General features: G+C 35.2%; 59 protein-coding genes, 2 pseudogenes and 1 riboswitch (1 of these 62 cut by a window edge). Of the genes and pseudogenes, 36 read left to right on the forward strand and 25 right to left on the reverse strand.

Features of this window, described 5'->3' with window-relative positions:
- Positions 1-747: 747 nt before the first annotated feature.
- From AC0VXV_RS00900 to AC0VXV_RS00940, 9 genes are all read left to right on the forward strand, one after another.
- Positions 748-1,257, forward strand: a complete 510-nt coding sequence (locus AC0VXV_RS00900) for a hypothetical protein (RefSeq protein ID WP_475529948.1) — start codon at positions 748-750, stop codon at positions 1,255-1,257.
- Positions 1,258-1,313: 56 nt separating this feature from the next.
- Positions 1,314-1,514 carry a hypothetical protein gene (locus tag AC0VXV_RS00905; RefSeq protein ID WP_475529949.1) on the forward strand — a complete coding sequence of 67 codons (201 nt, stop codon included), beginning with the start codon at positions 1,314-1,316 and terminating at the stop codon, positions 1,512-1,514.
- Positions 1,504-2,859 (forward strand): arsenic transporter, encoded by a 1,356-nt coding sequence (locus tag AC0VXV_RS00910; RefSeq protein ID WP_475529950.1) that lies wholly within the window; start codon positions 1,504-1,506, stop codon positions 2,857-2,859. Before AC0VXV_RS00905 ends, AC0VXV_RS00910 begins: the two co-directional genes overlap by 11 nt.
- A 15-nt stretch (positions 2,860-2,874) precedes the next feature.
- Complete coding sequence (locus AC0VXV_RS00915) at positions 2,875-3,549, forward strand: hypothetical protein (RefSeq protein WP_475529951.1); 675 nt, start codon at positions 2,875-2,877, stop codon at positions 3,547-3,549.
- 591 nt (positions 3,550-4,140) lie between these two features.
- Entirely contained in the window at positions 4,141-5,634 is a 1,494-nt protein-coding gene (locus tag AC0VXV_RS00920) for a phytoene desaturase family protein (protein WP_475529952.1), read from the forward strand.
- 45 nt (positions 5,635-5,679) lie between these two features.
- Positions 5,680-6,798, forward strand: coding sequence for a glycosyltransferase family 2 protein (locus tag AC0VXV_RS00925; RefSeq protein WP_475529953.1), 1,119 nt, complete (start codon positions 5,680-5,682; stop codon positions 6,796-6,798).
- A gap of 12 nt (positions 6,799-6,810) precedes the next feature.
- Complete coding sequence (locus AC0VXV_RS00930; protein ID WP_475529954.1) at positions 6,811-7,086, forward strand: hypothetical protein; 276 nt, start codon at positions 6,811-6,813, stop codon at positions 7,084-7,086.
- Positions 7,086-7,295, forward strand: a complete 210-nt coding sequence (locus tag AC0VXV_RS00935) for a glycosyl-4,4'-diaponeurosporenoate acyltransferase CrtO family protein (RefSeq protein ID WP_475531377.1) — start codon at positions 7,086-7,088, stop codon at positions 7,293-7,295. The genes AC0VXV_RS00930 and AC0VXV_RS00935 overlap by 1 nt, the downstream gene beginning before the upstream one ends.
- A 98-nt stretch (positions 7,296-7,393) precedes the next feature.
- Entirely contained in the window at positions 7,394-8,119 is a 726-nt protein-coding gene (locus AC0VXV_RS00940) for a 3-ketoacyl-ACP reductase (RefSeq protein ID WP_475529955.1), read from the forward strand.
- A 95-nt stretch (positions 8,120-8,214) separates the two neighbouring features.
- Here AC0VXV_RS00940 and AC0VXV_RS00945 read toward each other — a convergent pair whose 3' ends face one another.
- The 3 genes from AC0VXV_RS00945 to AC0VXV_RS00955 all read right to left on the reverse strand — a co-directional run bounded on the left by AC0VXV_RS00945 (position 8,215) and on the right by AC0VXV_RS00955 (position 11,193).
- Positions 8,215-8,769, reverse strand: a complete 555-nt coding sequence (locus tag AC0VXV_RS00945; protein WP_475529956.1) for a GNAT family N-acetyltransferase — start codon at positions 8,767-8,769, stop codon at positions 8,215-8,217.
- A gap of 125 nt (positions 8,770-8,894) precedes the next feature.
- Complete coding sequence (locus AC0VXV_RS00950; RefSeq protein ID WP_475529957.1) at positions 8,895-10,088, reverse strand: MFS transporter; 1,194 nt, start codon at positions 10,086-10,088, stop codon at positions 8,895-8,897.
- A gap of 53 nt (positions 10,089-10,141) precedes the next feature.
- Positions 10,142-10,241: riboswitch (purine riboswitch) on the reverse strand.
- 109 nt (positions 10,242-10,350) lie between these two features.
- Positions 10,351-11,193, reverse strand: coding sequence for an aldo/keto reductase (locus AC0VXV_RS00955; RefSeq protein ID WP_475529958.1), 843 nt, complete (start codon positions 11,191-11,193; stop codon positions 10,351-10,353).
- Positions 11,194-11,531: 338 nt separating this feature from the next.
- Between AC0VXV_RS00955 and AC0VXV_RS00960 the strand changes: the two genes are divergently transcribed.
- The 3 genes from AC0VXV_RS00960 to AC0VXV_RS00970 are packed head-to-tail and all read left to right on the forward strand — an operon-like array spanning position 11,532 to position 12,556.
- Positions 11,532-12,167 (forward strand): sigma-70 family RNA polymerase sigma factor, encoded by a 636-nt coding sequence (locus AC0VXV_RS00960; RefSeq protein ID WP_475529959.1) that lies wholly within the window; start codon positions 11,532-11,534, stop codon positions 12,165-12,167.
- Entirely contained in the window at positions 12,148-12,327 is a 180-nt protein-coding gene (locus tag AC0VXV_RS00965; protein WP_475529960.1) for a YvrJ family protein, read from the forward strand. Before AC0VXV_RS00960 ends, AC0VXV_RS00965 begins: the two co-directional genes overlap by 20 nt.
- Complete coding sequence (locus tag AC0VXV_RS00970; protein WP_475529961.1) at positions 12,320-12,556, forward strand: helix-turn-helix domain-containing protein; 237 nt, start codon at positions 12,320-12,322, stop codon at positions 12,554-12,556. Before AC0VXV_RS00965 ends, AC0VXV_RS00970 begins: the two co-directional genes overlap by 8 nt.
- 175 nt (positions 12,557-12,731) lie before the next feature.
- Here the strand turns inward: AC0VXV_RS00970 and AC0VXV_RS00975 are convergent, their stop codons facing one another.
- Together AC0VXV_RS00975 and AC0VXV_RS00980 are read right to left on the reverse strand one after the other, a co-directional pair.
- Complete coding sequence (locus AC0VXV_RS00975) at positions 12,732-12,935, reverse strand: hypothetical protein (protein WP_475529962.1); 204 nt, start codon at positions 12,933-12,935, stop codon at positions 12,732-12,734.
- Between the two features lie 11 nt (positions 12,936-12,946).
- Positions 12,947-13,489, reverse strand: a complete 543-nt coding sequence (locus tag AC0VXV_RS00980; RefSeq protein WP_475529963.1) for a sigma factor-like helix-turn-helix DNA-binding protein — start codon at positions 13,487-13,489, stop codon at positions 12,947-12,949.
- A gap of 463 nt (positions 13,490-13,952) precedes the next feature.
- On the opposite strand from AC0VXV_RS00980, the gene AC0VXV_RS00985 reads away from it, so the two are divergent.
- On the forward strand, positions 13,953-14,663 hold the full coding sequence (locus AC0VXV_RS00985; protein WP_475529964.1) for a hypothetical protein: 711 nt from the start codon (positions 13,953-13,955) through the stop codon (positions 14,661-14,663).
- A 74-nt stretch (positions 14,664-14,737) separates the two neighbouring features.
- Here the strand turns inward: AC0VXV_RS00985 and AC0VXV_RS00990 are convergent, their stop codons facing one another.
- The 6 genes from AC0VXV_RS00990 to crcB (AC0VXV_RS01015) all read right to left on the reverse strand — a co-directional run bounded on the left by AC0VXV_RS00990 (position 14,738) and on the right by crcB (AC0VXV_RS01015) (position 20,963).
- On the reverse strand, positions 14,738-16,372 hold the full coding sequence (locus tag AC0VXV_RS00990; RefSeq protein WP_475529965.1) for a LysM peptidoglycan-binding domain-containing protein: 1,635 nt from the start codon (positions 16,370-16,372) through the stop codon (positions 14,738-14,740).
- Between the two features lie 397 nt (positions 16,373-16,769).
- On the reverse strand, positions 16,770-18,719 hold the full coding sequence (locus tag AC0VXV_RS00995; protein WP_475529966.1) for a methyl-accepting chemotaxis protein: 1,950 nt from the start codon (positions 18,717-18,719) through the stop codon (positions 16,770-16,772).
- 337 nt (positions 18,720-19,056) lie between these two features.
- Positions 19,057-19,506, reverse strand: coding sequence for a general stress protein (locus tag AC0VXV_RS01000; RefSeq protein ID WP_475529967.1), 450 nt, complete (start codon positions 19,504-19,506; stop codon positions 19,057-19,059).
- A 150-nt stretch (positions 19,507-19,656) separates the two neighbouring features.
- Positions 19,657-20,109: a general stress protein gene (locus AC0VXV_RS01005; RefSeq protein WP_475529968.1), complete on the reverse strand. Its 453-nt coding sequence runs from the start codon at positions 20,107-20,109 to the stop codon at positions 19,657-19,659.
- A 108-nt stretch (positions 20,110-20,217) separates the two neighbouring features.
- Positions 20,218-20,580, reverse strand: a complete 363-nt coding sequence (gene crcB / locus AC0VXV_RS01010) for a fluoride efflux transporter CrcB (RefSeq protein ID WP_475529969.1) — start codon at positions 20,578-20,580, stop codon at positions 20,218-20,220.
- Entirely contained in the window at positions 20,577-20,963 is a 387-nt protein-coding gene (crcB, locus tag AC0VXV_RS01015; RefSeq protein ID WP_475531378.1) for a fluoride efflux transporter CrcB, read from the reverse strand. The genes crcB (AC0VXV_RS01010) and crcB (AC0VXV_RS01015) overlap by 4 nt, the downstream gene beginning before the upstream one ends.
- Positions 20,964-21,320: 357 nt before the next feature.
- Between crcB (AC0VXV_RS01015) and AC0VXV_RS01020 the strand changes: the two are divergent.
- The 8 genes and pseudogenes from AC0VXV_RS01020 to AC0VXV_RS01055 all read left to right on the forward strand — a co-directional run.
- Positions 21,321-21,563: pseudogene (locus AC0VXV_RS01020) on the forward strand (LysE/ArgO family amino acid transporter); the annotation flags it as partial.
- A gap of 163 nt (positions 21,564-21,726) precedes the next feature.
- Positions 21,727-23,121, forward strand: coding sequence for a vWA domain-containing protein (locus AC0VXV_RS01025; protein ID WP_475529970.1), 1,395 nt, complete (start codon positions 21,727-21,729; stop codon positions 23,119-23,121).
- A 64-nt stretch (positions 23,122-23,185) separates the two neighbouring features.
- Entirely contained in the window at positions 23,186-23,788 is a 603-nt protein-coding gene (locus AC0VXV_RS01030; protein WP_475529971.1) for a hypothetical protein, read from the forward strand.
- Positions 23,789-24,148: 360 nt separating this feature from the next.
- The gene (locus AC0VXV_RS01035) at positions 24,149-25,564 is read left to right on the forward strand and encodes a purine-cytosine permease family protein (protein WP_475529972.1); all 1,416 of its coding nucleotides are present in this window, start codon (positions 24,149-24,151) and stop codon (positions 25,562-25,564) included.
- A gap of 219 nt (positions 25,565-25,783) precedes the next feature.
- The gene (locus tag AC0VXV_RS01040) at positions 25,784-26,305 is read left to right on the forward strand and encodes a thioredoxin domain-containing protein (protein WP_475529973.1); all 522 of its coding nucleotides are present in this window, start codon (positions 25,784-25,786) and stop codon (positions 26,303-26,305) included.
- Positions 26,306-27,148, forward strand: coding sequence for a transporter substrate-binding domain-containing protein (locus AC0VXV_RS01045; RefSeq protein ID WP_475529974.1), 843 nt, complete (start codon positions 26,306-26,308; stop codon positions 27,146-27,148).
- A 74-nt stretch (positions 27,149-27,222) separates the two neighbouring features.
- Positions 27,223-27,906 (forward strand): amino acid ABC transporter permease, encoded by a 684-nt coding sequence (locus tag AC0VXV_RS01050; protein ID WP_475529975.1) that lies wholly within the window; start codon positions 27,223-27,225, stop codon positions 27,904-27,906.
- The gene (locus AC0VXV_RS01055; protein WP_475529976.1) at positions 27,903-28,664 is read left to right on the forward strand and encodes an amino acid ABC transporter ATP-binding protein; all 762 of its coding nucleotides are present in this window, start codon (positions 27,903-27,905) and stop codon (positions 28,662-28,664) included. The genes AC0VXV_RS01050 and AC0VXV_RS01055 overlap by 4 nt, the downstream gene beginning before the upstream one ends.
- Before the next feature lie 124 nt (positions 28,665-28,788).
- Here the strand turns inward: AC0VXV_RS01055 and AC0VXV_RS01060 are convergent, their stop codons facing one another.
- A complete protein-coding gene (locus AC0VXV_RS01060; RefSeq protein WP_475529977.1) occupies positions 28,789-28,887 on the reverse strand; it encodes an IS3 family transposase in 99 nt (32 codons plus the stop codon).
- A gap of 128 nt (positions 28,888-29,015) precedes the next feature.
- Positions 29,016-29,627: a TetR/AcrR family transcriptional regulator gene (locus AC0VXV_RS01065; protein WP_475529978.1), complete on the reverse strand. Its 612-nt coding sequence runs from the start codon at positions 29,625-29,627 to the stop codon at positions 29,016-29,018.
- A gap of 201 nt (positions 29,628-29,828) precedes the next feature.
- Between AC0VXV_RS01065 and AC0VXV_RS01070 the strand changes: the two genes are divergently transcribed.
- Both AC0VXV_RS01070 and dacB read left to right on the forward strand, forming a co-directional pair.
- A complete protein-coding gene (locus tag AC0VXV_RS01070; protein ID WP_475529979.1) occupies positions 29,829-30,566 on the forward strand; it encodes an SDR family NAD(P)-dependent oxidoreductase in 738 nt (245 codons plus the stop codon).
- Between the two features lie 320 nt (positions 30,567-30,886).
- Positions 30,887-32,281: a D-alanyl-D-alanine carboxypeptidase/D-alanyl-D-alanine endopeptidase gene (gene dacB / locus AC0VXV_RS01075; RefSeq protein ID WP_475529980.1), complete on the forward strand. Its 1,395-nt coding sequence runs from the start codon at positions 30,887-30,889 to the stop codon at positions 32,279-32,281.
- Between the two features lie 68 nt (positions 32,282-32,349).
- Here dacB and AC0VXV_RS01080 read toward each other — a convergent pair whose 3' ends face one another.
- Entirely contained in the window at positions 32,350-32,934 is a 585-nt protein-coding gene (locus tag AC0VXV_RS01080; protein ID WP_475529981.1) for a helix-turn-helix domain-containing protein, read from the reverse strand.
- Between the two features lie 182 nt (positions 32,935-33,116).
- Between AC0VXV_RS01080 and AC0VXV_RS01085 the strand changes: the two genes are divergently transcribed.
- Both AC0VXV_RS01085 and AC0VXV_RS01090 read left to right on the forward strand, forming a co-directional pair.
- Complete coding sequence (locus AC0VXV_RS01085) at positions 33,117-33,623, forward strand: GNAT family N-acetyltransferase (protein ID WP_475529982.1); 507 nt, start codon at positions 33,117-33,119, stop codon at positions 33,621-33,623.
- A gap of 63 nt (positions 33,624-33,686) precedes the next feature.
- A complete protein-coding gene (locus AC0VXV_RS01090; protein ID WP_475529983.1) occupies positions 33,687-34,319 on the forward strand; it encodes a YdeI/OmpD-associated family protein in 633 nt (210 codons plus the stop codon).
- A 103-nt stretch (positions 34,320-34,422) separates the two neighbouring features.
- Here AC0VXV_RS01090 and AC0VXV_RS01095 read toward each other — a convergent pair whose 3' ends face one another.
- The 3 genes from AC0VXV_RS01095 to AC0VXV_RS01105 are packed head-to-tail and all read right to left on the reverse strand — an operon-like array spanning position 34,423 to position 36,280.
- Entirely contained in the window at positions 34,423-35,217 is a 795-nt protein-coding gene (locus AC0VXV_RS01095; protein ID WP_475529984.1) for an ABC transporter permease, read from the reverse strand.
- Complete coding sequence (locus AC0VXV_RS01100; RefSeq protein WP_475529985.1) at positions 35,207-35,953, reverse strand: ABC transporter ATP-binding protein; 747 nt, start codon at positions 35,951-35,953, stop codon at positions 35,207-35,209. Before AC0VXV_RS01100 ends, AC0VXV_RS01095 begins: the two co-directional genes overlap by 11 nt.
- Positions 35,954-36,280, reverse strand: coding sequence for a substrate-binding domain-containing protein (locus AC0VXV_RS01105; RefSeq protein WP_339196947.1), 327 nt, complete (start codon positions 36,278-36,280; stop codon positions 35,954-35,956).
- Between the two features lie 687 nt (positions 36,281-36,967).
- Between AC0VXV_RS01105 and AC0VXV_RS01110 the strand changes: the two genes are divergently transcribed.
- From AC0VXV_RS01110 to AC0VXV_RS01130, 5 genes are all read left to right on the forward strand, one after another.
- Positions 36,968-37,306: a hypothetical protein gene (locus tag AC0VXV_RS01110; RefSeq protein WP_014824999.1), complete on the forward strand. Its 339-nt coding sequence runs from the start codon at positions 36,968-36,970 to the stop codon at positions 37,304-37,306.
- Positions 37,307-37,383: 77 nt separating this feature from the next.
- Positions 37,384-38,025: a DUF5819 family protein gene (locus AC0VXV_RS01115; protein WP_014824998.1), complete on the forward strand. Its 642-nt coding sequence runs from the start codon at positions 37,384-37,386 to the stop codon at positions 38,023-38,025.
- Positions 38,015-38,974 carry an HTTM domain-containing protein gene (locus AC0VXV_RS01120; RefSeq protein WP_014824997.1) on the forward strand — a complete coding sequence of 320 codons (960 nt, stop codon included), beginning with the start codon at positions 38,015-38,017 and terminating at the stop codon, positions 38,972-38,974. The genes AC0VXV_RS01115 and AC0VXV_RS01120 overlap by 11 nt, the downstream gene beginning before the upstream one ends.
- 13 nt (positions 38,975-38,987) lie before the next feature.
- Positions 38,988-40,148, forward strand: coding sequence for a transglutaminase-like domain-containing protein (locus AC0VXV_RS01125; protein WP_475529986.1), 1,161 nt, complete (start codon positions 38,988-38,990; stop codon positions 40,146-40,148).
- Between the two features lie 17 nt (positions 40,149-40,165).
- Positions 40,166-40,570, forward strand: coding sequence for a thiol-disulfide oxidoreductase DCC family protein (locus tag AC0VXV_RS01130; RefSeq protein WP_014824995.1), 405 nt, complete (start codon positions 40,166-40,168; stop codon positions 40,568-40,570).
- Positions 40,571-40,838: 268 nt separating this feature from the next.
- On the opposite strand, the gene AC0VXV_RS01135 is transcribed toward AC0VXV_RS01130, so the two are convergent.
- The 7 genes from AC0VXV_RS01135 to AC0VXV_RS01165 form a co-directional block, all read right to left on the reverse strand.
- Entirely contained in the window at positions 40,839-41,699 is an 861-nt protein-coding gene (locus AC0VXV_RS01135; RefSeq protein WP_014824994.1) for a helix-turn-helix domain-containing protein, read from the reverse strand.
- A gap of 740 nt (positions 41,700-42,439) precedes the next feature.
- Positions 42,440-44,032 carry a recombinase family protein gene (locus AC0VXV_RS01140; RefSeq protein WP_475529987.1) on the reverse strand — a complete coding sequence of 531 codons (1,593 nt, stop codon included), beginning with the start codon at positions 44,030-44,032 and terminating at the stop codon, positions 42,440-42,442.
- A gap of 47 nt (positions 44,033-44,079) precedes the next feature.
- Complete coding sequence (locus tag AC0VXV_RS01145) at positions 44,080-44,283, reverse strand: hypothetical protein (RefSeq protein ID WP_475529988.1); 204 nt, start codon at positions 44,281-44,283, stop codon at positions 44,080-44,082.
- Between the two features lie 324 nt (positions 44,284-44,607).
- Positions 44,608-44,799: a hypothetical protein gene (locus AC0VXV_RS01150; protein ID WP_475529989.1), complete on the reverse strand. Its 192-nt coding sequence runs from the start codon at positions 44,797-44,799 to the stop codon at positions 44,608-44,610.
- A 340-nt stretch (positions 44,800-45,139) separates the two neighbouring features.
- Complete coding sequence (locus AC0VXV_RS01155) at positions 45,140-46,639, reverse strand: recombinase family protein (protein ID WP_475529990.1); 1,500 nt, start codon at positions 46,637-46,639, stop codon at positions 45,140-45,142.
- A complete protein-coding gene (locus tag AC0VXV_RS01160; protein ID WP_475529991.1) occupies positions 46,636-48,012 on the reverse strand; it encodes a recombinase family protein in 1,377 nt (458 codons plus the stop codon). Before AC0VXV_RS01160 ends, AC0VXV_RS01155 begins: the two co-directional genes overlap by 4 nt.
- 924 nt (positions 48,013-48,936) lie before the next feature.
- Positions 48,937-50,571 carry a DUF4209 domain-containing protein gene (locus tag AC0VXV_RS01165; protein WP_475529992.1) on the reverse strand — a complete coding sequence of 545 codons (1,635 nt, stop codon included), beginning with the start codon at positions 50,569-50,571 and terminating at the stop codon, positions 48,937-48,939.
- A 233-nt stretch (positions 50,572-50,804) separates the two neighbouring features.
- Here AC0VXV_RS01165 and AC0VXV_RS01170 point away from each other — a divergent pair, with 233 nt between their 5' ends.
- The 3 genes from AC0VXV_RS01170 to AC0VXV_RS01180 all read left to right on the forward strand — a co-directional run bounded on the left by AC0VXV_RS01170 (position 50,805) and on the right by AC0VXV_RS01180 (position 53,642).
- Positions 50,805-52,094, forward strand: a complete 1,290-nt coding sequence (locus tag AC0VXV_RS01170; protein WP_475529993.1) for a hypothetical protein — start codon at positions 50,805-50,807, stop codon at positions 52,092-52,094.
- Positions 52,095-52,206: 112 nt separating this feature from the next.
- Positions 52,207-53,196: a hypothetical protein gene (locus tag AC0VXV_RS01175; protein ID WP_475529994.1), complete on the forward strand. Its 990-nt coding sequence runs from the start codon at positions 52,207-52,209 to the stop codon at positions 53,194-53,196.
- 80 nt (positions 53,197-53,276) lie between these two features.
- Positions 53,277-53,642 carry a hypothetical protein gene (locus AC0VXV_RS01180; RefSeq protein ID WP_475529995.1) on the forward strand — a complete coding sequence of 122 codons (366 nt, stop codon included), beginning with the start codon at positions 53,277-53,279 and terminating at the stop codon, positions 53,640-53,642.
- 909 nt (positions 53,643-54,551) lie between these two features.
- Here AC0VXV_RS01180 and AC0VXV_RS01185 read toward each other — a convergent pair.
- Positions 54,552-55,082, reverse strand: a pseudogene (locus tag AC0VXV_RS01185) (ABC transporter substrate-binding protein); the annotation flags it as partial.
- A gap of 139 nt (positions 55,083-55,221) precedes the next feature.
- Between AC0VXV_RS01185 and AC0VXV_RS01190 the strand changes: the two are divergent.
- The 3 genes from AC0VXV_RS01190 to AC0VXV_RS01200 all read left to right on the forward strand — a co-directional run.
- Positions 55,222-55,836, forward strand: coding sequence for an NUDIX hydrolase (locus AC0VXV_RS01190; protein WP_475529996.1), 615 nt, complete (start codon positions 55,222-55,224; stop codon positions 55,834-55,836).
- 126 nt (positions 55,837-55,962) lie between these two features.
- On the forward strand, positions 55,963-57,600 hold the full coding sequence (gene ggt / locus AC0VXV_RS01195) for a gamma-glutamyltransferase (protein WP_475529997.1): 1,638 nt from the start codon (positions 55,963-55,965) through the stop codon (positions 57,598-57,600).
- A 36-nt stretch (positions 57,601-57,636) separates the two neighbouring features.
- Positions 57,637-57,671, forward strand: partial view of an L-lactate permease gene (locus AC0VXV_RS01200; RefSeq protein ID WP_475529998.1) — the 5' end (the start) only. Its footprint extends 1,576 nt past the window's final position; 35 of the gene's 1,611 nt are visible here — the first part of the coding sequence; its start codon is at positions 57,637-57,639; its stop codon lies off the right edge, out of view.

The following is a 57,671-nucleotide window of genomic DNA, read 5'->3' on the forward strand; positions in this document are numbered from 1 at the left end:
GTAGTGCGGTTGGCAGACCTTTCAGAGCGTCTTTAGACGTGGGCCAGTACCCCAGCGTTTCACGCGCAGAGAAAACCACCAGTTCAACTGGTGGTTTTTATTTTTGTATTTATTCTTAAGTGCAGGTTACCTAATTTTTAAAGTTGGTTGCTCTTCATTATAAAGTAATGCATCTTTTTAACCTTCTTCATACCTTTTTCATAAAATATATAGCGATTAAATTATGAAAAAGGGATATTGGAGTGAAGTTTATTTAAATAGTGACAGTTAGGTGATGGTTGTTGTTTGATTTTGTTGAAGCTTTTGAATTACAGATGTAAAAAAGAAATAGAGGATTCATTTATATGAATGTTTTTTGAATGTCTTAAATTCTCTTAAATAAGAGCGTTCTGGTTCAACGTAGAGAGCGTTACTGGGGAAACATTGTCATCGTTCTAATGGTAACATTGCAGGGGAGTTTACGGCATAGCCATTGTTCAGATAAATCCTATGGGAATTTTCAGGCTTTAATTAAATAATTAAAAAGTTTTTTTTTAACTTTCGATTCCTACCACTTATGCTCAGCCCTGTAGTACAAAGGCTCAACCCGTTTAAACTCATAGTTAACTCATTCCTAAAAGACAATTTAGTACGCTCGGGTTAAATGCCGTTAATGTAAAGTTTGGAAACAGTGGGCGCTTTACCTCCTTATTAAAAAATTGAATTCATATTATTGCAGTAAGCTAAAAATAGGAGGAGTATAACATCATGAACAGAAACTTAATGCTTTCGCTTGTAGGGAAAGTTGTAAAAATCGACAGAGGTGGACCAGAGTCACGCGTTGGTATGCTAATGGCAGTAGAAGGGGATTATTTTGTATTATTCACGAAAGATGACGGTGTTGTTTACTATAAAATGCAACACGTAAAAAGTATTACACTTCATGCTAAAGGCGGCCTCGACAAAGGCTTCGAGGTACAGGAAAATGTGGAATACTACCAAGGAGACGAATTCAAGTCCGTCATTAAGAATTTTAGACATAGTTGGGTAAAGGTAAACCGCGGCGGCCCAGAATCACTGGAAGGAATTTTAAATGAAGTTGAAGATGATTACGTAACGATTTTCTCTAAAGAAGAAATCATCCAACTTTCAATGTTCCATATCCGAAATATCAGCTTCGGTACAAAAGAAGAGGAAAATGAAGAACAAAACCAGGAAGCTCAAAGCAATACAACTACGAATATGAATACAAAATCTTCCGGAAACAGAAGAAAATAATCAGCTCTTATCCATAAACCAGTTAATTGGCTCAAATTCCAAAAGAAGGAGGTGAAATGGTGCTCATTTTATTTATAATCCTCTACTTCTCAATAGTGGGAGGTTTATTTTATAAATTCTATATTTCAACTCCAATTGAACAAAATCTGGTTAACGGGTCAGTAATCGAACCAATAATGGAAGTAGAAGGGGAATTACATGAACCAGTAAAACCGAAATTTATTAGTAATGAGGCGGCGGATATTAATGTGGGATAGCTCGCTCATCATGATGCTTATTATCTTTACATTCACGATAGTCTTTATGCTTTGGAGACCTATGAATGTTAATGAAACGGTCCCAACAACTGTCGGCGCGGCAATTGTGTTAATTCTGGGTATCGTGTCGTGGACTGACATTCTCGACATTATGGATATCGTCAGTGGACCTTCACTTACGATCCTTTCGACCATTATGATGACGATTGTTTTGGAAAGTATCGGCTTTTTCAAGTGGATTGCGGTCAATATTGTCATAAGGTCAAAAGGGTCAGGTATTAGGCTTTATATTTATACAAATTTGCTCTGCTTTTTGATGACAATGCTGTTTAATAATGATGGCAGTATTTTGATTACTACGCCAATCATCATTCGTATCGTCCAACTACTCAAATTTAAACCGCATCAAATGTATCCGTACTTAATTTCAGGTGCTCTTATTGCTACAGCTGCGAGTGCCCCCATTGCAGTGAGTAATATTTCGAACTTGATAGCACTGAAAATAGTTGGGCTCACATTAAATGATTATGTACTCATGATGTTTATTCCATCCATGATTGGTATTTTTGTTATTGCCTGGCTGCTTTTTTTATATTTCAAAAAAGATATACCAAAATTTCCCCCTATAATTCCCTTTAAACGTGCACACCTTCAATCGACTCATTTATATACTCATCCTCTTGATCCGGCAGGCAATCCGGAAGATATCGACTGGAAGATGTTCAAAGTATGCTTACTCATTATTATAACAACTCGAATTGCGTTTTTTGCCCTCACGCCTTTTGGTATCTCGCTTGAATTTATCGGATTATTCGGTGCTGCCATCCTCATTATTTATCGATGGATTCGTATCCGCATTGGAATTAAAGATGTGATAAGAAATACACCATGGCAAATATTTTTATTTGCTTTTAACATGTATGTCCTTGTTTATGGGCTCAAAAATGTCGGTTTAAATGACTTCATTGTAACTTCATTGAGAGAGATCATAGCTCAGGATGCGTTACAAGCAACAATTATTATGGGAATGCTGACTACTGTGCTTTCGAATTTAGTAAATAATTTACCGGCTGTCATGTTTAGTACAATGGCAATTGTTGATATGGAACTGGAACCTCTTATTGTACAGATTGCATATCTTGCCAGTGTAATCGGGAGCGATATAGGGGCGCTGTTAACACCAATCGGTACACTTGCCACATTAATTTGGATGTTTGAACTTAAAAAGTTTGGTGTGAAAATGACATGGAAGAGATATTTGAAAGTCACATTCCTCGTCATTCCAATTGGATTGTTTGTCAGTTTATTTAGTTTATATTTATGGATTATGTTGTTTGTTCAGTAGATAGGAGGAAGCAATTTGTATCACATATGGCAAGGAGATCAGAAAGAATATGTCACAGTCAGTTTAATAGGAGATCAGCTTTTCAAAGGGATTATTTTCGATAGCGGCAGCGACATTATTGTATTATTTAACGGTGAAAATTTTATTTATATCCCCGTAAGCCATATTGAATATATTGCAGTCGATACACCAGATACTGAATTTGAAGGACCTACCAATTCTCCGATTATTTCCTTGGATGATGACAAAAAGAATTTAACATTCGACAGCATCTTGAAAGAGGCAAAGGGAATTTACCAGGAAATTTGCATTATCAACAAAAAGTACTTATATGGCACGGTTTTAGAAGTGATGGATGATTATCTTGTGTTCTATTCTCCTGTTAATAAAAAGATTTATATTCCAATAAAACATATAAAATGGCTTATTCCATATCCATCTAACGAGCGGCCATATGGTTTATCCGAGGCGGAATTCAGCTGGAAACAAGCTGAAGCGGAATTTGAAGTGAATTTTGAACAGCAGCTGGCGGTACTATTGAATAAGCTGATCGTGTTAAATATGGGGGAGAAAATTCATCACACCGGCAAAGTGAAAAGTATTAATGGCAAGATGCTCGAGCTGAAAACAGCGAAAGAGAAACGAACGTATATAAATATTGAACATATTCAAACAATACATTGCGTATAGGCAACGCTGTAATAAGCGGCGTTATGTAATGCCTATAGTTTTTACATGTACAGAAGCTTATATCGAAATTTGGCGTGGCAAGCTTAAAATAACAGAGCGGGGTTATAAGTAACGGAGACACAATTCAATTTGAATTAGTGTCTTTTTTGTTGTGGTGTTTTGGTGTTGTATTGTATGAATCCCCTCTAAACATTATACAAAATTAAAAGGTTTTAAGAGGAATTGTACAAGGATTGGAATTTGATATTAGGACAATAAAGTTGGAAAAGTTACGTATTAATTAGGATTGAAAGCAAGGGGTGAAGGGTAAATGTTTTGAGGGAAAGTAAAAAACTTAAAAATTTAAATAATTAAAGATTATACAAATTTAAATTTAATGTATAATGTTTAATGAAAGCTATTAATTTACATATATGAGGAAAAACAAATGTCATTTTAATAATTAATAGGGGAGCGTAAATATGAAGAAAAGTCATTGTTATTGGAGCTGATGTAGCGGGGATGGTACTGCTTAACGAAAAAAATTTTGTTGACCGGGAACGGTTAGAGGAAATTAGAGTTTAAATAAAAGGCAAACAGAGGGGGGACAATATGTCCGGTAAGAAAAAAGTGGTTGTAATAGGCGGAGGACTTGGCGGTTTATCTGCAGCAATTTCACTCCAGCAAAAAGGGTACGATGTTGACATATATGAACAGAACAATCATCTAGGCGGAAAATTGAACCGTTTAGAGCAGGATGGTTTCGGTTTTGATTTAGGGCCATCGATTCTAACGATGCCTCATATATTCGAAACTTTATTTAAGCAAAGCGGAAAACAAATGAGTGATTATGTACCAATTCAGCGATTGAGCCATCAGTGGCGCTCATTTTTCCCGGACGGTAATACACTTGATCTATATGAGAATCTACACGATATGGAAAACTTGAATCCATTTCTAACGAAAAAAGATATAAAGCAATACAATAAATTACTAGAATATTCCAAGGGTTTATACGAGATAACGGAGCAAGGTTATTTTAATCAAGGGTTAGATAATATAAAAGAAGTGCTCCAATTTCACGGTGCGTTTCAATCATTGAGGAAATTTGATTTATCTTCTACAATGTTCGATGCGATTGATAAAAGAATTAAGAACCCGCAATTCCGGGATATGCTGAGTTATATTGTAAAATATGTTGGATCTTCCGCCTATCATGCACCGGCAGTTCTTAATATGATGATCTACATGCAGCATGCACAGGGGATCTGGTATGTGCCTGGAGGAATGCACAATTTAGCAAATGCTTTAGTGAAGTTGGCTGAAGAGATCGGTGTAACATTCCATCTTGGGAAAAAGATCGTGAAGCTGGATAAAAACAAGCGAGTTATTACGGCGGCCTATACAGATGGTGGGACGAAACTGACTGCTGATTACTTTGTTTCCAATATGGAAGTCATTCCGACATATAAACAATTAACTGAGGAAAAAGAAAGTTATACCGATAAATTAGATGAAAAATTCGAACCTGCAAGCTCAGGTCTTGTTTTACATTTAGGGGTCAAAAACAGCTACTCTCAACTGGCCCATCATAATTTCTTTTTCTCCAAAAATATGAAACGTCAAATGAATCTGATCTTTGAGAAGCATCAACTTCCGGATGATCCTGTCATTTATTTAGTAAATGTGAATAAAACAGATCCAAATCAAGCACTGCCTGGTCATGAGAACCTTAAAATCCTTCCGCATATTCCTCACCTTCAAGATAAGCCTCTAACTCGGCAGCAGTATACCGAGTTTGCGGAAAAGGTATTAATAAAGCTGGAAAATATGGGGTTGGACAACCTTAGAGAAAGTATTGTCACAAAGGATATGTGGACACCACATGATATTGAACGAACGTATTCTTCTGACCGCGGGGCAATTTACGGGACTGTATCCGATAAGAAAGTGAATAAAGGATTTAAACACCCTAAGCAAAGTGAACGCTATGACAATTTATATTTCGTCGGGGGAACTGTCAATCCGGGTGGCGGTATGCCAATGGTTACGCTTAGCGGGCAGCAGGTGGCTAAGAAACTGATTGAAAGAGATAGGAAGAAGTAAATAGTACTAGCTAAAACACAAATGCAAATGGAAGGAACATGATCAATGGAAACTTTGTATTTGATGGTGCAAATACTATCCCTACTCGGTTTATTATGTGGTGTGCTGATGTTTTGGTCTACAAGAAAACCGCCAGCAAAAGAGGGGAATCAACCATTACCTGCATTGTCGATTATCATACCAGCAAGAAATGAAGCGCTTCGTTTGCCCCCATTGCTTAAATCGCTTCAAGCGCAAACTTGGAAGCATTTTGAAATAATTGTAGTCGATGATGGTTCCTCTGATCATACTGCTGAAGTTGCATCGTCATACGGAGCGAAGGTTTTAAAATGTAAACAAGTAGGGGAGATGAGCCCGGGTAAATCCAATGCTTGTGCGTATGGGGCCCAATCTGCAAAAGGAGAATGGCTGCTATTTTTGGATGCGGATGTTCAGCTTGCTGCTGAAGACAGTCTTGAGCGTATTGTAAATAGTTTTAGCAAGCAAGAAGGAAAAGGAATATTATCCATTCAACCGTATCACCGGATTGTAAAACGATATGAAAATTTATCCGTAATATTTAATATTATTGTTCTGACAGGAATGAATGTATTTACAGTTTGGAAAGAAAAGTTTGCGACGGCAGGATCATTTGGACCATGTATTCTTTGTGATAAGGAGAGCTATATTACAACGGGAGGACATGAAGCTGCGGAAGAATCGATTATGGATGACTTTGCGCTGAGTGATGTTTTTATAGCAAAAGACTTACCGGTGACCAATTATGCAGGAAAAGGGATTATTAATATGCGTATGTATGAAGAGGGACCGAAGCAACTAATAGAAGGCTGGACAAAAAATCTGGCAACAGCTTCCCAATCTACTCATAAATTTGTCATGCTTCTCATTCAGCTTTGGATTTTTGGTGTCATTATGGCAGCATTGGCACCCTTTCTCACCTTTTTAACTCAATCTACTGTAGCGCTCTTCTGCAGTATTGTCGTCATTTTATTATACGGTGGGCATTTGTATTTTATTGCGAGAAGAGCGGGAAATTTCCATTTCATCGTTTTCTTGATCTATCCATTTTTTGTATTATTTTTTACAGCCATATTTTTGTACTCATTATACCGTACGCATGTTTTGCATTCGGTAATGTGGAGAGGCAGAAAAATTAAAGTTTAATAGGAGAGAGGTGTGACAGTTATTAATGCAATTTGGCTTCTCGTTGTTAACATAGTGGCATGGTTCGTTCTTCACTTTTCGATTTCAGCGCTCTGTTTCAAAATTCCTTTACGCTTTTTTCTGAAGGATGTTGTATTTTTCCGTATTGCAAAGTGGGAGGAGCACGGGAAGATCTGGAATCGGCTATTTTTAGTGAAGAAATGGAAAAAGCACTTAATTGATGGTTCTTCGATTGCAAAAAAAGTTACAATAAAAGCCATCTGCATGGTACGAAGCGGGAAGAACTGATCGTCTTTGCAGCTGAAACAAAGAGGGCAGAAATAACTCATTGGCTGCTCATTTTGCCTGCACCTCTATTTTTCCTGTGGAATCCTGTTTGGGCAGGCTGCATTAATATCGTTTATGCACTTTTCGCCAACATCCCATTTATTCTAACGCAACGTTATAACAGAGGACGAATTGAGAATATTTTAGGTTTATCTAATCGTGGTAGTTAGAGAAGTAAAACTATACATCAGCCGAACGCAATATAAGACGTATGGAAGTTCACTATGTTAAAATTTTATTGGAATAATGTATAAAGGAGACGATGAAATTGGGTCAGTCATTACAAGGTAAAGTAGCGGTTGTAACAGGTGCTGCACGCGGAATCGGTAAAGCGGTAGCAGTAGCATTAGCAAAAGAGGGTGTGAACGTAGGGATTATTGCACGTTCAGAAGAAGCATTACAGCAAGTGGCGAAAGAAATCGAAAGCCATGGTGTTAAAGCTGTCTATGCAGTGGCGGATGTTTCGAATTTAGAACAAGTACAGAACGCTGCTGCCCATCTAAAAGAAGAGTTGGGTTTAACGGATATTTTAGTTAACAATGCGGGCGTAGGTAAATTTGAAAAGCTCGTTGATATGGACCCGGCAGAATTTAAAGAAATTGTCGACATCAATGTAATGGGTACTTTTTATGTATCGCACACAATTGTACCGCAATTAATCGAAAAAAATGCAGGTGATGTCATTAATATTTCATCAACAAACGGTTTAAACGGCGCTGCAACATCAAGTGCATACAGTGCTTCTAAATTTGGTGTCATCGGCTTAACAGAGTCGCTTGCAGCAGAAGTGCGCCGCAACAATATCCGTGTAACAGCATTAGCGCCAAGTACAATCGCAACAGATTTGGCGGATGCACTGAACTTAGTGCCAGATGAAAAAAGAGATCAATATATGCACCCTGAAGATATTGCAGACTATATTATCGCGCAACTAAAGCTGAACAATCGCATGTATATTAAAAATGCAACATTAATGAATACAAATCCGTTCTAATAATAATGCAAAATTAAGAACCGATTGAATTTGAAAAGCCCTTCATTCTGAAAACAGAATGAGGGGCTATTTTTGTAATGATTCAGATTTTTGTATTAAGCCTGCTGGAATTCCTCTTTTAAAATAGAGTAATATACACTATCTACGAGAGTACCTTTAATCATGTGATTTTTTCGCATCGTTCCTTCATGGGTCATCCCTAAACGCTGCATTACTTTAGCGGAAGCCGCATTTTGAACGTGAGATTCCGCAAATACTCGTTCTAAGCCAAGTGTATTGAAGGCTAGATCCAATACAACTTTGCTGGCTTCTGTTATATAGCCTTTTCCCCAGAAGCAGCGGTTTAACGTAAAGCCGAGTTCACCGCTTTTATTCCATTCATGGATACGGAATTCGATCGCACCGATCATTTTATTGCTTTCTCTTAATACGATCGCATACTTTCCGGCAGGTTCTTTCATAAAATAATTCTCAATCATCTTCTTCGTTTGATCCAGATCTTTGTGTGTATGATAAAGAAATTTAGTTGTTTCTTCATCCGCTGTATATTCGTACATATCTTCAGTATCTTCAATAGAAATTGGACGCAAAAATAGACGTTCGCTTTCCAAATGACTGTTTTTTTCAAGCAATAAATTAAGATTTTCCATTTGTTTTCTCCAATAATATGTTTTTTATTCGAGAGTGCTATAGGCTTGCTTATCATAACATAATATACATTTTTTAACTATACAAAGAAAAAGCAACATCCTACAAAAAGATGTTGCTTTAAGAATTAAATATTCGAATGATGGGCAGCAGAAGTAGAGATTTTTTCTTCTCTTCCGTTTGTTTTTCTCGTTAAAGAAAAGACTGCACATGCCAATGCCACTAGTACAAGTGCGCCACCGTACCAAGCTGCTTGTGAAATTGTGGCTGTTTGATTTATTACAATACCGCCAAATGCTGAACCCATCGAAATCCCGATCTGTAAAGCTGAATTATTAAAGCTTTGCTGGATATCAGATGTAGCAGGATCTGTCTGAATCAAGTAGCTTTGCTGTGGTGGTGATAAACTCCAGCTTAGCGCTCCCCAAATCATCATAATTGGTATGAAAATGATAAGAGAGAATGTTGTGAATGGCAGGATGAATAGCACGACTGCAAATGAAACAATAACGAAAATAATACTTTTTGGTGCGCCGATTTTATCCGAAAGCGTCCCGCCAAATGCGCCGCCACTTACTGCAGCAATCCCGAATAATAGGTAGCATAGACTGATCCAGCTGGAATTCAGACTAAGTTCTGTTTCCAAAAACGGCGTGAAGTACGCGTACATCGTATAGTGTCCTGCCAGCATAAACATTGTTGCAAGGTGGGCACTTCCTATTTTGGAGCTGGCAACCGCCTTTAATTGTTGCGAAAGTGGGATTGTCATTTCCCCAGGAACCTTCTCTAAGAAGATTGAAATAAGGATAAATGAGCCTACCGATAAAATCGCAATGCCTAGGAAAATTACACGCCATCCGAAATAATCTGAAATTAAAATGCCAAGCGGTACACCTAATACAAGCGAAGAACTAATTCCCATATAAATGAAACCAAGTGCCTTCGCACGATGCGCCGGCGAAACAACTTTTGCAGCGATGATTAAAGAAAGCACGGTAATCAGTGAAGTACTCATCGCACTTAAAATACGTGCAACCATCATAAATGTGAATGTCACACTGAAATACATCATGATGTTACTGATGAAGAAAATAAACAACGAAATTAGATATAACTTTTTCCGTTCAACTTTACTCGTTAAAACTAATAACACAGGACCGGCGATTGCATAAATAAGGGCAAATACTGTAATCAGCTGTCCGGCAGTGCTTATTGAAATATTCATATCAGTTGCAATAATTGGGAGAATGCCTCCAACGATTAATTCTACCAATCCAACAGCAACTGTTGATAATGCAAGTATTAAAACTTTGAAATTCATATTTTGTCTAACTTCCTTTCTTTGAATAAATAAAAAAATCCTGATTACAAAAAATGAAAAAAATCATTTTCTGTAATCAGGATTTTATGGTTCCTGGTAGAGACCCTCAAGCCATATTCTTGAGGTTATACAGTTACTATTAACTTGGATGAATGAGCACTTTGATAGTTTACTCGTTTTCGAAAAGAATTTCAAGTATATATTATTCAGTAAAAAAGCTGCCCTCGGTATAAGGCAAGGGCAGCTTTTTGAAAGGTCTTCATTAAAAGCTGAAGTGATCAGGATCCGGCCCGATACGCAAATCTTGGTTAAGGCCATTAATCAGTTCCATATCTTCATTAGTCAGTTCAAAATCAAAAATATCGGCATTTTCTACAATGCGATGTTCTTTCGTTGATTTTGGAATCGTTACAACACCGTTTTGCAGATCCCATCTTAAAATAACCTGAGAAACAGTTTTATTATATTTGGCAGCCAATTCGTTTAGTAGGGGGTTGTCCAATAATTTTGCCTGCATTAACGGAGACCATGCCTCGAACTGAATGTCGTTGTTTTCACAGAAAGCTTTTACTTCCGATTGAGCTAAGCGAGGGTGGTATTCCACCTGGTTGATCATCGGTTTGATTTCTGCATCTTTCATCAAATCTTCTAAATGATGAACTTGGAAGTTACAAACGCCGATCGCTTTCACTTTTCCTTCTTTATAAAGTGTTTCCATCGCGCGCCATGCATCTTTGTATTTATCTACAACTGCCCAGTGTATAAGATATAAATCCAAATATTCAAGACCTAACTTCTTTAAACTTGTTTCGTAGGCAGCAAGTGTTTCTTCATAGCCTAAATCTGTATTCCACACTTTAGAAGTGATGAACAGTTCTTCTCTTGAAATGCCGGTTTCTTTTAGTGCTTCACGGATTGCTTCGCCGACGCCCTCTTCATTTTGATAAACAGCAGCTGTATCGATACTGCGGTAACCGTGTTTAATCGCAAATTTTATCGCGTTTAACAGGTCAGGTCCTTCCTCAACTAAATATGTACCGATTCCTAGCCAAGGCATTTTAACACCGTTATTTAATGTTGTTGTATCTTGCAAACTTTTGAGCATCGTAAAACCTCCATCTGTAAAATAACACTTAATAGTGCAACTTCAATAATATACCATGAAAATTAAAGGAGGACCTATTAAATAAAAGCAAAACAGAGTGCTGATAAAATATTTGTAATTTTCATTTAGAATTCACAATTATATAGAAAAAGTTGTAAAAAAAATAAATAAAAGGTTGTATTAAATTAACTTTTGACTTCTTTATATATTAGAAAGTTCATTATGAAGGATAAAAAGGAATAACAGAGTGTTAAACAACAAGCCTTTCTTTTTTTTATATATTTAAGAACATACGTTTCGTTTATGGGAGAAAGAGTATATAAAGGATGTGATTATGGATGTATTTAGATGAACAAAAAATAAAAGAATTTGAAAATGAAAATACCGAATTATTACAGAATGATATAGTATCCTCCTTTTTAAAACAACCATCAAATAAACAAATTTATTACAGGGCTATTTCGAACCCAACAAAGGAAAATATGAAAGAATTAGATAATAAATTTAAGCAATTTTATTTTAATATCAGATTCATATCTCATATATCTACAACATTGCATTTTAATTCTGTTAACTTCGATAAACGACAGAGAAAACTACAATCAAGATTTCAAGCACCACGGAATATCGTCAGAGAATCAGGTTTTGAAAGTGAAGAAAACAACTACCTTGAATCTATACCTGATGAAAATGCAAATATTTCTCTAAATACTTTCTTATCAAAAGAAGATATTACTAAACAAATTTCAAGCCCTGCTTTATATCAAGCCTTGAATGGATTATCTCCAAAACAAAAGCAAATTATTAATTTAGCTTATGTAAACGGATTAAGTGATACTGAAATTAGCAATTTGTTAGGCAAAAGCCAACAAGCTGTTTCCAAAATGCATAAAAATGCTTTAGGCAATCTTCTAAAATTCCTTGAATCTAATAAAGCGGAAGGCGGGTCTGCAAGTGTTATTAAATACATCTGAACTAATAACTGTAATAGGGAATTTTGGATTTCCAATAGCGATAACTGTATATCTGTTTATAAGGTTTGAGAAAAAAATCGAAAACCTAGAGAATAGTATTCTCAAATTATCAAACGTGATAAATGATTTAGAGAAAGGATTGAATAGAAAAAATGAATAAAGACTTGATTACCTTAGTCAAAGAATCAAAATATGATAATTCGGCTCTATTAAATGTTATAACCCTCTTTGAACCAAAATTAAATAAAGTTATTTATCAAACCCAACCACTATATAGAGAAGATTTACAGCAGGATTTATTAATTAAAATGATGAGTTGTATTAAAAAGTATGACACAAACTCGGTTCCAGGATTTTGGGAAATGAAGAAACAATATTCTAAAAACTAAGTATAAAACAGCCTTTTAATTGGCCGTTTTTATAATTGCCGTCAAAAAAGCACCGATGGACATGCAAAAATGCATAAAAATCCGGTGCTTTTACTTTTCTAATATATACCCATTTGCTTATATTAAGGAAAAATTAGTATAATATGTTATCTTCTTAATATGCTGCTTGATATGCTTATTTCGTTCTATCAGTTTCTCCTACCAATTGAAAAAAAGAAGGAGCCTTAGAGAAGTACTTTTTATTTTTAACTTTGGTAATAATCATTAGTAATAATTCTTGTTCCAAATCTTCCTGGTACTGACGCTGTGTTTGCTTTAAAACACTTTTTATTTTTGGAGATAACATACGAACGATATCTTCTTCAAAATTTCCACTCATAATTTGCCCCCTTATCCGTTAAATCGCTGCTTTATTTTCTTTAATATGGTGTTTTTTCTTTTATTAACTGCCTGTACTGTAAGTCCCAATATCTGTGCTACTTCTTTTTCTTCAAGTCCTTTTACATAAAGTAAGTACAATAATTCTTTGTTTTTTGGCTTCAAATTATCGACAATCATATAGAGCTGCTTATTGGAAATGATTTCACCAATATTCTCATAACTATCAGCAGCGTATTCGTCATAATTAATTACTTTGTCATCTTCAACAGTCTCCCGCACCAGTATATCTTCAAATCCATTATCCTGATTTAAAATTAGAGGATATTTTTCGGAATGGTCGCGTATTTTCATGTCAAAACGTTGCGCATCAAAATGAAGTGTTTTAGAAAAGTAACTTAAAATTTGGATTTTACGACAGTACTGTGAAAAGTGGTATTCAATGATTTCTTTAGTAAATTCATCTGGGTCATTCAAATAGTCTAGATATAAAGCTTTCATATTTTCATTCTTTAAAAAAGAAATTATTAAAGGATTTTCCATAGCCCATTCCATCCCCCCTACCAATAAGAGAACTTATGTTCTTATTTTATCATAAAAAAAAGGTATTCTTCAGTTATTTTCTTTTTTCTCTCTTTCTGCAACAACAATTAAACTGATAGTATAATCAGCTACTGTTATAAACACAAATTCCACTGGTGATATCCTTTGTAAAGCTGTTCCGTAATAAATTACTCCTTTCATTATTTATATTTATTAAAGAGGTAAAATTTATCTTTTTTTCAACTTTTCTCTTTTAAATACTTATTTAAGGACTTACAGGTTGGGTACAAAAGTCTAATGATTATTGTTATGGAAATGTAGGGGTTCATGGTGGGGATTTTGTCATTGTAAATATTTTACTAAGTTAAATAATTTATGTTACGGTAAATATTGGAGAAATTTATTTTAATTTTTTTCAAATTGAGGTTTTGTTGTAAAACTTAAATATTTAATATTCTAAGGAGGCAATCATTAATTGAAGAATCTAAAAAAGCTTATTTTTTGTAATGTTGTTTTACTATTCCTCTTTGGTTGCTCAGTGGATCCAAAAGAAGAAAAGGCAAATGAAGATTCGAATAATAATACATCAATAGGTGTAGATGCAATAGATACGGAAGAAGCACTTAGAAAAGGTTCAAGTTCTGTAGAAGAAACAAATGAAAATGAAGGCGACTCCAACGGTAATTTTACTGAGGAAAATTTGAATGCTGATGATTCTTCTGAGGGACTCGTCATGAGAGAACAAAAAGATAGTACTGATAATAAAAAGAAAGAGAATAGTGAGCTTTCTAAGTATTCGCCAGAACAAATCGAATATGCTAGAGTCTGGTTGCAACTAGGTCCAAATCAGGAGATAGATGAATTGTATGTGAAAGAAATTTCTGAAGGAACCCTTCTTAATCCTGAAGATAATATGAGCGTAAAATATCCCGAAGATGTTGTACAATTAACTGGTTCACGATTAGTTGATGGGATAGTAACTTATAGTAGTAATGGAGATGGCACGATTAATGTCTATAATGTACCATTGCGATGGTATGGTGGCTTTACTCCTCCTAAAGATATAGATAAAGAAGAAGTACATCAGGAAATGGAAGATATAATCAATAATACAAAAAAAGTTTATATCCATCCTAACAATGAGGAAAAGATAATAGCGCTTATAAAGAAAATTAAAACTAATTAATCAAGCTTTCATTATGTTAAGAAATCCAAAAGGGGATGTTCTAAAGTAGAACATCCCCCTTAATATATTTGATGTTATTTAAAAACTTGAACACATCGGTTGTAATACATTCTACGATCTTCTAAACCGTTGTAACCACCATTTACTCTTTTTGTTACAGCTTCAACAGTAGGGTTAGTATCACATAATGCATTCATTTTATTGTTATCCCACCAGAAGCCTGCACTTGTCCAGGGGTAATTGGTTGCTACATAGTTAACACCTTGATTTACGACTTCTTGGTCGCCGATAGCTTGCGAAAACTTTGTATAATTGTAACGCCCTGTTAACTGAATATATCCGCCACCTTTATACTTCGGACCATCCCCAGGTTGAGTATTTCCTAAATCTGCACGTCCTTCGTAGGCTTCACCGGATGCTAACTCTTTTGTCCATCTGCCTGCACCTGACTCATGACTACACTGACTAATAAAATGGCGAACTCTAGAATTTGTCGTAATATTATATCGCTGTAAACAGCTATTCAAATCAGCAATAATCTTCGCAGAAAGATATGTGCTTGACCACCCGATTTGATTTAATTGACTTTCTGTTACATAAGTTACGGCTGAATCGCCATCGCCTGTATCGCCGCCAGAACCTGTTCCGTTATCATATACTTTCAACACTTGCCCCACTTGGATTTTATTTGGATCTGTAATATTGTTCAAAGATTGGATTTCAGCTAATGTCATTCCAAAGCGTATGGCAATGCTACCTAAATTATCACCGGACTTTACTGTATACGTTGTTGTTTTCGGTGCTGTACCACCACCAGAACCTGTTCCGTTATCGTATACTTTCAACACTTGGCCAATTTGAATTTTATTGGGGTCCGTAATATTGTTCAAGGATTGGATCTCGGCTAATGTCATACCGAATTTAATGGCGATACTGCCTAAATTGTCACCGGATTTTACTGTATACGTTGTTGTTTTCGGTGCTGTACCACCACCAGAACCTGTTCCGTTATCGTATACTTTCAACACTTGGCCAATTTGGATTTTATTGGGGTCCGTAATATTGTTCAAGGATTGGATCTGAGCCAGCGTCATGCCAAATTTAATGGCAATGCTACCTAAATTATCACCGGACTTTACTGTATACGTTGTTGTTTTCGGTGCTGTACCACCACCAGAACCTGTTCCGTTATCGTATACTTTCAACACTTGGCCAATTTGGATTTTATTGGGGTCCGTAATATTGTTCAAGGATTGGATCTGAGCCAGCGTCATGCCAAATTTAATGGCGATACTGCCTAAATTGTCACCCGACTTTACTGTATATGTTGTTGTTTTCGGTGCTGTGCCACCGCCAGAACCTGTTCCATTATCGTATACTTTCAACACTTGGCCAATTTGAATTTTATTGGGGTCCGTAATATTGTTCAAGGATTGGATCTGAGCCAGCGTCATGCCAAATTTAATGGCGATACTGCCTAAGTTATCACCTGATTTTACTGTATAAGTTGTTGTGTTTGGAGTTGAACCACCCCCAGAAGTATTGCTGTAAACTTTTAGAACTTGACCAATTTGAATTTTGTTAGGGTCGGCAATGTTATTCAATGATTGGATTTCGGCCAGCGTCATACCAAATTTAATGGCAATACTGCCTAAATTGTCACCCGACTTTACTGTGTAAGTTGTGATTGTAGCGTACGTTGTTACCATATTAATTACCTCTCGTTTCTTTCAATTAGTATTTAGCTGGCCAGCTATACTTATAAAAGAAACATCATTAATGAAAAAAACAACCTATGTCCATAAATAATAAAAGATTTCGCTTATTTATATTTAACCAATCTTTAGCTTCATAAAAAGGAGTGTCCATATCTAAGTTACAGTGAAAAAATTAATAATCGTCGATAGTAGAATTTGAAAACATTCGAAGAGGGGAGGAATAATTTAAATAGGGAATAAAGAGGGTCTGCCAAAATCAGTTTGGGGATGGGGGAATTTCTCCTGAATATAAAAGCAGCAACTTTCTCATAGAGAAAAGTGCTGCTTTTCGTTTTGTTTTATGTTCCTGGGGCAGTTGTATATTATCGTCCGTCCGTCCATTTATTATCTATACTTTAAACTTATGCATTACTTGCTGTAGATGATCGGCCATCTGGTTTAAAGATTGGGCAGAGGCACCCATTTCTTCCATAGAAGCATGAATTTCCTCTGTTGTAGCTGCAACTTCTTCTGCCGCTGCAGCAGTCGTTTGTGCATGGGTCACTAATGAAGTTGCTGTAGAAGAAGTTTGTTCAACAGAAGCCGCCATTTCCTGTGCAGTTGCTGTAACATCATTCACTTTAGGTGCGATAGTTTGCAGTGCCTCTAAAATTTGCTGGAATTTATCGGCTGTTTCGCTTGTCAGCTGCATACCTTGTTGAACATCTATCTTGGCATGATTCATTAATGAAACGGAACTTGCAGTGTCTTCCTGAATTCCTTTAATTAATACATTGATTTGCTCTGTTGAATGCTGTGAGCTCTCTGCAAGTTGACGAACTTCCTGTGCCACAACGGCAAAACCTTTTCCGTGCTCACCTGCACGAGCTGCTTCAATGGCCGCATTTAGCGCTAATAAATTTGTTTGGTTTGCAATACTATTAATAACATCGACAATGCTTCCAATTTCCTCAATACGCTTTGACAATGCGCGGATTTTTTCGTCTGACTGAGCGACCGAATCATCAATCGAATTCATTTGGTTCACTGTGTTTTGAACGACGATATTTCCTTCGTTTACTGTATCGATTGCATTAGTCGATAGAGAAGTGACCTCGTGTGAACGATTTGCAATTTCAATAATATTTTGAGCTAAGTGTTTCATTGATTGTGCATTTTGTTCATTACCTTTTAGTTGTTCGTCCGTGCTGATGGCTACTTCTTGAACTGCATGTGCGGATTGTTCTGTCGCCTCGATTGTTAAGTTTGTACTTTCTTTCAAAGAAGAGGCGGCTTCCCGCACACCGTCCGCACTATGTAACCCTTGTTGTATTAACGTACTTAAGTTCTCACGCATTGTATTAAATACTTCTCCTAAAAGCCCAATTTCATCTTTGGAATTTATATTTACTTTTACGGATAAATCACCCTCACTTATAAGGGTTGCTTTTTTAGATAATTCCTGAAGCGGTCCATTGATTGAACGGATAATCAAATAGACGAAAACCGCAGCGAAAATAAAGGCAATAAAGACAACGGTTAAATCAGAACGTAAATTTTCATTTGCAACAGCCTCTGCTTCGCTATCAAACGTTTTCGCTAGTATTGTCCATCCTGTTTGTTCATTTTTAACGTAAAAAGTTTTGGTCTGATCGTCTTTTATAACACCATTATTTTCATTAATATTATTACTGATTGACTCCCCGGCTGCTGAACCGATTTCGATATCAGGTGCTGCCATATAGTTATTTTTACTATCCAAAAGCATTGTGAAGCCTTTCTCGCCAATCATAACTGAATCATTAATCTCAGCTAATTTTTGAATCGCCAGATCAATCCCGATTACGCCTGATTTGTCCGTTAATTGTTGCGCAATCGTTACGACAAGAGTGCCGGAACTTGTTGCAACATACGGATCGGTAATAATTACTTCGCCCTTTGCTTCAATTGCCTGAATATACCAAGGGCGTTCCCGTGGATCGTAGCCTGCTTCGTATTGATGTGCGGGGCGACGTAGCATTTGACCATCAGTTGTACCTACATAGGCAATGTTGATTTCTGGGTGAAGTGCGAGATACTCATCGAATAAGGAATTGATTTTATCATTATTATCCAGAGTATCTTGTGAAATATATGATGACAAATATGACAGCTGCTGAAGCTTTGGCTGAATTGTTTCTGTAATCTTTGAATTTAATAAATTTAAATTATGTTCGGCAGTTGACTCATGCTCTTCAAAAATTAGGTTTTTTGTATTGTTATATGAAAAAAAAGATACAGTTAAGGTCGGTATTAAGAGTACAATTGCAAATGCAAAAACAAGTCTAAATTTAATGGACCACTTAGTAAAAAAATTCAAAATTAAAACATTCCTTTTCTGTTTAGGATAATAGTTTAAAAAATCATTGTTTATCGCTAATACTTTATTACTATTATGTAATTATTGCAATACTTATTTTACTATTAAAATTTAAAACTGTATAACTCTGCGCTAGGGGATTAACTAGACCTAAATAAAGGGACACACTAATAAGGAGGCATGACCCTGGAAGTGAAAGCATTCTAATCAAATGAATTCAAATGAATTCAATAAAAATACCATTCCAATTAAATTGGAATGGCATTATATAGTTCTCTATATCGTTTTTACTACTGATGATATTCAAATTAACGATTGCATTGATACAGTCAAACTTTTATAATTCGGAACCGCGTTTATCTTCTGCTACCATGATTAAAATCTTGCCAGCTTCAAATTGTTCGTTGTAGCGCTCTGCCTCGTCTTCTGGAATACCCATACCGACTAAAGCACCGACGATTCCACCGACCATTACACCGGTAGCTAATCCGGTTAACCCTGCTGCGATTGGTCCGGCTGCAACAACAGGTCCGATACCTGGAATCGCAAGTGCACCAAGTCCGACAATAACACCGCCGAGTCCGCCTAATGTACCGCCGGCAGCAACACCTGTAATTGCACCTTCCATGGCATTTGCACCGGTTTCATTGGAGATTGCATCTACATCGGATACATTTTTACTAATAATTGAAATATCCTTTGCGCTGTATCCTTGTCGTTTTAATTCTTCAACTGCTTTAATTGCTTCTGCTTCTGTATCATAATATCCTACAACATGTTTTGCCATTTCCCTCATCCTCTCAAATCTCTATTCATATATTAAAATTTACCCTGGAGGAATATTTGTAAACATGAGGAAACAGGGAACGTCTACTTCATATAGGAACGAAAAAAGAAAGCCATCCTGATGAATCAGGAATGACTTTCTGCAGTTTTATTATAAAAGTGTTGTACCGCGTGAATTTTCATCTACCATAATTAAAATTTTACCAGATTCAAATTGTTCATTGTAACGGTCTGCTTCATCTTCTGGAATCCCCATACCGATAAGAGCACCCGTCAAGCCGCCGACACCTGCACCAGCTGCCGCGCCTGTAATACCGGCAACAATTGGACCTGCTGCTACAATAGGGCCGATACCTGGAATGGCCAATGCGCCGAGACCTGCAAGCACGCCGCCAATTCCGCCTAATGCACCGCCCGCAGCTGCGCCTGTAGCTGCACCTTCTGCAACGTTTGCACCTGTTTCATCGGAAATCGTATCAACATCCGATTGGCTTTTACTGATAACTGAAATATCTTCAGTACGGTAACCTTGTCGTTTTAAATCCTCGATTGCATCGATTGCTTCTGCTTCTGTATCATAATACCCCACAATATGTTTTACCATTTCTATCATCCTCCTCATTTGAATGTTGCACACTGTAAATTTACCCGCGTCATTTGATTGTAAACATTACACGTTAAAACCGATGCTGATTAGAGGGGAAACGGAACATTAGGATAAATATAATTTTGCCATCCAAAAGCCGGCAAAAGCAATGGATAGGCCGACCGTATAAGTGAGTAAAGAATAGAGTACAAATTGTTTCCATTGTTTTGCATGGACAAGTGTCAGACTTTCCAATTTGAAAGTAGAGAATGTAGTGAACGCTCCTAAAAATCCGATACCCAAAATAAGGTTTACATTTGTATGAAGATGTATATTAACCAAAAATCCCAATGCAAACGAGCCGAGCATATTTACAGTAAAAGTACCAAAGTGAACAAATCGGTTTGTATGATTGAGCCGCTTAGAAATAACAGCGCGCAAAATGGCTCCGAAAAATCCACCAACGGCCACTAACAAGAAATTCATCATATTGGTTCTTCCCTTTCCGAAAGGCTTTTCCCGATTTTCATACCAAGCGCAACAAAAATTAATCCGAAGATGGCGCTAATGAAAATATAAAGGATTGCGGAAAAGAAAAAGTGATGCTGCAGCAGCTGGATAACTTCGACACTGAACGTGGAAAAAGTCGTAAACGAACCGATTAAACCGGTTTTGAATGCTGATAAATAGTCAGGATTAACTGTTAGTTTTAGTTCAAACCCCGAGGAGAGCATCCCTAAAAGAAAGCAGCCTGCCAAATTTACTGCAACCGTCGCAAAGGGAAAGGCAGCTGTCTCGTTTGTTAACAAAAACAGGGATACACTATATCTTAATGCCGCTCCAATAGCACCGCCAATTCCTATTAAAATCATTAGCAAATTCAGTAACCTCCCTTAAATAAAACAGACTCCCGCCAGTTCACTAAACTGACAGGAGTCATTCGTCTATAGGCGGTTAAGGGCGAACTTTATCGCCTATCATGTTCTATTTACTACATTAATTTATCAATTAATGGTAAGTCAAGATACTCGTAAAAAATGTTAGGAACTTCCGTGAATTGGAATTACGGAGAATGCCTGTATCTGTTTAATAAGGGGAGACAAATCGTTCCTTCATCGTTATTCTTAAATAATGGAAGTAGGAGGAATAAGCGTGCAACCATTAATATATGGAATTCTATTGGCATTTGGCTTAATTTTGCCATTAGGTTTCAAAACGTATTTATTTTTACAATCGGGGTAATCGGAACAAGTTCATTAGCTTATACAGGTTATGAGAAATGGATGTTTACATTGGCTTGTATAGTCGTATCATGGATTTGGTTTCTGTCACTTGCCATTGTCGGGAGAAAGATTGGACAAATTGACAGTAACGGAAGATTCCTAAATTATCTTAATAAAATAACTGCAGTAATTATTTGGATAATGGCGCTGTATATGGGCTATCAGCTTTATGCATTGCTTCGTGAATAGGAAAGACGACCGAACCAATACGAGGCTAACAATACCGAATAATATTGTGTTAGGAAAATTATACTCTTACCGGGATCCAATAAATGCATCTATAAACACAGAAACTAATAACTCATCAAAACGTAGAAAGCTTAAAGGTACTAAATTGAAGGGGGAATAACAGATGAAGTTCTTTAAGAGGGGTACTGTCCTGATATCTATAATAAGTTTAATGTTATTGTCGGGATGTGGAGATGCACAGACGGAGAAAGAGGATATAGAAAACATTAAAAAAGAGGCGGCTGAGAAAGTAGCGGAAGAAAAAATTCCGCGTGCAGGCAGGACGGTAGAAGAAATGGTCGGTCAAAAAGCGGGTGTATTAATTGAATTACATATGGATCAGCAGTTGGAAACACTTGGTGGCTGGGATAATCAGCGGTACCGGGATTTCCTTGAGCAAACTTTCAATCCTATTTTAGAAAAGGAGCTCACAACATATTTTAATGAACACAAAGAAATGAGCAGTGAGGAAATATATGATTACCTTGTATATACACTCGGATCTGGAAATCACAAAAATTATTATGAGCAGCTAATCAACTATGAGCATGGTTATGTTATGCCAGACTTGCCGGATGGCGAGGATATAGAGACGACTAAACAAAAGAAAATGAATGTAGTTGTACTGATGGATGCAAGCGGAAGCATGAATGGACAATTAGGGAATAAAACGAAAATGGATTTGGCTAAAGCAGCAATTGCCAAATTTGCAAAAGAAATTCCGAGCGATGCTAACTTATCGTTAATTACTTATGGACATATCGGTTCGTCATCAACATCCGATAAAGCGGCATCTTGTTCGACGATACAATCGATTTACCCTTTATCTTCTTATGATGCCGAAAAATTCACCAGTGCACTAAATTCTTTTGAAGCGAAAGGCTGGACACCATTGGCAGGAGCGATTCAAAAAGCAGAGGAACTGTTGCAAGCCTTTCCTGCTGAGGACTATTCGAATGTTGTTTATATGGTGAGCGATGGGGTGGAAACATGTGATGGAGATCCGGTTGCAGCAGCGAAGCAGCTTCAAAATCAGAGTATAAAGGCAAAGGTCAATATTATCGGTTTTGACGTAGATAATGAAGGTCAGCAGCAATTGAAACAGGTAGCGAATTCTGGTGGCGGTGAATACATCACAGTGAATGACCCTGCCGAACTTGAAGTACAGATGACGAAAAAATGGAAGCCTTCTATTGGCCAGCTAGTATGGACACAAGGAGTGACAATGCAGCAGTTTACGGATGCTATGGATCGCATGAATCAAATTTACAACCCTTTATATTTGGTTTCCGATGCAGAGCAAAATCGTATTAGGTATGCACTTAATTTCATGGCAAATGAAGATTTGATTACAAATGAAGTAAAAAATCAAGTGTGGAAAATAGCTGATTCCTTCCATGACTTACGGAACGATCATTTTAGAGAAATAAAAGAAAAAAAAGAAGTCGAGCGAGAGCAGGCAGGCGAGGAAATCAATGCAAAGGTTGAAGAATGGCGCCAAAAGTGGAAGAGTGAATAAAGGAATAGAGCAAAAGGAAATGTACCATTTTATAGTTCACTTTTAGAAATTGGAGGAAGTGAATATGGCTATTAAACAAACGAATAAAACGAATAAGAAAAAGAAACGCCGTTCACTTTGGCCAGGTTATCAAAAAGGAGATGGCATCATTGCAGTTTTTATGCTGATTGCCCTGCTTATTTTGTTGGCATCCTTCATCATATGGGGAGTATCCTTCTTTATTGAAGAGCATTTTATTGTTCACGAGATGATGAATGCCCTTGCTGCGGCAGGGGTAAGTGTATGTTTTGGGATAGGGTTCATTGGGCTCGTTTTTGGGACAAAGAACTGGTTCGGAAAAATGGTTAGTGTAGTTATTGCATTTATCATGATCGGAGTTGGTTACTCTTTTGCAGAAACATCGGCCCTCCTCTATAAAGATAAAGTGGCTTATGAAAGTAAAGACTTTGAAGAGATGGTCGCTGTTCCGATAGGAGTGGAATACGAACCGCCCGATTACGGTCTTCCGAAACTGATGAAGCTTGAGTTTGAAGAGCTAACAATCGATGTATATAATTTGGAGATTTACAGGAGAGAATACGAAGCGAATTGGAAAGGGAAGCAGCTCGAAATTGTTTATCTGCCAAACAGTCATTTTGCGGTAAGTGTAAAAGAATATGTAGAATAAGCAGCTGACCTTGCTGGCTATATTCACCTGTTAAGTAACTCGGAAAACAAGAGAATTTTATGTTTTTCGAGCTTTTTTATTGTCTGGGAAAGAGTGGGTTTCTTGTAGCCCTAAAGAACGACTTGGGCTAAGATCGCAAATAATTTCGTTAAATTATGTTAGAATATTTAATGGAGCTATTTAACTTACGCTCACGACTGTCTGCGCGGTAAAAAAATCATTTCTTTTTTTGTTTCTGAATTGAAGGGATCAATTGCAGATGATTTACCGTAACCACCCTTTCCCTTAAAAGATCCATCCACCCCTAATAAATGTTCCTTTGAAACAAAAGAAGTATAAGTACAGAAAGGATTTGATTGAATGAGATCTGAGATTACAGCAGATCAAAATTTAAGAGAACGAGACTTATATCAAGAAGAAGCAACTAGTGACTATACTTTTGACCGAGTTCCGCGTGAAGAGCGCAAAATGGGCTGGTTAAGTATCACAAATATAACGTTTGGCATCGCAACTGCCATCTTCTATTTCCAGATGGGAAGCGTCATGGCACTACAGTTCGGAGCGGTCAATGCGCTCATCTCGGCTGGCTATGCCATTATAGTCGCAGGTATTCTCGGAAGCATCATTGTTTATTTATCGGCTAAGTCCGGCATGAACGTTAACTTATTATCCCGCGGAGGATTCGGTTATATCGGAGCCTCATTAACCTCATTAATTTACGCATCAAACTTTATTATGTATTGTGCATTTGAAGGTATGATTTTAGTCGCTGCAGTTCATGCATATTTCCCGGCGATTCCAATCTGGCTTTTAATTGTATTCTTTGGTTCCATAGTAATTCCGTTAAACTGGTTTGGCATTAAACAATTGGACAAACTTCAAAAGTGGTCATTGCCGATTTTTGGGTTCTTCCTCATTACGGCCATTGTTATTGCTTTCAACACTCCATCACTAAACTCCGGTAATTTCTGGACCTATATGCCTGAAGGTGTTCAAATAGGCGGTACGGCATTGCTGTTATGTATCGGAATGCAACACGGTATCATGGGACTTACAGCTTTGATTGCCTCAGATTATGCACGCTTCCTGAAACCGAAAGATTTGAAAGTCGGCTCAATTGCCATCGGATTTATTCCGCAAATCTTCTGTTTTGGTGTAATGGGCGGCCTTGGCATTTGGTTCGGTGTAAAATTCGCCGAAGCTAATCCCGGCGTTTATATCGTGACATTGTTAGGGCTCGGTGGTGTCGTATTTACGGTACTTACACAGGTTCGAATTAATATAACGAATATTTACAGCAGCTCACTTTCCCTCTCGAACTTTTTTGAAAACATGTTTGGCTTTACACCAGGGCGCCGTTTTTGGGTAGTAGTAGGTGGAGTCATTGCGATGATATTGATGCTTGGTGGTATTGTCGATCATCTACAAATTGCGATGACGTTCCAAGGTGTAGCACTGATGAGCTGGGCAGCAGTACTCGTAACGGAAGCACTCGTTCTCAAAAAATGGCTGAAAATCGGCCCACGCTATTACGAATCCAGACAGGAAAACCTGTTTAAATGGAATCCGGTTGGTGTCATTGCGTTGATTGTCCCAACTATAATCGGCACAATCGCAGCGCTCGGATATATGGGCACATTCCTGCAAAATACTGCCGCCTTTTTCGCGGCACTTATGGCAGCAATTCTGACTGTCATTTTAGGGTTGGCGACAAAAGGGCGTTACTATAGCAAGAAAGAAACAAATGATATTCCGAAAGAGGATTGGATTGCTTAAGTAGTTCAATCATGTCAAAACCTCTAAACTCCAAAGTTTAGAGGTTTTTTTAATATACTTTTATCTAAATATAGTCGATGGGATTTTTTTTACTTCTTCAACTTATAACAACACATCCCAACATTTTCAAAATATTATTTACAATTCCAATAAAGATAGTATACAATAATATCGTTGAATTTTTTGAATTTATAGAAAATAAAAGGGTGGATAATTAGGATGGAAATTAAAAATGATTATTTAGTAATTGGCGATTTGAACGCACCTGTAATAATTGAAGTGTTTTTAAATTACGCGTGTCCGTATTGTGCGACGTTTTACGATTTAGTTGATAATACACTTCCAAAGTATTTCGCAGAAAATAAAGTAGCGTTAGTAGTAAAGCATTATGACAAACCACGTGAAATGTTATTGCCTGGGACGTTAATCAATGCAAATTTAGATTATTCTACTCCAGAAAGAACATTAGAAATCATAAGTCAATTATTTAAGGATCAAGCGACATGGGATAAATATTCAAGTTTTGAAATAAAGAAATACATTGAAGCGAAATATAACTTAAAAGAAGAATTTTCAAATATCGACCGTAGCTTACAAATTACTGCTGAGGCAATTGAGCGTAATGTAAAAATGGTGCCTACTGTATTTATCAATGAATTGGAATTTCAATACCCTCGTGAAATTTTTGCAGAAGAATTAGTAGAGGTTATAGAGAAAGAACTAGAAAAGGTGGAAGCTTAAATGAAAAGTTTAAAGAAATTATCATTTCTCATTTTTTTTAGTTCTTTAATATTACTGTTAGCTGCTTGTGGCGATGATGATGGGGAAGGGGCTGGGTCAACGTCAAAAGAAACGAATGCTGACAGTGGGGAAAAAGAGGTCTTAGTTGTAGGTTCATCAGGAATTTATCCTCCATTTATTTCAGTGGATGAAGACGGTAAAGCGCAAGGATATGACGTAGAAGTATTAGAAAAAGTTGGCGAAGCATTAGGGTATGAAATTAAGTGGGAGTTCGCTGAGTTTTCAGGTATCTTTGGTATGCTCGATGCCGGAAAAATTGATACGGTATCCAATTTAATTGCAATGACAGAAGAACGCCGTGCAAAATATGACTTTTCAACACCTTATGCTTATTCAGGTGCTACTCTAGTTGTACATGAAGATAATAATAGTATTAACAGTATTGAAGACTTAAAAGGTAAAAAAGTGGGTGTTTTACTAGGAAATAACTTGCATCAATTTTTAGAGAAATGGAATGAGGAAAATGGTGGCGAAATCATCATTACACCGTACCAGGATGTAAGCGGAACATATAATGAAGTGGCATTAGGACGATTAGATGCATTTATTGATGTGAAAATTACTGCAGCATCTCGTATTCGTGATGAAGGTTTACCATTAAAGATTTACGGTGAAGAATATTTAGTTAACTTTGACTATGGCTTCCCGTTTGTACGCTCTGAAGAAAATAAAGAGTTTTTAGAAGCGTTTAGTGCAGAAATACAAAAGCTACAAGATAATGGCACATTAAAAGAGCTATCTGATAAGTGGAGTGCAATTGATGTAACAATTCCACATAAATAATCTTTAATAGAGGCTGTCCAGAGTAATCTCTGAACAGCCTTCTGATTTCTAGTTCCATAGAAAAGAGGGATTTTGTGAATTTTGATGTTGGTTATATGATTGATATTTTTCCGAGAATCATAGAATATTTACCAATTGTTTTATACATGGGGACACTTTCCTTTATATTAGCAGTCGTTATTGGTCTTCTATTTGCTGTAATAATTAATTTTAAAGTTCCCGTTCTTTATCAGATTTTAATTGTTATTATTTCTTATTTCCGTGGAGTCCCTACGCTCATTCAGATTTTTATTTTTTATTTTGGGATACCTCAATTATTTCCTAGCTTCAGCTCATTAGATGCGATTACAGCTGTTATTTTTGCGCTAAGTGTAAAAAATGCAGCATATTTATCGGAAGTATTTCGTTCTGCATTTTTAGCGGTTGATAAAGGTCAATTTGAAGCATGTGATGCTGTGAACATGACAAAGTGGCAAGGGTTACGTACGGTTATTTTGCCTCAAGTATTACGTGTTGCAATTCCGGCATCAGGAAATTATTACATTATGATGATTAAAGAAACATCATTAGCTTTTACGATCGGTGTTGTGGATATGCTTGCTCGGGCAAAGCTCGAATCAGCTGTCACTTATAAATTTCTAGAAGCGTATTTAACAGTTGGTTTAATTTATTGGGCTATTACAGTAATTTTAGCTTTCTTACAGTCAAAACTTGAAAATTATGTAGAGCGTCCGTACCAAAAGGAGGCAACAAAATGATTAAAATCCAGAATTTGCATAAAAGCTATGGGAACACTGCGGTTTTAAAAGGAATAGAGGTAGAGATTAAAGACGGCGAGGTACTTGCTATTATCGGTCCTTCAGGATCAGGGAAATCCACATTTTTACGTTGTTTAAATTTTTTGGAGAAAGCAGAAAAGGGTATTATTCAAATAGAAAGCGAAAAAGTGAATTTAGAGAAGTTTCAAAAATCCCAAGTAGTGAAATTACGCGGGAAAACAGGAATGGTATTCCAAAATTATAATCTATTTAAAAATAAAACAGCTTTACATAACGTATCTGAACCATTGCGCCTATCTAAGAAAATCTCCAAGAAGCAGGCTGAGGAAATAGCATACCAAATACTAGCTGAGGTTGGATTAAAAGGGAAAGAACTTAATTATCCTGTCGCGCTTTCAGGAGGGCAACAGCAGCGAGTTGGCATAGCAAGAGCACTTGCGCTCGATCCATATGTCATTTTATTTGATGAGCCGACGTCATCACTTGACCCAGAGCTTGTAGAAGAAGTTTTAAATGTAATGAAGGCCGTTATTAAACAAGGCCGAACAATGATTGTTGTAACACATGAAATGGAGTTTGCAAAAGAAGTGGCGGATCGTGTGATTTTCATGGCAGATGGACATATTGTTGAGGAGGGGACGCCAAAAGAGATTTTCGAGAACCCTCAAAATGAACGAACAAAACGTTTTTTAAAAAATTATCTAACGCTTCATAATTTAGGCGGAGATGGTATTTGAACTAAGTATCTAAAGTAAAAACCGCTACGATAAATTGAAAAGGTAGTGACCCCTTAAAGGTAGAGTTTTTATTATGCAGCTAATTGGCTGGTATGAGTTCGGTATTTTACCGGGCTCGTGCCGGTCAGTTTTTGTTTAATTCGTCATTGTTATAGTAATTAATATACTTCTCAATTTCCTTCTTTAAAGCTTCATAGGAGGTTAATTTTTCCCCATAATACATCTATTGTTTGAGTAAGCCAAAGATGCTCTCCATACTCGCATTGTCTGCAGCTTTACGAGACATACCTTGGAAAATCTTGTTTCGCTTTAATGTTTTACCCATTTGTTATGTTGATAGTATTAATAATATTATTCCTTTTGTTTCCCAACAAACTCCAATGAGTAAATATGCGTTTGGGATAAGGCAATGACTTCTTCAATAAAATCTTCTTTGGATTCTTTGAAATTGCTGTTGATCCAATTTTGAATAAGTCCGTAAAATCCGTATGCAGCATATCGTTTAAAGTAATCCATGTTTACTGGGGTATTATTAATTGTCTGGAATATAAACTGTTCCTCATAAATCTTCAGGATTATTTGAGGGAATTTCGTGTGTAAGCCTGTTAATGTATCATCGTATTTAATTAGTTCGAAAAAGTCCTTGTTATCATATATGTAAGAAATAATATTGAAGGATGGGGCATTTAGTTTTGTTGTATATATTTTTTGTCCGGGTATGTATGGTTTTCCGACAGACTCCTCTAATCCTGCGAGCATTGTTTCAAGCAAATCCTCTGCCAGCTGAATTTTATCCTGGTAATGCACATAAAACGTACTGCGATTGTAAGAAGCTTGATCGACAATATCCTTTACGGAAATAGCATGATAGCCTTTCTTTTTGATAAGTTCAATTAACGCTAATTTAAAATGTTCTTTTGTTCGATTTTTTCGCTTGGATGTATCTATTTGGTTATTTTCCACAATAATCCCTCCGTCTAAAAAGGACAAAATAATAGTAAGTGTCTACTAATTATACATTTTACAATATATTAATGATTGTTGTATTTAAAGAAATTGTTAAAATTAAATTGTAAAACAAATTACACATATTTCTATTATTTTTGTTTAATCTAACTTTGATGTGTGTGTTTTTAACGAATTTTTATACTGGAGGAATAAAAGATGGGGAAATTACAAAATAAAGTAGCAGTCATCACGGGTGGCGCATCTGGTATCGGTGCAGCTACAGCGAAATTATTTGTTTCTGAAGGTGCTAAAGTCGTACTTGTTGATTTAAATGAAGAAAAAGGGAAAGCTTTCGAAGCAGAATTGAAAGCGCTTAACGCTGACGCATTATTTGTTAAAGCAAATATTACAAGTGAAGAAGAAGTAGCAAATATTTTTAAACAGACAATTGAAGCATTTGGCAAAGTAGACGTAGTATTTAACAATGCAGGCATCGGCCGTGTTTTCCCTTCACATGAATTGGAATATTCAGAGTGGCGCAACACAGTCAATGTCGACTTAGATGGTGTTTTCCTGGTAGCCCGTGAAGCAATCCGTGAAATGCTAAAATCTGGCGGAGGTTCAATTATCAATACCGCTTCTATGTACGGTTGGGTAGGTTCACCTGGATCGGCAGCATACAATGCGGCAAAAGGTGGCGTAATAAACTTAACACGCTCACTTGCACTTGAATATGCAGAGCAGAATATTCGTGTGAACTCACTATGCCCAGGCTTCATTGACACACCGATTATTCCGGAAGAAAGCAAACAAGCATTAGCTTCAATGACACCGATGAAACGTCTTGGACAAGCAGAAGAAATGGCAAAAGCCGTATTATTTATGGCAAGTGACGATTCTTCATTCATGACCGGCAACAGCTTAACGGTTGATGGTGGATATACAGCTCAATAATGTTCTGATTCAAAGCGCACTTTCAATTTGAAAGTGCGTTTTTTATATATTGTGCTGTTTTTATTAGAACAGTTGAGGGGGAATATTAGATAAAGTGCTGGCGATATTAGCAATTTCTAAAAGGATATCAACACAAAGCGGACTCTTTTTAGAACAATGGAAAAATATATTAGAACATCGGTGTTTTATTAGAACAAATATACTAGAACAATTTCATTTATATTAGAAAATCTCGTCCGCTTCAATTCATGCTAACCGTAAACAAATATTTCTGTTAGAATAAATTTACAGTAAATTCTAACAATTTAGGAGGGCTTAGTATGGAGGAGATTCAAGAGAAGAACTTAAACGGCGATGCAATTACGAAATTGGATCAAGTAGTGGGAACGATTTTAGGGGAGGATAAGGCAACTTTTACGCTTCGGGATAGGACTTCAGGGGAGATTCTTTATACATACCGGGGGGATCGTTTAATGCGTCCGGCGTCCAATATGAAAATCCTGACGGGGGCGGCTGCAATCTCGGAGCTTGGACTGGACTACCGATTTAAAACAGAAATTTATATCGAAGGAAATATTGAAAACCACACGTTATACGGAGATATTTACGTGAAAGGCTACGGTGACCCGACAATAAATGATGTGACACTTAAGCGTTTTGCAAATGTTTTACGGGAGTACGGTATCCATCATGTGAAAGGAAAGCTAATCGGGGATGATACATATTTTTCCGGTGATACATTGCCACCGGGTGTTGATGATGAAGGGGAAACCCATTATTACGGGGCTCGGATCTCGCCAATTACAATGTCACCGAATGACGATTTTGATGCGAGCACAATTATTGTGGAGGCAACTGCAGGGAATATCGGAGAAAAGCCGAGTTTTAACGTCATCCCGCATTTAAGTGGACTGCAAATTTCTAATGAAGCAAAAACAGTAGACAAAAATGCTGAAAATACATTGGAAATCCGCCGCATTAACAATACAAGTCAAATCGTGATAATAGGGGAAATACCTGAAGGTGAAACGGCGAAAGTTTGGGTGTCCCATCAGGATCCTACTAAAAACACGCTGCTGTTTTTCAAAGAACTATGTAAAGATGCAGGCATCTACTTTGAAGAGGGAGACAGCATTGAGAGTCGCGTAACACCAAACCATGCGAAACTAATCCATACGCACGAGTCTCGCTCTATTGCGGAGATGTTTTCAATTTTTATGAAATTAAGCAATAACAGCATCGCCGATATTTTCCTGAAAACGATGGGGAAACGAAAGTATGGAGTAGGTGATTACGAGCATGGATTAAAGGTAGTGCGCGCTTATTTGGAAAAGCAACAAATTGATTTTGCGACGTGGCAATTTGCTGATGGTTCGGGCCTATCACATCAAAACCGTCTGCACACAAATGGTATATCCGAGCTGTTGTATGTGCTGCAAAAAGAACCGTATTTCCAGAACTTTTACGAATCACTGCCAGTTGGAGGAAATATATACAGACTAGTTGGCGGAACGTTAAAAGACCGCTTTTTAGAGCCGGAACTGCAACAGCGAATATTCGCTAAAACAGGTTATATTCATGAAGTGAATACATTATCTGGCTATGTAACAGGAAAAAGCGGGAGAGATTACATTTTCTCGATTATGCTTGAAGGCCGGGATGAGGGAATCCCGTTTTTGGATGAAGGGTTGAAGGCGATTATTGAGGTAGTATAAATAACAACTCAAAAAACAGTCTCAATTATTAGCTGATGTCTAATAGTTGGAGACTGTTAATTAAGGAATTAAATATACTGATAAAATAACCCGTCACGTGTATCAAACCAAATTAGTTTCCCGTGTTTTTTACGAGAAATCGTTGCCTGCAAAGCCCATTCAGGAAACTGCTTATATAATTGAATCTGATCTCCTGTTGCCAAGGCGATAAATGATACGTAATGGTCTTTCGTCATTGGGTGGTCTGCAGAAATAGACCATTGCATATCGATTTCTTCTACATTTAGTTTTTGTTCGTCCGTAGCTTTTACAGCAGTTAATGGCTCCAATTTCCGTCCGCAGCACGAAACTGTAAAATTCCCTGTTGCTAAACCAATATTAGAACAGCTTGGACATACATAATAGCTTGAGTTTTTCATATTGCCTCCTACAAAATCGTTTTGATTTATTTCACCTGTCAGTAAATTTTCTATTGGAATATCGAAGAGGGCAGCGAGCTGAGGGAGAAGTGTAATATCAGGACATCCGATCCCTCTTTCCCATTTTGAAATGGTGCGGTCTGATAAAAACAGAGCATCTGCTACTTGCTTTTGCGTCATCCCTTTTCCCTTACGCAATGTATAAATTAATTGGCCAATTTTTTCATTATCCATTCGTTTCCCTCCTACTGTTTTAGCATAAAAGGATTGAGGCCGATTCGCAACAAACGGAACGTAGAGTTGAAATGTATAAAACGGGATTTTGATACCCCGCTTCCCAACAATTTGGAAGCTCCAAAAGGATTTCTTCTTTTTGGTATAGTAATTAGAGAAACAATACAAAGGGGATTGAACAAATGAAAATTAGAGAAATGAAGCAAGAAGAAATTCAGGCAGTGCGTGCATTGCGTGTAAAGGGATATGGTGAATACAAACAGCACGTTTCACCAGAACACTGGGGTGTATTAAAAACTAGTCTGCTTTCGGATAACGACATCAAAAACAATGCCCGGATTTTCGTGGCCGAAACTGATGGAGTTATTGTCGGCAGCATTGTATTATTTCCTGCATTCACTCAAGCCTATGACTGGACGGATGATGTGCAGGAAATCCCGGAGATTCGCATGCTTTCTGTAGATCCTGACATTAGAGGGAAAGGCATCGGTCGGGCGTTAGTTATTCATTGCCTTGAATTGGCGAAAGCAACAGGTTCTGAACAAATCGGACTCCATACAGCTTCATTTATGACAAAAGCATCTGCTCTTTATGAAAGTATGGGCTTCCAACGTGCTCCGGAACAGGACTTGGAACCAATGAATGATGGAATCATTGTGAAAGGTTATCAGCTCAACCTTCTTACATAATTGATTCAGTGGTGTGAACCAATTTTTATTTGTCCTATATAAGTAAAGTAAGGGGAGAGTTAAATGGAGAAAAAGTTTAGACTAAAAGGAGAAGAATCTGTTTTAGTAAGGAATGCACCGGATACTTTTCCGATTCAATCAACATCAAATGGTGCCCCGTATGAGCGTGTTCTGGCATTTGTCTATACGCTAGAAGAGATGGTTCAAGCTGTAAAACAAACAATTGAACAGAATCTACTTGAGGAAAACGGTTATTTGTTTTTGCTGTATCCGAAGAAAAACAACAAGCAATTTGATACGTATGTCCCGCGCGATGATATTTTTCCTGCTTTTGAACTCGATGAGGAAAAATATGTATTTGGCAGTACGATCAAATTTAACAGTTTGCAGTCACTTGATGAAACATATTCCACTTTATCTCTGAAAAAACAAACGAAAAAAGTAAAAAAACAGGCTGCTAGTCAATGTGTTGATGATTATATTGACCGTATTCCAGACCTCGAGAAATTTTTGCAATCAGCACCGGAAGCACTTGGTCGCTATCAAGCATTAACACCGGGTTATCAAAAAGACTGGGCACGGTATGTTTACAGTGCTAAAAAAGAAGAGACCCAAGAACAGCGACTGCATGAAATGGTCGTTATTTTAAACGAGGGTTATAAAACGAAGGATCTTTACCGACAAGGAAAAAAATAGTAGAGGTTTTTATCTATTCAAAGCACAAAAACATCCACTTTTCTCCCCCCAGAGGAAAATGGATGTTTTTCAATTTGCCCCGGCGACTTTTTCAACTCACTACTCACTGCTTTTCCAATACCTTTCGTTCAATCAGTTCAACGCCTTTATACATAATCGTTGCCAATACAATAATGATGAGAAGCGCCAAGAATACTAATGTAAAGTTAAACACTTGGAACCCGGAAATAATCAGATAACCAAGACCGCTTGATGATACTAAAAACTCCCCGACAATAACCCCAACCCATGATAAGCCAACGTTTACCTTTAAAGTAGAAATAATCGTCGGAGTAGAGGCAGGAAGAATGACGTGACGGAATGTTTCATATTTGGATGCCCGGAAAAGCTGCATCACTTTAATATAGTTTTCGTTTACTTGCTGAAAAGCGGAAAAAATAACAATGGTCGAAATAATAACTGAAATGAGCACACCCATTACGAGAACTGCAAGCATATTCGGTCCGAAAACTACGAGAATCATCGGTCCGATCGCTACTTTAGGCATTGCATTTAATACGACAAGGTAGGGATCCATCACATTGGCAAATGTTTTGGAAGACCATAACGAAATCGCGAGCAATGTTCCGAGAAGGGTCCCTAATATAAAGCCGACAACCGTTTCGAACAATGTAATCGCAATATGCGGGAATAAGGTGCCGTCCGTTATTTTTGTGATAAATAGGCTCCCAACCGCACGAGGGCTGCTGAAAATGAGCGGATCCAGTATGCGGAAATGTGTCGTAACCTCCCAAAATAGAAGAAGGCCGACAAGGAGCAGTATTTGGAAAGAGAAAATTTTGCGTTTTTCACGTCGCCGTTTCTCATTATATTGCTGCTGCAGCTGTTCAATATTCATCCGAATCAAGCTCCTTCCATATTTCCTGGAATAGTACTTGGAAAGCAGGGGCATTTCTTGCTTCGAATGGTGTCAGTTCACGAATTTCCTGTGGGATGATGAAGCTTTTCACAATAGTACCCGGACGAGGGCTAAAGATAAATACTTTATCACTCATCGCGATGGCTTCGCTAATATCATGCGTTACCAAAATAGTCGTCGTTGAAAATTGCTTTAATGTATCCGAAACAAAGTTTTCAAGTGATAGTTTGGATCGGAAATCGAGCGCAGAAAACGGTTCATCAAGTAAAAGTAATGTTGGTTTTACGGCAAGTGTACGGGCAAGGGCAATACGTTGGCGCATCCCCCCTGAAAGCTGCGGCGGGTAAAGCTTTTTCGTATGGGCCAATTCGAATTGTTCGAGCAATTCATCCACAATTGAGTGATCATCTTCTTTTTTTAACAGTTTCAAACCGAGTGCGACATTGTCTTCGATTGTTTTCCATGGAAACAAAAAATCCTGCTGAAGCATATAGCCGATTTCAACATCCGATTCAGCAAACTTAATCGAACCGGTTGTTGGTTTCAATAAGCCTGCCAGTAAAGAGAGCAGTGTGGATTTCCCACAGCCGCTCGGACCTAAAAAGGAGACGAATTCTCCTGAATTCACTGTAAAATTTACATCTTCAAGAGCTGTTGCCGCTTGCTGTTCTTTAAAGAAATGATGGGTAACATTTTTTACTTCCAAATAAGTCATTTACTTCACAACCGCATCTGCAAATGACCGGTTTACTAAATCTTTGTAAGCTGGCTCAAATTCCAGGACGCCTGCTTCGGTCATTACATCAAGTAGATTTTGGAATTCATCTTCATCGATAATCGGATCTTTTGCAAAAGACTCCTGATCACGATAACGTGTCACAACCTGCTCAATAATCTTCTGGTCTGTATCTTCAAAGTAAGGAGCAATCGCTTTTGCCACGTCAGCGCTCGATGCTTCGTAAACCCACTTTTGTGCTTTATAAAGAGCCTTCGTAAAGCTATCCATCATTTCTTTTTCAGAGAATGTACTTTCTTTTGCCATAAATACCGTATATGGGATGGCACCAAGCTCTTCGCCGAATGAAGCGACGATTTTTCCGATGCCTTGCTGTTCAAAAATACTTGCAGTCGGTTCGAAAAGTTGTACATAATCACCTGTACCTGAAGCAAAGGCTATCAGTTACAAAAAACACTATTATTTACAATAGCTAAAATTTGAGCTTGCCTAATTCCTTTCATTCATTTGGTATTTAATCATCATATGTCCTACACCTCTTTGATTAAATAAACTTATTAGAGAATAAAATGAGTTGATTGGAGGGGGCAACTTCAGTGGGTATAGCGAGACTGCCGATACATCGCTGGAGCGAAGCTACTAAGAGAATTGACACTTACCCACCAAGCGCGTCCCCCGGAATGGGTATCAATGGGTTTAACTAGTAACTTTGTTTAAAACAGACTCAATTAGAAATGGGGACTATTGAACAGCTTTTCTTTGTAAGTCACCTCGTTGGTAAATTAGGTGCAGCCATTGATTTTTCATTTCATTAGTTGAAAACTTATCTTCATCTTTCGGTAGACCAAGTATCGATCCATTTTGTCGACAATCTAATACATATATAAATATATTTATATATATAACTAAATTAACTATATATTTATACAATGGAAAAGTAAGGAATAAATATACATTCTATTACAATGAATACTAATAGAGAGGGGGATTATAATGAAAAAGAAAATTGGAATTACATTTGTTGCTTTTCTGATGTTTACTTCAATTTCTACTGCTTCTGCTTTTGCTTCAACAGGAACACCAATTGAAGCAAAAGAATTAAAGGCTATAGAAGATACTGTAGTAGAACCCCAATTTTTGCCAGCATATGTAGCTATTGCTAATGCTGCAAGGGTAGTTGGTGGTGTTACTAAAGCTGCAAAATGGGGAGCAGCTGCATTTGGCGCTGGATTTGCAGGTAAAGCCGGTTCAGATGCTTATGATAAAGTGGCTGGAAGCTTATCTCTAGAAATGTCTTCTTATGAGAATATTGAAGAAATTTTTGATAAGTAAAAAATAATCTGAAAGAGTTGTTTATTAGCGAAACTTTGTTAATAAACAGCTTTTTGTTTATGAATAGGAGATAGTTTATGAAGAAAAAAATTGCCTTCTTTTTATTAATTACTGTAATTTTTGTTTTCCACTTTAGCATGACAGCACTCTATGTATTACCGTTTAACCCTCTGGCATCTAAATATAATCATCAAATACAGTCGTATATGAATCCATTATTTACACAAAATTGGCAACTCTTTGCTCCTAATCCGTTATCACAATCTATATATGTAAATGTGCAAATTAAAGATACTGAAGGACAAGAATCAAAATGGATTGATTTTACTACTCCTCTATTAGAGGCAAATCATAAAAATAGATTTTCACCTGTCAACACTATAGTCAGACTTGGTCAAAGTGCTTACTTACAATCTGTTCATATAGATCCATTGACAGAAAAGATTGCTACTAAAAACATTGAAATAGACGAAGTGAGCCAACGATTATCCGATTATCAAAAGGATGGTGTATACATACTATATAAGTTAGGACTTCATTATGCAGAGCAATATTTTGAATCAAGTAAGATTAGTGATATTAGAATTCGAGTTATTAAGGAAGAATCAATACCGTTTTCTCAAAGGAATAATCCAGATTACGAAAATGAAATTAAATATAGTGAACACGATTGGGTTCCTGTAAAAAAAATAAAAAGTGGTGAAGAAGATGTTATCTAAATTAATTGAACAATTAACTGTCAAGAAGGGACTAATTGGATCGAGTATTTTAAGGATTGGAATTGGTTTAGTTATTCTTTATAACTATAGTATTAATTATTCCCAACGTCACTTTTTATGGGGAAGTGATGGAATTAGTAAAACTCCTAACTTAAATGAATATATGAATTTTTCCATTTACCAGTTTATTGATTCTACACTATACTTTGATATAATATACCATTTAGGTATAATATTGGCATTCCTCTTCGCTGTAGGGTATAAAACAGTATATGTAAGCATTTTAAATTATATTTTTGTATTCTCCTTGCAACAAGAGAATGGTTTAATCCTTGATGGTGGATCTAATATTATGATTATTGTCTTATTCTATATGATTTTTATGAAAACCAATGCATATTTTTCACTAGACAGCCAAAAATATAAAGAAACTGATAAACAGAATTTTTATCTTTGTTCAATCCATAATATGGCACTATTAGCTATAATAGCCCAATTAAGTATTCTTTATTTAAATTCTGCATTATACAAGGTAATGGGTGAAACTTGGCAAAATGGTACAGCTATTTATAATATATTACAAGTTAAAGATTTTAATTTACCATGGCTAACAGATTTAATCATTTCTAGTGATACATTGGTTGTTATATCAACATATGTAACGCTTTTAGTTCAATTAGCGTTTCCTTTCATGTTATTTAATAAGTATACAAAATATTTAATGCTTTTAATTTTAGTCCCAATGCACATAGGAATTGCATTTGCTATGGGTCTCCTAACTTTTTCATTTATCATGATTATATTAGACTCACTCCTGATTACTGATAAAGATTATAAAATACTAGGTAACTATGTTAAAAGTCGTTTCTTAAAGAAAAATAAGTCAGGTATAGTAGAGGAAGAAGTAAAAGTATATGAAGGTGAAGTTAATCACCTAGCCAAAAGTTAATAGAGGTGAAAAAGTGAATAAATTTCTAGTAAAGTATTCTTATACAAATCAAATATCCGATGAAGTTGGACTTTGGATGATAATTCCTGATGATGTAAATTTTACGCATAAATATAGGAATCCAAATCATAAAACTAAAATACAAACGGGTGAAACACTTGCATATTTTAATTTGAAAAGGGGACAAGGTATTAAGTTAGAATATACAACTGGTTTTTATATTCCCCAAAAACAAGAGTTATCGAAAGTTGAAGAAGAATATTATTTAAGGAGTACTATACTATCTCCTATCAATGAGGAAGTTAAATCTCTTGCTATGAAGATTATAAAAAGTAAAACAACTAATAAAGAGATGGCGAAAGAAATATTTCTGTATATTGTTAATAATTTTAAATATATATATCCTCCTACAGAAAGAGGCGTACTTTCATTTATTTCTAGTAAAAAAGGTGATTGTGGTGAATTTTCATTTTTGTTTACTTCGCTTTGTAGAGCAGTTGGAATCCCAACGCGAACCATAATGGGAAGTTGGGCTTATGGAAAAATGAATGGCCATGCATGGAATGAGTACTATGATGAAGAAAGTGGTTGGACACCTGTTGATACCAGTATGGCTTATATACAAAAAAAACAAAAACTCAGGTTTCTTGACAGTAGTATAAGAACGCTAAATTGGAATGATTATTTTGGGAAGACAGAAGGACAAAGAATAGTTTTTTCTAAGGATACTGAACTAGAATTAACACCTACTTTAAATGAAAAAGACAGCGGTATTATTCTTATGAACCCTCTTATAATCAACGGAGAGATATTTCTTTGGGGAGTACAGGCTTTGAACGGAACTGCCCCATATTTACAACCTGTCTACCTACAATTTAAAGGAGAGGTGGATACGACGCCTAGTGTTTCGAACCTTTTTGGTTCGTGGATAGTAAAGCAACAAGGAGTCCTCGGGAGATTAGCTGATTATAGAAAGGGGCTATTTTCACTCGGATTATTGTTAATGATATTCTCCTTTTTATTGAATGATAATCATATTTTAGATTTACTTTATAAATCAATTTTTGTTGTAGCCAGTATTAGTTTTGTTTTGAGAAGAGAAAGAATTCTCATCTTTAGTGTTGTTACTTCAATGCTAGTACTTTCTTTACTTTCAACAATAACAAGTTTCTAAGATGAAAGGTGAAAAATATGAGAAAAACTATAGTGCTATATGATGGTTGGTGTCCATTTTGTATTAAAAGTATTAATAGGTTTAAACAATTAGATTGGTTTAAGAGAATTGAATTTAAATCTTTTAGAGAAGAAAGTATTGTAAATAAATATCATATTGAAATAGATAAATTAGAAAAGCGAATACATTCCATTACCAAGAACAATTACATTGAGGATGGAATACATGCCATTAACAGAATATGTAAAAATATCCCTGCTCTATGGTTTTTAATTCTATTTATTAACTTTTCTATTTTATTCGGTTTTGGCCAAAAATTATATGACTGGATTGCGGATAGACGACTTTTATTCCCTACTGGATGTAATGGGGACTCTTGCACGATACCTAATATCAGTAAAATAAAAGATAAGGAATTATGAACTGTACCTGTGTTAAAAGGAGTAAGTATAAGTTGATATCTTTTGCTAAAATGACCCCCAAAGGTTAGAATGAAAAATCTAATTTTTGGGGGTATATTTATGACTAATTATATTGCTCATTTAAAGTTAAATGTCATTAAAATCTTGTTAGCCTCTAAGAAACGAAATTTAGCACGGGGTTTAAGGTATCGATTTGTGTATTCTCATTATTATACATAACTTTCACTATAGTAAATTTGAGCTTACTTCCGTTTGAATTAATAAAAATTTAATTAGGATTAAATCGATATGTATTATATTCACCTTCCAAACGCTCCTTAAGTAATTCGTCATCATAAGCCAATAGTAATAGATCTCTCTTTTTTAAATATTCAGCAACAATCTTTTGATTCTGGTATGTAAGGCAAATAGCAATACGGTTGAAACCTATTGCGAGCGATATATAAGTTAAAGTTTTTTGTTTTTCCATAAGTAAAGGTTCTAAATACTGCATCGCTTGTTGGAATTTATTGTTGCGAATACAAATTAAAGAATAATTCAAAGTAATCGAGCTTTGTAAGCGTAAAGCTTCTCCAAAATGATTGTACTTGCTAAGTTGCTGAAGCAAACTTTTTGTTATAAATGTCACAGTCTCAAAATCAAACAAAAATAATATGGCATTTAATATTCTAATATCTGCTAAATAATACTGATCATATCTAGAAATACGCTCCCAGATGTGTAGTACTTTTTCTCGAGCACCTTGAATATTTTCATCATTTGATAGCAGAAGTAACGCTTCACAAATAGTTTTTAATTCAATAATGTATATATGATGAGGGTTTTTTGTTAGAAATGTTTCTATTTTATATAATAAAACTTCTAAATCCTCCTTTTTATTGTAGGGAGTTTTATAAAATAATTCGATAAGTTGTTCCGAAGGTGTTAGATTATAGTCATTATGGATATAAAGTAACTCATCCAAACTTAATTGAAGTTGTTCTATTAAAAATACAAAGTTTGTGGCATTTATATCTGATTTATTTTTTTCAAAATGAGAATAAGATGCTTGTGTAAAATACCCTGCTGCTATAGTTTGTTGAGAATAATTTTTACTTTTTCGAATTTTTTTTAATGTTTCACCAAACATACATTAATCTCCTAAAATATAAAAATGTTTATATAATTACAATATTATACCATTTTATAATAGAATGGTACTAATTTCAATTAGTTAAAAATAACTCAGATGTTGAGGTGAGAGGATTTATGGATAAAATTTTACATTTCATTAATGTAGCATCGGATATTATTTGGATAATTGGTGGTTAAATTCAATTCAAGTTGTAACTGTACAGGTTAATAACTAAATATTCATCCTTTATTTAAAGGCATAAGAGCAATGTAAACGTTTGGTATGGTAACACTTTTGGACAACTTTTTTAAGGTTCCTTTAAAGCATAAGGGACGGACAGGTTGCTTGACATGGAGCCTCTATGGGCATGATTCTTTGCGCCAAGAATCCAGCTAAATAGGGCTGGCTTAGCCAAACGAGGCTATCATGCCCATTGCTCCATATAAAGCTCTTCTTCGTTGATAGGCTTGAAAATTCCCCTTAATCACTTATAAAATCTGTCCAACTAAATGTAGCCCATCCAGTTTGTGCCAGTTTATTAGGAAGAATGACTTCTTACAATTATCTATAGTTGTCTATAGCAATTATCTTTGAGCAGACAGCTATTAAAAATGAACTCCCTAAAAGAGGGGAGTTCATTAATGAGGGGTATAATATGTTATAAAGGTATTAAGAAATCGCTTTATACCAACTAGAAAGGAATCTTACTTAAATAGACAGTTAAATTGTGTTAATTTTGCCATATATAATATCACTTAATCAAATTTCCCTTCAAAGTAATCTGATAACCATATATTCAATTCAATTTCTATTTCATTTTTCCCTAAATACACCTTATTAATTATTCTTGAGAGCATTGCTTTTTTTAGGTCATCATCGGCTTCATTAAACTTTTGCTCCCAATTATCTAATTCATTTGCTAGATAATTTACATCCGAATAGTTCTCTTTCTCTTTTTCTAATTCCTCATTCAAAGAATTTAATTGTGATGTCTTTGCTTCTATTTGCTTTTCTACTGTATTAATAGCCCCTGATAACTGTTCAGCAGTAAAAGAACTTTCCCCGATTAAAGTTTTCCCAATTTCAAGGTTTAATTTTTCATGTTGCTTTGTTAAATCTAAATGCTCTTTTTTTAAATTATGGAGATTTCGTTCTTTTAGTTTTAGCAATTCAGCTTTCATATTTTTACTTGTATCAAGAAAGGAAATCAATTCAAATTGTGATAAAATAATTTTTATCTTATTAATAATTAATGTATCGAATTTTTTTCCACCCCAGATATTCTGTTGATGTTCACAATATAATTTACCTTTATTTAAAGGACATTTATAGCGGTAAATGGTGTTTTTATAGTAGCCATCTTTTTTGTTATATTTTGAATTCCTATATAGATAATTAGAGGTTAGTTTTGAACCACAATATTTGCAATATGCCAAACCTGAAAAAATCAATTTCCCTGATCTTGGAATATCTGATTTGTCTTGCTCTTTAATTTTACTACTCCTAGTATTTCTTATTTGCTCAGCATGATTATATAACTCATCTGGAATAATTCTTAACTTTTCGTTAAATGGCTGCGTTCCTCCTGCAGCATTTTTATATCTCTTTAATCCAATATAAATTGAATTTGATAATATTCTCTGTATTGTACTCACCATTAAGACTTTACCGTCTCTATTTCGATATCCATTTTCATTTAAATAATCAGCAATTTTTCTATAACCCATATGTTTGTTTACATATAACTTATAAATCAACTTAATCATTTCTGATTCATCTTCATCTGGCACTAATTCTTTAACTCGACGTTCTCTATTTTTCCAATGTTGCTCAGTTGTTTCAACAATCTTATATCCAATTGGTGCCGAGCCACCTTGGAAATATCCACTTTCACTTAGTTGTTTCTTTGCTTCTTTTACTCTAATTGAAGTTTTTTGACTTTCACCATCGGATTGCCAAAAACTTATATAATTTAGAAGCTTATCAATATGAGATTCAATTTTTCTTTGCCCTTCGTTTACAGACCAGACCTCGATAGCTTTCTGAACTAAAAAGTTTACCATTAATGGTGTTTCATCTTCTCTTCGACCTAACCGATCTAGCATGAAAACCAATAATATGTCAAATTCTTTATTTATTGCGCCTTCTTTTAGTATTGCCATTTCATCTCGTTCGTTTACCCTTTTTTTCCAGCCAGATACTCCTTTTTCGTATAACTCATTTGTTATTATCCAATCAGGTTTGTTTTTAACGAATTCATGACAAGAATTTTTTTGCATCGGTATATCATCATCTATACTTACTTGTTGTTTCTTAGATACTCGATAAAGACACCAAACTCGTTTCATTTCCACACACCCGTTTCATTCGCCTGTTATGTTAAAAAAGAAGATATTTATAATATCTCTAAGAAAAACGTTTTTAATGCATTTTTAGCTTCTTTTCTTTTTTCTCGATCTTTGGTGAATTTTAAATGTATTTTCACTTCGTTTTCTGAAATATCCTTTAAATAATCAAAATTATCATCTGGTTTGTGGAGATACGTTACGCCACCTATGTCAATATTACCCAACGATTGATGATGAATTACTTCCTTCATAATTAATCACTCCGATGCTATGGGGTGTTAAAGTGTATTCGATTCGAATCGATAATATTAGTCATTTTTCTACATTGGAATGACCTATAATAACGCTTAATTCAACACCTTTTTTATTTCTTTTAAAAAAGGAAAACCCCACAGAAAGATCTACACCTTTGTGTAAATCTTCTATGGGGTTATCCCTTATCAGTTATTTAATTGTTCATTTTAAAGTTTCACAGTGTATTTCTAATTCCTTCAAATTGTTCCCCTTAGATGTTTCTTTAAAGAAAAAATAATGAATCGACAGACCAGGGCCTTTATTTGCGGGAACTTTTTAAGTTATTGCATTTTACTGAATTTACGATAGTTAATGATTTCTCGTATTCTTCGAATATACTTTTGATCATGTAATTCATTTTCATAGGCTTTAGGAAGGATACCCAAAATATCCTTTAGATTTTTATCACCTGAATTTAGCTGTTTGCGTGAGCCTACACGCATATAAAATGCTGATTTTCCCAGATTGTACATTTATACTTCTTCCTTTCAAAAAAACGCAGAATTACATAGCCAAAAGGTTTGACTATGCAACCTCTGCGTTTTTCGCTTATTGGGTTACAATATTTGATTTGGTTTTTATATTTTAAGTCTCTTTAAAAATAATTAAATTTCAAGTTTAGAATTTCGGTTCTTTGACCATAATTGAATTATAGCTTTCGGTTTTATAGTCATCGAAGTATTCCAAGATGGTTGGAAAACCGAAGAACTATGCTTTAAATCACTTGATACCAATGGATTCAGGGAAAGCAGTTTTTGTGAAAGTGTAATTAGTACATTTCACTTCGGTTTCCTAACCAGTCAAAATATCATTTTAATTAAATTGTTCGGTTATATAACCAGTTGATTTTTCCAATGAAACAAAAGGGGAGATGCGATAATTTATACTAAGTTCGTTATTCTTTTCAAAATTAATTGTAACCTCTTCGAAATACATTAGGAAAAATACTCTTAACTCTGTATCAGTAAAATTATAAAAACTTTGTTGTATCAGTTTTTTTGTAATTTTATCCAAATAGTCATCTTTAAGAAGCGAATTCATTTCATCTAGTGTTTCATTTGTGTAGATTAATTCATTTTTTAAATGTAGCTGGGTAGTTTGAAAGACCTCGGCTAATAAAGGATTATTCTCGATATCGACTGCCATCATAATTTGGTTATATTGCCCTTTTTCGAGAAGTTGTTTAATATTACTACTTGTTTTTGTCAGGGTAGTAGCCCAATTTTTAAGCTGTTCTTTTGAAGTAGCTGAAAAGTGATGGAGTTGTGTATCCCACTTTTTCTGCAGATCATTAAGCACAGCCTGATGAATAGGGATTATCGGTACAGATATTTTACATCCTGTACATTTATAAACCATATACTTTCCGTTTTTACCCTTTGGTGAATTATCTTTCGCTTTTAATAAGCAATTGCATTTTTTACATTTTATTATTGAGCGTAGATAATATGGGGTATTCATCGTGCCGAATTGCTTTTTTAAATCATTAATTTGTTTAAACAAGTGAAAAGTGGTTGGGCCAATGATTGGATCATGTACATTTTTGAATAAATCAATTTCTGATTCCTGCTTTGGTTTACTAGAATCGTAGCTAGTTCGAACATTCCACGCTAAATTTCCTGAATAAACCTTGTTAGAAAGAATATATCCAATCGTGCTACTGTTCCAATGTTTAACTTTTTTGGTTGTAAGGTTGCATTTGTTTAGGTAATCAGCAATTATTCCATGAGAGTGGCCCCAACAGGCTAAATGGAAGATTAATTGGACTATTTGTGCATCTTCATTAGGATGTAAAATCCCATCGGTCATATCATAGCCAATGGGGGTTCGACTCCCTGGTCTTGTCGGTTGCTCACGATGCAGTAAACTTTTTTGAGCATCTTTTGCGCGAACAGATTTTATTTCTGATTCTTCTGCAGCAAAGACAAGCTTTGCCTGCACGATTGGATCATTTGGATTCCATTCTGATTCAGATTGTGTATTGAAAAATTTTACATGAGGGTAATCCAATTTAATCGGCAAGTAAACCTCATTGTAAAAATCAGTAATGCTTCTAGTTATACGGGATTCTTCGTAGAAGCAGATAGCCTCAGCACCATTTTTAATATCTTCAATAATTAGCTGGATTCCTGCTCGTTTACTAACGTTATTATGAAATGCGCTAGTAGCCTTATCAGCTCGCCATGCAATGATTTCAAGGTTTTCTCTCTCTGCTAATGTTTGGATTTGGCTTTTTTGGATTTCTAATGAGTGATTATCGTTTTGTTTTTGGTCAGAATAACGTAAATACCCAGTAGCGTTTAGTTTTGTCATGATACTTTGTCCTCTCTTCCATAAGATGAAAGGAATAGTTCCACATGTACATATGTCTCATAAATTTTAACTTTATCAATAAGCAATTCAGACAGTCGCTGAAGGTCTTGTTGTGTAAAATCTAAAGTAAGCTGTGATAAAAGTGAATGAATTTCTATAATTTCATCTCCCAGTTTCTGAATACTTTGTAAATCCTGTTCTAAGTCATGGTATTTATCTTTGAGTGATTGTATTTTATCTAATAGATTTGCTATAGCAGGTTTTCTTTTTACATCAATGGTGCTTAGTGTTAGTGAATTATCCAGAAATTCAGATTTGGTTGCCTCTAAATCTTTTTGTAGCTTTTTATTTTCTGCTATGATGCGTTTAGAAATAATGCATTTTAAATGCTTAGCAGAAATCGATTGGATGTGTTCCAATAATGTTTGTTTAACTAAACTATTTAACTCTTCAACTGTAATTGAAAGTCGTTTGTGGTTATCACTACAAACAAAGTATCCTATATCAAATACATTTTCTCTTCGATGCTTCATTACATTTCCACACTTCTCGCAATTTGGTGTAACTAAAAATTGGTTGTTAGCACCATCTAAACTTTCTTGATAATAGGAAAAGTACTCATCAAGTTTAGATTTACCTTTAAGGAAAAGGTCTAAATCAATTATTGGTGTTACATGAGGTAATAGCTGATAACCATTTTTTGCTTCATAGTGTCCTGCATAAAATGGATTTGATAAAATGCGAAACAACTTTTCAGGCTTATTAAAACCTTTACGTCGTACCATTAAAAAATTTAGAAATTGCTCACCGTCTTGCACGTTACTAAAATCTTCAAATAATGAAAGAATTAAATCTTTTTTATCCTCATTAATTTGGAAGCGAACTTGTTCATCTTCTTTTATTCGTGTGTAGCCAAAAAGACGCGAAGGATATTGTTTGCGAGCATCTTCCGTACGTGTACGAATATTTTCGCCTTCAAGTTGTCCAAACATTCCATAAAATGCTTCTAGGGCAAGCTTCTTTTTAAAGGGCGGTTCATTACTAGCTGTGTATATAATTTCAACATTATATTTTATAAATATTTTTGTTAAATCCACAAATTCATAAAAGTTTCGAGCTAAGCGATCACGTTTATAAACGATTAGCTTTTCTACTTTGCCTTCTTCAATTAGGCTAATTAACTCGGCCAATTTTGGTCGCTGATCCATTTTCAATTTTGTTGCAGAAACATCGTGATCTGATAGATAAATAATTGATTCCTCATTGCCACTTAAATTAATCGACTCAAGATACCTTTTTGCAGCAGTTAATTGTAATTCAAGATTTTGTGCTGCTGAACTGACGCGCGTATAAATAATTTCAAATTTTTGCATGTAAATTATCCTCTCTTTTTAATCAGTAAAGCCCGTAGTCTATAATCCTCTTTCACAATATGGTCTAATAGCATTTTCTCAATAAAACGTCTAAACCATAGTTCCGATTCGAATGATAGCTCTTCAGAGTAACTGACTTTGACAACTCGATATTTTACTTTCAATTTGTTCCCCTCCAGTATGATTTTTTAATAATCATTGCCTGGAGGGGAACTTTTTATACGTTAATTCTCCGAATCTCTTTTTTCATCCTTATTAAAATCCAGTGATAATTGCATACCATCTGCTACTATCGAAGATTTATTCTTCCTTGGATTAACAATCACTTTTGTTTGGTATCCGGGGATTTTAAGTTTTCTTATGATCTTGTCCATGCTTTTGTTCCTGTAGGTGGATGAACAAATTAATAACAGTTCTAGAGATACCAAAGGATTCACAATGGTCTAAGCATTGTTTATACCATTCAGTATTTTTAAGATAATCTTTGTCCTCCACGGTAGGGGGACCTCCTTTCTAATTATGATTTGTAGTTAAAAAATACTCTTGGCCTTGAGTATTAATCATTTTATCTTCAAATATTAATATTCTAATAGTTCAAATTAACTATTTTAATTTATTAACTATTTTATTTTTACTAGCGCTCTTAATGTCCGAATTTATGTGATTGTTAAAGGGAGTTCAGGGATTAGTTAGATAGAAAAGTGATTTTGAATTGTTTGAAGTATAGGATATGGAAAAGAGTAGTAATCTATCTAAAGCTAGATAGAATGGAATTAAGAAGCTATATTTACGCACATAGTCAAATAAATATTTTTGAATAAGTCATCACAGAAGTGAGCGAAATAGATTGTTGAAGTGAGGTATAAATAAAAGAAAAACTGTTACCAAAATAATTTTTTAGTAACAGTAAATAAATAGCTATAGTTATTTAGAAAATCCAACAATTAGTTTTAAAATCATAAATATATGAAGAAGTGTAAATGAAGTAGTTTCATGTATTTGAGAATCATTTAATAAACCGTGTGAAAGGTCGTTTCTTAGATTTAGTCCAGCTTTCTCATTAAGAACAAATTTAAAGTGGAAAATAATATCTTCAGTCAAATATTCTTCTAAAGTTGATATGACTCTAGTAAGCGTTATATTTTCAAATCCATCATGTTTGTTTTCTTCGTATATTGAATGATCACATTGAAATAATAATTGTCGTAATGCATTTTCAATAATTGGAACAGAGATGTAGCACATTGAAAAATAATCACTATTATACAGTGCTTTAATGGATGCAAGAAGCGTTTGTTCATGAGTTTTATATAATGTTTCATCAAATATTAAGTCCTTAAAGTCTTCGTAGGAAAGTTGATGAGTATCTATAAAGTTTTTAACTACTATATTAAAAAGAATAGAGTTTATTTGCCAGTAAGTTTTATTTTCATGATACAATTTGTCATCTTTTGTGGTTAAAGCTTTTATAGTTACACCATCATTGTTAGTGATAACCGTTTGAAACAGATCCTTGAAAAAAAATTTATCAGCATTTTCTTTATTATGTTCCTCAATTTTACTCTTTGAAGAGATAAAATAATGAGCTATTTTAAGGAAATGATTACGAGGATTTTTATCCGATAGTAATTCAATTAACTCTTGTTGCATGTCAGGAGTAAGTTCAAATTTTTGTTCGATTTTCGCCATGTATTTATCAATATCTGCACCATAAAATTGATAGTTTAATATTGCTTGTTCTTTAAGTTCGTTAAATTGGTAGCGATGGCATAATTGAATTATGTTTTTAAAACGGTTCTGATTTTCGAACGGACGATCACTTTTAATGTGAGCATTCCTTATCAATATATCTAAATATTTTTGTTGCTCTGTAGGCTTATTTTTATAGTACTCAAGTAACAAATTTAAACCATATTCTAAAGCGTAATACTCTTGACCATCTAGATTTTCAATTCTTTTTTTTATTTTATTAATAATTTCATTTTCTTGGTCTATAGACAATGATATAGAACTATCTGCTATCAACTTTTTGAAGCAAAATCCCCATAAACCAATACTCTTGTCTTCATCGATTGAATTCTCTATATCTATCATTAACTGAATTATTTCCCTTTGTTGAGAACTTTTTATTTGCTTAGATAAATTCCATGACCTGTACAAATAATTTTTTAAATTAGCTATTAACTCTTCATCATCTTTCCTAAATAAAATATGTTTTTTAGCTAAATGAATATAATCAGATATAGCTAATTCACATTTATCACGTACATTTCCAGACTTTAAAACTGACATATCATATTGTTTTTTATAGCTCCAAATGAGGTCATTGTATCTAGCACGTATAACTATATTAGATGTTGTTAATGCACGATGTTCAATATAAGATATCCATTCATTTATCCTTTCTGGAGGATGAACAGCTAATCTAACTTCCCCTGTAATTTGAATAGTATGATTAAGGGCAAAAGTTTCAAATTCATAGTGAGGATCTTTACTATATTTACTGTAATCAGAATAAGAATCTATATGCTCTAATTGGTCTAGAAATGTTATAAACAAATTAATGACCTCCTAACAATATACTAAATTTTACATTATAATATATTTATTGTGGTCACAACTATTAAATTGCAGTGTATGAATTAATAATTCATATTAATCTTATCTGGCTTTTGAATAGCGGTTAATTATCTGAATTATTTTGCGATAAGTGAAAGTAATTTATTCAGGACAATATATAATTTAAGCTATCTTAATCTTATCTTAAAGAGGCTTAGATCGGAGGTATAAAGATGGAAAGTAAATTTACTATCAATAAAATGTATAAATCAAATTTATTTAAAATGGTATTAATTTTTATTTTGGGCGTACCTTTTTTTTATTTTTCTGCAAATCATGAAGATGGATCAAATTATATGTTTTTATTTTTACCATTACTATTAAGTGCTGCAACCATAATAATAGATGCTATTATTGATAATGTTGCTAAGGGGATTTTGGGGAGGATAATTTATTATCTACTATTTGAAATACCCATATTAATTATATTTGCTCTATCGAATTTGAAATATTTTACATACTATTCTATAAATAAAACATTAGTAATACTAGGTATCTATTTAATTGTAAAATACTCATTTATTGCTGCAATGGCATACGATAAAGAGTTAAAGAGAAAAAAAGAACAGGATTTAATTAATAAAATTGTTGGTCTTGAAGAAATGTTACATGAACGTGTTTGGAAAGAAGATATAAATATGAGACAAAAGTTTATAGAACAATCTATAGTTCTTTTGAAATCGAACGATATTCAATCTAATCCATTACAAATCATAAATGTAGAACGTATTGAGGAGGAGAATGAATTTAAAATAAATGATTCTATACAAAATAGAATTCATAATAAATCAAGTATTAATGATGAAAATATAATAAAAATAATTCTTTCTACTTTTTCAATTCTTGAAACTTATTTAGATGCATTATATCCTAACCTTCAGGAACAACCTTTTGAAAAGAAATATGTAGAATTGCCCTACGAAATTGAATGCCAAATTACTGTAAAAGAGGTATACAGAGTATTAAGGCTATTAAGAAATGCGTGTATAAATGGAGAGGTATTAATTAATGGTAACTTAAATAAAATCGAAGCTAAATATGGAAATTATTATAACGAATGTAAATTAACTATAGGTACACGAGGGTTAGATTTAATATGTAATTTTGTATTAGAATTTTTAAAGCCAAATAGAAACTTTACAATTAATCATACGAATGCATTTAGAGTTAGTTTATATAGTGAAATACATAAAGAAATTGAAGAATATAAAGACGAGATAGAATTTGGATTAATGGATATAGAAAATAATGTTGAATTAATTAGAGGTATTCGTTATAAGGTAAATAATGTGGACTTTAAAGTGAGTAATTATATGCTAAAGATTCTTACACCGTATAATGTTAAAAGTGGCGGAGTTGACTATTATATTCAATATAAAAATGAATCATATTTAATACCGAAAGAAATATTGAAAAACGAATCGATTTTGTTAAACCGCTTAAAAATGTGGAAAATTACGTAATTTTCGATTCTGAAATATGAAACCTATTATATAGGTTCTGTAAACTCGTGAAGTGTTAAATAACTAAATAAATGTATTAAATTGATGATAAAGAAGGAATGTGTATGAAGACATGTCTATTAAAAACTTGAAAAATTTCATTTATTCATTGTCTTTGGAGGTATTTGGTTATTCTCCTTTTGATAATTTAATAAACTTAGAGGACTTTTTAGCCCAAGTATTATTTGAAACTTATATAGAAGATTCAAACAATGGAAAGATAGAAAAACAGTCCTTAAAGTCTTATGTTAAAGGAGAAAATGAAAATTCACGAGATTCCATTTACCAAAAACAAAAGCGAACATTAAAATTTTCTAAATATTATAAGGATAAAACTATCGAAAGATTTAAAGAAAGAAATATCGACATTACTGGGTTACAAGGAGCGAGAATTCCAAATCTAAATACTATTTCTGAAAAGAAAAAAGGCTATTCTCTAACCGCAAGAAATTATAGGGAATTGGAGAATTTACAAAATATTGATTTATTCAAGCTAGTCCTTAAAAAGACGATAACAAAAAGTAAAAATGTATCCAAAGCTAAATTTGAGGAAGCTTTTAAAAGTTTAGATTCGCATTATTCAAAGTTGCCAATAGGCATAGAGTCTATAATAGAAGTGTATTATTTAGAAAAATCCATATTTGCCGATTTAGCTTATAGAGTAGCTTCTTTGATAGATCAAGAAAATTTAGAGGGGTATGATTTAAGAAAGTTGTTTCCATTATTTTTAATTAACATTCCGGCTATTAATTACATTGCTGAGAATAGATTTATTTATCATAGGAATGCTTATATAAAAGATTTGTTGGATGATAAAAAAGCAAACAATTTAGTTGAACTAGTATATTTTAAGTCAATCCTTTTGATTAATTGTAAAGAGAAGATTTTATCAGAGTACAATCAAATTGGCAAAAACGAAATAGCGAACTATATTCTAGCGAATTACAATCTGCTAGAATTCTATTCTTATGAAAAAAATTGGAATGATAATAAAATTTCTATTGTTAGACAACTTTATGATTTATATATAGAAGAAACACCATATCCAAAAATTCGTACATAAGATTGAATTAGTATCTATGTTATTTTAAGAATGTTCAGCTTAACAAATGAACTAAATCAAAATAACAGGAGATGAGTAGTATGAAAATTTTAAAAGGTAGAATTGTTGAAATCGAAAGTGAAGTTAATAGAATTAACTATCTTACAAATGGAATCAAGGGATCAAAACAATCATATTATGATGCTAAATATAAAGGTGGTAATGGATCTTATATTACTGGTTCAGAATATTTAGGAACATCCTTAAATTTGAAGGTATATGTTTTTGATTTAGGAAAGTGTGTAACTTTCGATATAAGACAACTTGTACTTGAATTAAATCAAAAGAAGAGAATTTCTCCAAAGCTTTTAATGCATATCCAAAAAAATAAGGGTAAAAAAATTAATCTTTTCTTTGAGAATAACAGTATTTCTTTTAATCCAGTTGAACTGGATCTAATAAGATAATGATCAAAGAATATTAAAATCAACTATGTTTTTTATTATGGCGATAGGAACTAGACTATAGTGGGGATTCCCATTATCAAATAGACAGTTTTTAAAAGACTAAGCAGCCATCTGGTATCTTTAACAGCCAAATAGGTTTGTGCTACTCCTAATTTCAATTTATTTGTATACGTTCATTTTTGAAAGGTCCCCTTTTAAGTAAAATGTTTATCTACAGCGTACTGTATTTTTTTAACTTTGTATAATTAAAGGGGATAATATTACTAGGGAAAACAAGTCAATTCCTTAAACACCAACATTTTCTGTGTTGCCACATACACTTGACACAGGTAGTGTGTATGAACACATGCTAACATAGTTACATTGAATCGAAGCGTCTCATAAGTTAAGCAAACTTGTGGGAGGCTTCTTTTTTCACTTCTTTCGTGATATGAAGGTAGTTGTTTTTGTGATTTAATCATCAGATTGGTTGACCTATCCATAATTTGTTACTGTGCTACACAGGCTTCTGCTAAATGTAACATATATGTATGATACAAAGAGTGCGGTGTTAAGTCAGTGTTCGACGGGCAAGTGCTAGTAGACTAGCCATCCAGAGTTGTACCATTTTGATGTCCATAAAGTATTCTCCACAATATTTGGCAGAGGAATTAATGTCAAACAGGATTACGCAAAAAAGAAGTAGCTTGAGATCCATCGGCATTCCTCGTTTTAGGGAGCATCAGTTTCCACTTAATCACGCATCGTTCTAGTTCTTCATCTGTCACCGTACAAAACAAATCTACCTTATCCATCAACGTTTCGTCATACGATTTTTAGGAATCAGTGTTCGTTGAGGATGCGTTACAAAACAGGATCTACTCATTATGTAACATCTTCACTCAATATATTGTGGTGTTTTTTGTACCTGGACGCAAAGGCGTTTGCAATATTGGCAAAATCAATATTTTGAATAAGTGTTAAATCATTGTGCGGGTCAATCCCTTGTTTTTTCAGCACAAATTCGCCGGCCATTTGCGGCATCCCACCAACACGCTGACCTAAAAATGTGCTGCCTTTTAAACCGTCCCAGCTAAAGTCGACATTCTGGTCACGCGCAACTAAAAATGTTCCGTCTGTTTGTGTTAGCTGTGCAAAGTTAATTACTTTATCGTTCGGATTTTGCCCTGATACATAAACCGACGTTTCAGCTCCAATTAAGGCAATATCAATGCCATCCGATAAAAGCGCGGTCATCGTTTTGTCTCCGCCAGGGATAGTTGACAGTTGAATCGATAAACCTTCATCTTCAAAAAAACCTTCTTCAATCGCTGCATAAAGAGGAGCATAGAAAATAGAACGGGTTACTTCGCCTACTTTTACTTCCTGTAAATCCTTCTGTCCACAGCCGACCAACAACAATAAAAGCCCAACGAAAAGGGCGGTTCGAAGCCATTTCATTTGGTCATCCTTTTCTCTAATAGTGTTGTTGTATCGTATGCAGTAAAGGGGTGAGAGGTGTTACTTCCATATTTCCATTTCACCATGCAAGGCGGTCATGGTACGATAAAGATAACTATTTAGTAAGGTGGAGAATGTTATGGATTTAAATCATCTGAAAGGACAGCTTGCAAAACCGCAGCCTCTGTTTCTAGGGGAAGACACTGCTTTCCGGTCGGCCGTGCTCATCCCGCTTGTAAAAAAACAGGGCGAGTGGCATATTTTGTTTGAGGTGCGTGCGTTAACAATGCGCAAACAACCTGGCGATATTAGCTTTCCGGGCGGGAAAATTGATGAGACAGATGAATCGCCGCTCGCTGCAGCGCTTCGGGAAACACATGAAGAGCTCGGAATCGATCAACAGTCAATTGAACTAATAGGCCATCTCAGTCCATTTGTTATATCACCGGCTTTTGTTGTATATCCGTTCATCGGTATCATCGAGCAGTCAGAACTGAACACATTTAATAAGGATGAAGTTGAAGAGCTGTTCACAGTCCCGTTAAACTGGTTACTGACGCATGAACCGTATGTGCATTATGTTCCGGTTGAACCGAAGCCTCCGATTGATTTCCCGTATGATAAAATTGCGAACGGCGAAAATTACGAGTGGCGTTCAAGCCGGATGGAAGAGTGGTTTTATGAATATGGAAAGTACACAATATGGGGTTTAACTGCAAGATTATTAAAGCACTTTATTGAAAAATTAAAATAAAAAATTTAGGCGTCTTCTCGTTACTGAGGAGACGCCTTTTTGTAGCTTTTCTTTTATTTTCCTTAGTTTATTTATAGTTTTGCGGGGAAGGGGAGTAGAGAGTAAGTAATATAAAGGAGGTATATTTTGGCTAAAAATAAATCTTTTATGGACAAAGGCAGACCGGTGATGGAAGGAGTAGATGGGGCGGTTGCGTCGCCACACTATTTAGCGACACAAGCGGGTAAACGGATTCTTGAACAGGGTGGTCATGCAGTAGAAGCAGCCATTGCCGTCAATTCCGTACTTGCTGTAGTAATTCCTCATATGGCGGGACTTGGCGGTGATTTATTTGCCCTTGTATGGGATGAAAAAGAAGGAAAAGTAAAATCATTACAAGGCAGTGGGGAATCAGGCTGTATGGCGACGAGGGAAGCATACAAACAAAAAGGGTACAGTGAAATTCCTGAGCGTGGACCACTAGCTGCCAATACAGTTCCCGGTACGGTTGATGCATGGTGGAGTCTACACCAACAGTATGGGAAACTCGAATGGTCAAAACTGTTTGAAGATGCGATTCATTATGCCGAAAATGGATTTTCGGTTTCAAATAAATTAAGTGGCTTTATTCAGGAAAGGGCCGATGTCATCAGAAATTTTCCGACAACCGAAAAAGTGTTTATAAGTAAGGGGCAGCCATTACAGGGAGGGGAAATTCTTATTCAACCTGATCTGGCTTGGTCTTTTAGGCAGATAGCCAATGGTGGAAGAGATGCATTTTATCAAGGGGAAATCTCGAAGAAAATCGTAGCGGCTTTGAATAAGCATGATGCTTTTCTGACAATGGACGATTTCATGAATCATACTTCTGAATGGGATGAACCTATTTCAACAAACTACAGGGATTACGAAGTCTTACAAGTAAAACCGAATACACAAGGGATTGCTGTATTAATGATGCTGAATATGATTGAAAAATACGATATAAAGGCACTGCAGGACGGTACAACCGATTACTATCATCTGCTGGCGGAAACAAGCAAGCTGAAATTCCGGTATAGAGATGAATGGGTTTCCGATCCTCAATTTATTCAAATTCCTTATGACGAACTACTCTCCAAAGGTTTTTCATCCAATGTAAATGAGCATTTCTCCTGGAACAAAGTTTATATGGAAGATGAATTAAGTAAACTTCCATCCATTAAAGAAAGTAGAGATACAGCTTTTCTATGTGTTGCTGATAGAGAAGGAAACTGTATTTCTCTCATCCAAAGTATTTTCCATGAGTTTGGTTCAGCGTTTATTCCGGAAGGCTGCGGATTCCTGCTTCAAAATAGAGGGGCATCCTTTAGTTTAGATGCAGAACATCCGAATTCCCTTGAGCCTAATAAGCTGACGTTCCATACAATTATTCCTGGTATGGCTTTAAAAGACGGTAAGCCCTATATGTTATTCGGGTCAATGGGTGGGGAAGGACAGCCTCAAACTCAATGTGCAATGCTAACAAGAGTAATTGACTTTGGATATAATATCCAGCAGGCAATTGAAGCGCCTCGCTGGCTATATGGAAGAACATGGGGAGAAGAAAGCTCGACTTTAAAGGTGGAAGCAAGAGTACCGGTGTCCATAGTTAATGGGTTAAAACAGCGCGGACACGAAGTCGAAGTAGTGGAAAACTTTTCGCAAAAAATGGGACATGCCCAAGGGATTGTGATCGACAGGGATAGGGGCGTATACAGTGCGGGGGCGGATCCACGTGGTGATGGGATTGCTTTAGCATGGTAATTATTCAAGACATAGCTTTAATGGAGGAATTCGCATATGGAAAATAATCTTCCGGTTGATTTATTACATTG

Source organism: Solibacillus sp. iso_87 (genome assembly GCF_056173085.1).

What these genes read in the sequence shown, in the direction of transcription:
- AC0VXV_RS00960 (WP_475529959.1), top strand. Translation starts at nt 11,532, where the DNA reads ATGTATTTAGATGAACAAAAAATAAAAGAATTTGAAAATGAAAATACC.
- AC0VXV_RS00925 (WP_475529953.1), top strand. Translation starts at nt 5,680, where the DNA reads ATGGAAACTTTGTATTTGATGGTGCAAATACTATCCCTACTCGGTTTA.
- AC0VXV_RS00945 (WP_475529956.1), bottom strand. Translation starts at nt 8,769, where the DNA reads ATGGAAAATCTTAATTTATTGCTTGAAAAAAACAGTCATTTGGAAAGC.
- AC0VXV_RS00980 (WP_475529963.1), bottom strand. Translation starts at nt 13,489, where the DNA reads ATGGAATGGGCTATGGAAAATCCTTTAATAATTTCTTTTTTAAAGAAT.
- AC0VXV_RS01025 (WP_475529970.1), top strand. Translation starts at nt 21,727, where the DNA reads ATGAAGTTCTTTAAGAGGGGTACTGTCCTGATATCTATAATAAGTTTA.
- AC0VXV_RS01150 (WP_475529989.1), bottom strand. Translation starts at nt 44,799, where the DNA reads ATGTACAATCTGGGAAAATCAGCATTTTATATGCGTGTAGGCTCACGC.
- AC0VXV_RS00990 (WP_475529965.1), bottom strand. Translation starts at nt 16,372, where the DNA reads ATGGTAACAACGTACGCTACAATCACAACTTACACAGTAAAGTCGGGT.
- AC0VXV_RS01135 (WP_014824994.1), bottom strand. Translation starts at nt 41,699, where the DNA reads ATGTTTGGTGAAACATTAAAAAAAATTCGAAAAAGTAAAAATTATTCT.
- AC0VXV_RS01040 (WP_475529973.1), top strand. Translation starts at nt 25,784, where the DNA reads ATGGAAATTAAAAATGATTATTTAGTAATTGGCGATTTGAACGCACCT.
- AC0VXV_RS01145 (WP_475529988.1), bottom strand. Translation starts at nt 44,283, where the DNA reads ATGAAGGAAGTAATTCATCATCAATCGTTGGGTAATATTGACATAGGT.
- AC0VXV_RS01110 (WP_014824999.1), top strand. Translation starts at nt 36,968, where the DNA reads ATGAAAAAGAAAATTGGAATTACATTTGTTGCTTTTCTGATGTTTACT.
- AC0VXV_RS01090 (WP_475529983.1), top strand. Translation starts at nt 33,687, where the DNA reads ATGGAGAAAAAGTTTAGACTAAAAGGAGAAGAATCTGTTTTAGTAAGG.
- AC0VXV_RS01155 (WP_475529990.1), bottom strand. Translation starts at nt 46,639, where the DNA reads ATGACAAAACTAAACGCTACTGGGTATTTACGTTATTCTGACCAAAAA.
- AC0VXV_RS01115 (WP_014824998.1), top strand. Translation starts at nt 37,384, where the DNA reads ATGAAGAAAAAAATTGCCTTCTTTTTATTAATTACTGTAATTTTTGTT.
- AC0VXV_RS01060 (WP_475529977.1), bottom strand. Translation starts at nt 28,887, where the DNA reads ATGTATTATGGGGAAAAATTAACCTCCTATGAAGCTTTAAAGAAGGAA.
- AC0VXV_RS00970 (WP_475529961.1), top strand. Translation starts at nt 12,320, where the DNA reads ATGAATAAAGACTTGATTACCTTAGTCAAAGAATCAAAATATGATAAT.
- AC0VXV_RS01085 (WP_475529982.1), top strand. Translation starts at nt 33,117, where the DNA reads ATGAAAATTAGAGAAATGAAGCAAGAAGAAATTCAGGCAGTGCGTGCA.
- crcB (WP_475531378.1), bottom strand. Translation starts at nt 20,963, where the DNA reads ATGATTTTAATAGGAATTGGCGGTGCTATTGGAGCGGCATTAAGATAT.
- dacB (WP_475529980.1), top strand. Translation starts at nt 30,887, where the DNA reads ATGGAGGAGATTCAAGAGAAGAACTTAAACGGCGATGCAATTACGAAA.
- AC0VXV_RS01170 (WP_475529993.1), top strand. Translation starts at nt 50,805, where the DNA reads ATGGAAAGTAAATTTACTATCAATAAAATGTATAAATCAAATTTATTT.
- crcB (WP_475529969.1), bottom strand. Translation starts at nt 20,580, where the DNA reads ATGATGAATTTCTTGTTAGTGGCCGTTGGTGGATTTTTCGGAGCCATT.
- AC0VXV_RS01070 (WP_475529979.1), top strand. Translation starts at nt 29,829, where the DNA reads ATGGGGAAATTACAAAATAAAGTAGCAGTCATCACGGGTGGCGCATCT.
- AC0VXV_RS00955 (WP_475529958.1), bottom strand. Translation starts at nt 11,193, where the DNA reads ATGCTCAAAAGTTTGCAAGATACAACAACATTAAATAACGGTGTTAAA.
- AC0VXV_RS01005 (WP_475529968.1), bottom strand. Translation starts at nt 20,109, where the DNA reads ATGGTAAAACATATTGTGGGGTATTATGATACAGAAGCAGAAGCAATC.
- AC0VXV_RS01140 (WP_475529987.1), bottom strand. Translation starts at nt 44,032, where the DNA reads ATGAAACGAGTTTGGTGTCTTTATCGAGTATCTAAGAAACAACAAGTA.
- AC0VXV_RS01180 (WP_475529995.1), top strand. Translation starts at nt 53,277, where the DNA reads ATGAAAATTTTAAAAGGTAGAATTGTTGAAATCGAAAGTGAAGTTAAT.
- AC0VXV_RS01095 (WP_475529984.1), bottom strand. Translation starts at nt 35,217, where the DNA reads ATGAATATTGAACAGCTGCAGCAGCAATATAATGAGAAACGGCGACGT.
- AC0VXV_RS01030 (WP_475529971.1), top strand. Translation starts at nt 23,186, where the DNA reads ATGGCTATTAAACAAACGAATAAAACGAATAAGAAAAAGAAACGCCGT.
- AC0VXV_RS00900 (WP_475529948.1), top strand. Translation starts at nt 748, where the DNA reads ATGAACAGAAACTTAATGCTTTCGCTTGTAGGGAAAGTTGTAAAAATC.
- AC0VXV_RS00950 (WP_475529957.1), bottom strand. Translation starts at nt 10,088, where the DNA reads ATGAATTTCAAAGTTTTAATACTTGCATTATCAACAGTTGCTGTTGGA.
- AC0VXV_RS00975 (WP_475529962.1), bottom strand. Translation starts at nt 12,935, where the DNA reads ATGAGTGGAAATTTTGAAGAAGATATCGTTCGTATGTTATCTCCAAAA.
- AC0VXV_RS00910 (WP_475529950.1), top strand. Translation starts at nt 1,504, where the DNA reads ATGTGGGATAGCTCGCTCATCATGATGCTTATTATCTTTACATTCACG.
- AC0VXV_RS01080 (WP_475529981.1), bottom strand. Translation starts at nt 32,934, where the DNA reads ATGGATAATGAAAAAATTGGCCAATTAATTTATACATTGCGTAAGGGA.
- AC0VXV_RS01175 (WP_475529994.1), top strand. Translation starts at nt 52,207, where the DNA reads ATGTCTATTAAAAACTTGAAAAATTTCATTTATTCATTGTCTTTGGAG.
- AC0VXV_RS01105 (WP_339196947.1), bottom strand. Translation starts at nt 36,280, where the DNA reads ATGGCAAAAGAAAGTACATTCTCTGAAAAAGAAATGATGGATAGCTTT.
- AC0VXV_RS00905 (WP_475529949.1), top strand. Translation starts at nt 1,314, where the DNA reads ATGGTGCTCATTTTATTTATAATCCTCTACTTCTCAATAGTGGGAGGT.
- AC0VXV_RS01100 (WP_475529985.1), bottom strand. Translation starts at nt 35,953, where the DNA reads ATGACTTATTTGGAAGTAAAAAATGTTACCCATCATTTCTTTAAAGAA.
- AC0VXV_RS01160 (WP_475529991.1), bottom strand. Translation starts at nt 48,012, where the DNA reads ATGCAAAAATTTGAAATTATTTATACGCGCGTCAGTTCAGCAGCACAA.
- AC0VXV_RS00920 (WP_475529952.1), top strand. Translation starts at nt 4,141, where the DNA reads ATGTCCGGTAAGAAAAAAGTGGTTGTAATAGGCGGAGGACTTGGCGGT.
- AC0VXV_RS01035 (WP_475529972.1), top strand. Translation starts at nt 24,149, where the DNA reads ATGAGATCTGAGATTACAGCAGATCAAAATTTAAGAGAACGAGACTTA.
- AC0VXV_RS01045 (WP_475529974.1), top strand. Translation starts at nt 26,306, where the DNA reads ATGAAAAGTTTAAAGAAATTATCATTTCTCATTTTTTTTAGTTCTTTA.
- AC0VXV_RS01130 (WP_014824995.1), top strand. Translation starts at nt 40,166, where the DNA reads ATGAGAAAAACTATAGTGCTATATGATGGTTGGTGTCCATTTTGTATT.
- AC0VXV_RS01055 (WP_475529976.1), top strand. Translation starts at nt 27,903, where the DNA reads ATGATTAAAATCCAGAATTTGCATAAAAGCTATGGGAACACTGCGGTT.
- AC0VXV_RS01000 (WP_475529967.1), bottom strand. Translation starts at nt 19,506, where the DNA reads ATGGCAAAACATGTTGTAGGATATTATGATACAGAAGCAGAAGCAATT.
- AC0VXV_RS01120 (WP_014824997.1), top strand. Translation starts at nt 38,015, where the DNA reads ATGTTATCTAAATTAATTGAACAATTAACTGTCAAGAAGGGACTAATT.
- AC0VXV_RS01190 (WP_475529996.1), top strand. Translation starts at nt 55,222, where the DNA reads ATGGATTTAAATCATCTGAAAGGACAGCTTGCAAAACCGCAGCCTCTG.